Origin of the sequence: Sphingorhabdus arenilitoris (genome assembly GCF_042651485.1) — a bacterium.
GTDB classification, from domain to species: Bacteria; Pseudomonadota; Alphaproteobacteria; order Sphingomonadales; family Sphingomonadaceae; genus Sphingorhabdus_B; species Sphingorhabdus_B arenilitoris.
The window spans coordinates 57,672-115,342 of sequence record NZ_JBHSDH010000010.1; the positions used below are offsets into that span (position 1 = coordinate 57,672).

Below are 57,671 nucleotides of genomic sequence, written 5' to 3' on the forward strand. Positions count from 1 at the left end.
CTCCAAATTGGAGCCAGCGTATATACAGCTCCTTGTCAAACGCCACCGCCGTCTTGCCGTCATCCACCGCCGAATCCAGCGCGACAAATCCGCCCAGATCCGAATGACTATAGGCAAGACCGACGACGCTCATTTGCAGGGCAATTTCAATTTGCGCCTGTAATGCGGGCCATGTTTTACTGACATCGCCGGACCAAGGGATGATGCCGAAACGCTGTGTCCCGGCAAAGCCGGAGCGCATCATCAAAAATGGCCGTTGGTTTGGAAAATCCTGTGCCCATTTTTCCGACATCATCCGCGCCCATTGGTGGCCATAGGCATTATGCACCTCGTCCGCACCCCAATTGGGCGTATGCACTATGTCCGATGGATGCGCCTCCGGTTCGCCCAGATCGCCCCAAATTCCGGCGACACCTTGATTTAACAAATCGCGATTTTTTGCCCAAAACCAATCGCTCGCCTTAGGATCGAACATATCGATCAGGCCGCCATTGCCGAAATAAAAATCAAATGTCTTGGGCTGCCCCGCTGCATCCCGCGCCAGAGCTTGATTGGCCAGCGCCTCCTCCCACCGTTTCGATGTGCTCAGGATGAAAGGTTCGGTTATCAATATGGTGTTGACGCCCTTCTTCTTGAAATCGGCGATCATGCCTTCGGGATTGGGAAAAGCGCTGCGGTTCCAATCCAGATTGCCCATATGCCCCTTAATATCCGGACCGAACCAAAATAGGTCCAAAATCACCGCGTCGAGCGGGAAATCCTCCGCGAAATGCTTATCGACAACGCTGCGCGTTTCCGCTTCGGTGCGATAGCCAAAACGCGATGCCATATTGCCAAGGGCCCAGCGCGGGGGGAGTGGCTGCTTCCCGGTAATAGCGGTATAATTTTGGACGATATCAGCATAGCTTTGACCCGCAACCACAACATAGGCGGCCCGCCCGCCCGACGCTTTTACCTGAAGGATATTGGCCTCGCTTTTGCCCAAATCCATTTCGCCGCGCGCGCTATTGTCGAATAGCAGCATATATTTCCGGTCTGATATGACCGCCGGAACGCCATAATACATGGCATCGGAACGGTCGGAATAGCCATAGGCCCCGCGATTATCGAGCGGTAATATTTCGCCGCGCCGGTCCATGCCCAGCACGCGCTGCCCCCCGCCCCAAAGCCTTTCGGAGGCCGTTAAGTCGAAGCGGAAACCACGGCTTTTGTCATCGGTGAAGAATCCCTTTTCTTCGGATAATAAAGCCGCGCCTTGCCGGTCATAGCGCATCCGCAGCGGGGATTTTTCAATCGTCGCCGTCATTGCCGGTGTGCGCAGTAGGATACTGTCTTCATTTTCCTCCACCTGCACATCGGTCTGCTGCGTCTCACCTGACAAGGCAAAGGATGGGAATTGCTTGTCTTCGTTGATGTCATAGACAATTTCAAAGGCATCGGCGCTGACCGCGCGGACGGTCACATTGCCTTCATCTGTGGCAATGGATAAAGTTTGCCCTTCCAATTTATGACTGACATATTCGCGTGCGCCGGCAAATGATGGCAGGGCCGCGAGCAGGCATATCGCCCCATATATAATCAAGCCGGGATAACGCATATTCTCTCCTCCGCCATCGCCCTCCAAATGGCGATGGTTGGCGTCTAGGCCTAAAGAGCGGGCAATGGCCGTGCAACACGCATTCGTATACATGGTTGCAATATGCTGCCACCTTCGCACTATCGTATCGGAGAACCGTTAAAACGGCGAGGTGGAGGGAATATTGAAAAAGCATCGCGCAATCGCGGCCATGTTGGTGATGGCGGGCACGGCCTATCCGGCATATTCAGCGGCACCCCAAGATGAACCGAAACAACAGCTCGGCCTTGGCCAAACTGCCGTGGCGGATGTGTGCGCGGGTAACGGCGCGCTGCATGTGGCATCGCCCGAATGGCGTGACCAGATAATCTATTTCCTGATGCTTGACCGTTTTGCCGACGGTGATCCGTCCAATAATGATCAGGGCATGGGCGAATATAATCCCGCCGATCCAAGCCGTTATAGCGGCGGCGATATAAAGGGAGTGACGTCCCGGCTGGATTATATAAAGTCGCTGGGCGCAACGACAGTTTGGACTACCCCGCCCATTGCAAATCAGTGGTGGTCGCAGGTCGCGGGCTATGGCGGCTATCACGGCTATTGGGCGCGCGATTTTACTAAGATCGACGAACATTATGGGGACATAAGCGATTATCAGCAATTATCCTGCGGCTTGCATCGCCGCGACATGTATTTGGTCATGGATATTGTGGTCAATCATACCGGTGATTTTTTCAATTATGATCAGGCGAGCGGTACGGCCGATCCTGCGGCTGGATACCGGCCGGCCAATCCGAATAGTCCGAGCAGCGCGCCTTTATCCTATCCATTTAACCTGAACGATCCGCGCCGGGAAAAAGATCGCGAAGCCGCCATTTACAATTGGACTGGCGAGCTGTCCAATTATGGCAATCGGGAGGCAGAAACCACGCAGCAGCTTTCGAAACTCGATGATATTAACACCAAAAATCCCGCTGTTCGAAAAGCATTTAAGGATATTTTTGGCGACTGGATATCCAATGCCGGTGTCGATGGGTTCCGGGTCGATACGGTGAAATATGTCGAACCGGAATTTTTCGAAGATTTTTTATATGCCCCCGACGGCATCCTGAAACGGGCAGAGAACACCGGGCGAAAGGATTTCTTTGTCTTTGGCGAAGTGAAGGAAAATGCCCCTGCATTCTCTTTAATCAGCGAAGCGAAAATGCAGGAATATTTCGGTCCTCGTCCGCTCTTCCCCTCGCTGATCAACTTTCCCTTGCAAGAAGAAATGCTGCGCGTTTTTGCGCAAGGCCTGCCGACCTCAGCGATGACATATCGGTTGGAGGCGATGAAAAGGACCAATCCTGATCCAACTTTGGCCGCCAATTTCGTGGATAATCACGATATGCCCCGTTTCCTGTCACAGGGAAGCATAGCGGGGTTCAAACAGGCTTTGGCGATGATCTTCACCTTGCCCGGTGTCCCGATGATCTATCAGGGCAATGAACAAGGCGAAGCAGATACGCGGGCGGCGATGTTTAAGGGCGGATATGGAGCAGACAAAGACCGGTTCGACACCCAATCCGACCTGTTCCAATTCATCCAAAAAATGGCCGAAATACGAAAGGCCCATACCGCCTTGCGCCGGGGCGAGCTGACCGTGCTGGCGGATAATAAAAATATGGCGGGCGCGTTTGCATTTCGCCGCGATGGGGAAGACGGGAGTATCCTCGTCATTATCAACAGCGCCGATCATCCCAGCTTGCTCACCACCATGCCGGCGGGGCTGGTGCCCTTTGCTGAATTGACGCCCGTTTTCGGCCCCACCGGGCCAGCGGTCACAGCCGGTGACGGGTCGTTGACAATGGAATTGGCACCGCGCGAGATACGGATATTAAAGCTTCCCAATGACGCAAGCGCTGGGGAGGCAATTGGAGCCACCGCGCCGCGCGATGCCCCGCATATCATTATCGACACGCCGCTGCCAAATGCGCCGTTGGACGCGGATTATCAGCTATCGGGCCGCTGGACTGGCAGCGACAAAATGCTGCAGCTCGTTATTGATGGCGATTTGAGCAATGCACAAAACATTCCCGTTGCGCCCGGCGGGAAATGGGCCGCGACGCTGAGCGCGGGCGACATTGGAACGCATGACCATCTGGCCCAAATTTATGCGCCCCAATCGGGCATAGTTGGCCCTGAAATTCCCTATGAGACACAGCGAAACAGCGCCGATTGGGAAGCGCAATTTTCCGATCCTAAATATGATGATAAAGGACCGGATGGCGATTATGCGCCGCCGACCGATCCCGGCTTTCGCGGACAGCAGGATTTTGTTGGCGCCCATGTGCGCACCGGCGGCGATATATTGGAGGTGGAATTACAGATGCGGGCGACGGGGGCCGATTGGAGCCCGGCAAATGGTTTTGATCATGTGTCCTTCACCAATTTCTTTGAACTACCTGGACGGCGGGGGCTTACCCGCTCGGTGGATATCGATGGCCCGATGCCGCGCGGATTTAGCTGGTCGGCGATGCATAGTATTTTCGGTTGGGGCAATAGCATGAAAATGCAGGATGGTCAGAAAATCGGCCGCGCCCCGTCCGTGTCGGTCAATCATGCCAAACGGACCATCACCCTATCCTATCGTGCCAGCAGCCTAGGCCTGAAAAGCTGGAAAGGCGTGCGGATATATTTCACGAGTTTTGACCGAGAGGGCGAAGGTGCCACCCGCAAAATCACCCGGGAGGGCGGCCCAATGGTTTTTCGCGGCGATCCCGCTGGGCCTAAGGTGATGGACGATATGCTGATTGAAATTCCTTAGGCCGGATACATGCCTAACCGATAGCCTGTCCCTCCTCCAATATCACGTGGGGGATATATAAAGCGCTGTCGCGGGTAATCGGCCCGCCGTCCTCGCGCACCGAAAGGCCGACTGCATCTTCGCCGACGATCCAGCTGCCGATGACGGCATACCGGTCCCCAAATTGCGCCAGCGGGGCATAGTCCTGCACGATATAGCCTTCGGCGCCATAGCCGCCCACTGGGCCTTGTGCGCTTATGCCATCGCCGCGCAATTCAATATCCCAACCTTCGCGGGAAAAAAGGGGCTTGCGGACATGACGCGGCCCAAGCGCTGCCTTTGCCCGGTCGTCATCATCGAAAGCGGCAGGTAGCAAATTGGGATGCCCCGGATATTCCGCCCATAACATGGGCAAAATGCCCTTGTTACTGAGCAATGCTTTCCATGCAGGTTCGATGAATTGCGTCCCCGATCCGGCAACATTGGCCGCAAATTCTTCGCGCAGCATATCCTCCCATGGATAGAGTTTGAATATCCGGTCGATCAGCATTTCGTCCTGATCCACAAAGCGTCCATCGGCATTGATGCCGATCGCGTTTATCGGAACAAAATGCGGCTCTAACCCTGCTTGCCGGGCCAGATCCTCTAAATAGGCGACAGTTTGCCGGTCCTCCACATGATCCGCCACGCTGGCAAAATGAATGACCGATTCGGATGGCACAATTTCGTCAAAACGCTTCACCAATGCCTCGTGGAGCGAATTAAACTGATCGGCATCTTCGGGCAGGCGGCCTTGATCGATCAATTGTTCCAACCAGTGCCATTGGAAAAATGCAGTTTCATAAATGCTGGTCGGGGTATCGGCATTATATTCGAGCATTTTGGCCGGGCCTGTGCCGTCATAGGCAAAATCAAACCGGCCATAAAGCGACGGATCGCGATTTTTCCAAGAGTTCGCGACAAGGTCATAATAGCGCGCCGGAATGGCGAGCTTAGCCATCAATTCCTCGCTGCGCACGATCTTGTCTACGAGCCGCAGGCACATGGCGTTTAATTCGGCCGACGGGTCCTCTATATCCTCCTCAATCTGCTGCAGCGTAAAGGCATAGGCATAGCGTTCATCCCAATAACGCTCCCCATCAATATGGTGGAAGGTAAAACCAAATGCCCTTGCGGTATCCTGCCAGTCGGGCCGTTCGGCGATGCTTAATCTGCGCATATATGGGGGCGTCCCTATTGAAGATGGCGGAGCGAAAACCGCCGGATAAACCGAATATTATCTTTTCCCCTGTAACGCGTTAAAGTTAAATTTTGAATGGGGAAGCAGTAAAAATGGCGGGTAAATCAACTTTATATCGCAAAAAGACAAAGCGGTCCTTGGCCGCCGGATTCACGGCGCTGGGATCGGCAACGATGCTGGCGGGATGCGGTTCATCCGCGCCGACCGATGAACAGCCCGCCGCTGCCGCCCCGCAAAGCCAAGAAAGCGATAAGGTTTACGCTTATCGCTCGGTCGGTGAATGTACGGCAGCGAAAATCTATTCCGAGCAAAAATGCGAAGAGGCTTACGATGCCGCGCGCGAAGAAAATGAGAAGACCGCTAAGGTATATGATCAAAAACAAGCCTGCGAAGCGGAATATGGCGAAGGCAATTGTGAAAAGCGCAGGTCCGGTTTTTCGGGGGTCTTAATGGGCTATATCATCGCCCGGTCCATGGACGGCAATCGCTATTCCTATGGCGGGCTATATAATAACAAAAAAAGCGGCTTACTCTCAACGGCCAGCCCCGCCGTCATGCAAAATGGCACAAAAACCGCCTACAGCATTTCAAGCGGCGGATTTGCGGGGCAAAATACGGTCGATAAAATGCAGGATCAGCGCCGCCGCAGCGGCAGCAGCCTCGCGGCAACCGGTGGATTTGGAGGACGCAGCGTCGCATCTGCGGCCAAAGCGTCGGTCGGGTCCAAAGGCGGATAAACGGTTCCGCCTGACCGGCTTTTCCCTATCATCAAATACAGAGCCCGCGTATCTGCGCGGCCTTAATGCTGCCCTTTAATTGCCGGGCGTTGCCGCCTGCGCATTTTGGCCGTCACCTTCGGGGGCAGCGATAATATCGCGGGTCACGCTGCCTTTATTGACGGTGTTGGTATCGGGATCGCCGACCGAGCTGCGGATACCGGTGTCTGCACTGCCGGCATTGCTCGTCACTGCTTGCTGTGTTGCCGAACGCGGCGCTGGGCCGCCAAACAGCGCTTCTAAAACTTGATCCTGCGTCGATTCGCCTTGCGGGCGAGGTGCGCCAGGTTGCGGCGGGGTTAACGCGAAATCAGGCGGCACTACCAAAGGAGCGGCGCGCGAAACGGCAAATTCATCGGGACGGTTGCGATCAAAAATCCCGCTCGATCCGCAGCCCGATAGCGCCAAAGCCGATGCGGCGGCGGCCGATGCCAAAATATATTTACGCATAAAACTCACTCCATCATGATGTCGGATCGCGGGATAATCCGCGCGACATGAACTTAATCTGAAACGCTGTCGCTCGTTTCATTCGCTTCTTTTTCCTTCTTGCCCATCAGGAACGCGCGGGCAAGCAATATCAACACGCCGATGCTAATGCAGGCATCGGCCAGGTTGAAGATATAAAAGGGCCGGAATGCGCCAAAATGCAAATCGGCATAATCGACGACATAGCCATAGCGGACCCGGTCAACAATATTGCCCAGTGCGCCGCCCAGCACCAATGCCAGCGCCAGCACATCACCGCGCAGCTTTTCCCGGAACATCCAAATGCTGACAACAATAGCGATCACCGCGGTCAAACCAACGAGCAGCCAGCGCTCCATTTCGCTACCCGCCTCCAAAAAGCCCATCGAAACCCCCCGATTTTCGGCCCAGCGCAGATCGAAAAAGGGGATGATGTGAATGACCGACCGGCTTTTAAGCGCCAGCGGCCCGATCATCAGATATTTGACAAATTGGTCGGCAATGAAAATCAGGCTGGCGAGCATGATGCCCTGTAAGTGAAAACGCCGCGCGGGATTCATCTGGCTCATCCGTTCAAAACTCCATCACAGCGCCCACACAGCGCGCCATCCTCGGTCACTTCGGGCAAATGCCGCCAGCAACGGCCGCATTTATGGTGGGTGGTGGGCTTGGCGTGAACGAAGACTTTTAGATTAGCTGCGGCAGATTTGCCATTAAGCTCAAAATCACCCTTCTCGTTGGCAGTGATTTTCACGCCAGCAGCAATTAACAATTCGGCAAAATCAACAGACGTCAGAAGATTTTGGCTGGGCTCCCCATCCACATCAAGCCATACATCGGCTTGCAAGCTCGAACCAATAGTCTTTTCCCGACGCAGTGGTTCGATGGCTTCGTTTGCGGCAGATCGGAATTCGCGAATTTTTGCCCACCGCTCCACCAACTCGTCACCCCCGCGAAGGCGGGGGTCCATCTCCGGACCTGTCGAAAATTCACCCGCAGGTGATGGATTCCCGCCTTCGCGGGAATGACGAAGGTCGGGTAGAGGAGGCCATTCCAGCAAATGCACGCTATCGGCATCGGGGAAACGGGTTTTCCAAATTTCCTCCGCCGTAAATACCAGCACGGGCGCAGCATACCGCACCATTGCGTGGAACAGGATGTCCAGCACCGTGCGGCAGGCGCGGCGTTTGTCGGTTTGATATCCGCTCGCCGGGTTTGCATCGCAATAGAGGCAGTCTTTGCGGATATCGAAGAAGAAGGCGCTCAAATCTTCATTGGCAAATTCGCTGAGCAGTCGGACATAGCTGTTAAAGTCAAAGTCATCCACCGCCTTGCGCAGCTTCGCGTCCAATTCGGAGAGCAGATGCAGGACATAGCGCTCCAGCTCCGGCATGTCCTCCACCGCAACCTTCTCAGCATCCGAAAAACCTTGCAGCGCGCCGAGCATATAGCGGAATGTATTGCGCAATTTGCGGTATTGATCGCCCACCCCGCGCAGGATTTCATCGCCGATCCGGTGGTCTTCGGTAAAGTCCACCGACAGCGCCCACAGCCGGATGATATCCGCGCCGCTATTTTGCATGATCTTCAGCGGGTCGACGGTGTTGCCGACCGATTTCGACATTTTCAGGCCCTTTTGGTCCATGGTGAAACCGTGGGTCAGCACCGCATCATAAGGCGCGCGGCCACGCGTGCCGCAGCTTTGCAGGAGCGAGCTCTGGAACCAGCCGCGATGCTGATCGCTGCCCTCCAGATAGAGGTCGGCGGGCCAGCTGAGCTCGGGCCATTTGCCCGATTCCAGCGTGAAGACATGCGTGCAGCCCGAATCAAACCAGACGTCCAGAATGTCGAACACCTGCTCATAATCGTCGGCGTTATATTCACTGCCCAGATATTCCTGTGCGCGGGCGGCTTCCCAGGCATCGACGCCCTCAGCTTTGATGGCGTCCACAATGCGCGCGTTGACGCTCACGTCATTAAGATACTGCCCGGTCTTGCGGTCGACAAACAGCGTGATCGGCACGCCCCATGCGCGCTGGCGGCTGAGCACCCAATCGGGGCGGCCCTCAACCATTGCGCCGATGCGGTTGCGGCCCTTTTCGGGCACCCAGCGGGTTTCGGCGATGGCCTGCGTTGCGCGTTGGCGGAGAGTGCTTTCCCCTCCACCACCGCCTGCAGCGGCGGTCCCCCTCCCCATCGCAAGTCGATGGGGAGGATTGGCCGAAACTTCCTCCCCATCGACCTGCGATGGGGAGGTGGCAGCGCGAAGCGCTGACGGAGGGGCAATTTGCCGGTCCATCGGCACAAACCACTGGGGCGTGCAGCGATAGATGACCTTGGCTTTGGAGCGCCAGCTGTGCGGATAGCTGTGTTGGTAATCCGCGCTCGCCGCAAGCAAACCGCCAGCCTTTTTCAGATCTTCACAGATCGGGCCCCCAGTGCCGTCAGCATTAGGGGGCGCGTTGAATTTGGGGTTGATGACGCTCCCCTGCCCGCCAAGCCAGCCCCAGTCGGCGCGATATTTGCCGTCGCCTTCCACTGCGAATACCGGCTCCAGCCCGTGCGCCTTGCACAGGTCAAAATCATCCTCGCCATGATCCGGCGCCATATGGACAAGCCCGGTGCCGCTGTCGGTGGTGACAAAATCGCCGGGCAGGAAGGGGCGGGGGCGCAGGAAAAATTCAGCGAGTGGCGAAGCTGGATTGACGCTGTCCCCCTCCCGCTCGCGGGAGGGGTTAGGGGTGGGCAAATCCCCACCATCAGTAGGCCCACCCCCGGCCCCTCCCGCAGGCGGGAGGGGCGATTCGAACAGCTTCGCCATCGGGTGGCGGGCGATGGTTCCGGCTAGGTCGGAGCCTTTGAATGTTTTGATTACACCATCGCCCGGCTCAGCTTGTGTCAACGTGGCCTGACCATCAGATGTCATTCTCACCCAGAAATCGAATTGACGTTCCGCTGCAATTAAAATGTTCCGTTCTATAGATCGGATCAACACATACTCCACATCCGGCCCATAAGCGATCGCCTGATTGACCGGGATCGTCCAGGGCGTCGTTGTCCAGATCACCGCATGTGCGCCGACCAACTCCGGGATGGGCGACTCTACAATCTCAAACGCCACATCAATCTGCGTCGAGACAATATTCTCATATTCCACTTCAGCCTCAGCCAGCGCAGTCTTCTCCACCGGTGACCACATCACCGGCTTGGCCCCGCGATATAATTGACCCGACTCCGCAAATTTCAGCAGTTCGGACACAATCGTTGCTTCGCTGTCGAAATCCATCGTGAGGTAAGGCTTGTCCCAATTGCCGAGTATGCCCAGCCGCTTCACCTGCTCGCGCTGCACATTCACCCAATGCTGCGCGTATGCCCGGCATTCGGCACGGAATTCCTTGACGGGAACTTCGTCCTTGTTGAGCTTTTTCTTGCGATATTGCTCCTCAACCTTCCATTCAATGGGCAGGCCGTGGCAATCCCAGCCGGGCACATAAGGCGCGTCTTTACCGAGCAGGCTTTGCGTGCGGCAGACCATGTCTTTCAGGATATGGTTCAGCGCATGGCCGATATGCATGTCGCCATTGGCATAAGGCGGGCCATCATGCAGGATGAATTTTTCGCGGCCAGCCCGCGCCTCGCGTAGCTTAGCATAGAGGCCGTCTGCCTCCCATTGCTCCAGGATCGCCGGTTCCTTCTGCGGCAAGCCTGCCTTCATCGGAAAATCGGTTTTGGGTAAGAAGACAGTGTCTTTAAAATCGCGTGCGTCGGTCATATCGGATGCGGCCTTAGAAGAGCGCAGGCTTTACTGCAAGAACTTGCGGCATCACCGCTTCAATGCGGGGCCAAGCTCCGCAATATTATCGACCCAAATATAGCCATTATAGCTGTTGGCAATGTCGTTATATTGGGTTAGCTGCGTCAGGCCGGTTAGCTTTCCGTCCTTTTCATCTGCCGCTATAATCAACCGGACATTATGCGCCGCCATCCGTGCCATAAACCGGTCGGGCCAGCCCCATAATGTCATGCCCAGATCATCGAGCGTCAGGATCATGGTCCCGCCAACGCAGCTGGACGGCACAATGCCCGCCATGCCGCTGGTCCGGTAATCGCCGGCGCATTGCCGCGCCTTTGCAACCGAAAAAGCGGCGGCTTTGTCAAAGCGCTGTATATCGGCGTCTTTGGCCGCGAAAAATATGCGCTTTGGTCCGTCCGGTTCGGCGGGGGCGGTTTGAGCGGAGACGGCGGCCTGTATAGCGGCGGCGTCGCTCGCACTATTCACATGGATAAACTGGTCGGGCTTCGACAATGCTGTCATGGCTTCGGCTATCGGGGTGCGCGGCGTTACTGCCTTGCAATCCTTACCAAAAATGCGGGGAACTACGGGGGTGCCGTCCACCATTTCGCTGTTAATGACAATGCCGTCCGCGCCGCTGCCGGCCGCGCTTTGCAGCATTTGGGTGTCCTGCGATACGCTGGCCGCACCGTAACCCGCCGCCGCATCAATCGCGCATCCGCCCGCATCACGCGGCAGGTCAATGGGGCCCGATGCCACCAGCTTGGGCCGCCCGGTAGGATCAGGCGCAAGCCAGCTAGCGTGGAAAAGCGTGAATCCAAAAATCAGCAGCGCGACCGCCAATAGCAGCCTTTTCCCCCATTTTGGCGACATATTTCCCCCTATCGTCCGTTTTTATTTATCGCAGCAGCGTGCGCGCCGTATCACAATCCTGTGCCATCTGTATCTTTAATGCGTCCAGATCATCAAACTTCGCCTCCCCGCGAATGAAGGCATGAAATTCAACCTCAATCATTTGCCCATATAAGTCCTCGTTAAAATCGAAAATATACGCTTCGAGCAATTCTTTGGGCGGATCAAAGCTGGGGCGGATGCCGATATTGGCTGCGCCGTCCAGCACACGGCCATCGGGCAAGCGCACCTTCACCGCATATATGCCATAGCGGGGGCGCAGATATTGGCCCATATCGACATTGGCGGTGGGATAACCCAGTAGCCGGCCATTCTTGTCGCCATGCTGCACTTTGCCCTCTACCGCGAAAGGCCGGGTCAGCAAGGCAGCGGCACCATCCGGATCCCCATTTTTCAAAGCATCGCGAATCCGGCTGGAGCTGATAATCTCTGCGCCTGCCTGCACCGGACCAATGGCGATATTATCGAGCCCGCAGCCAGCCCCTATTTCGCGCAGCACATCGACATTGCCGCCGCGCCGCGCGCCAAAGGTGAAATCTTCCCCGGTCACCACGGTTTTGATGCCCAATTGGCGGACTAGCAATTCGGTAACAAAATCCTCTGCGCTGGTAGCAGCAAGCGGCGCGCCAAAATCGAATATCAGCATCGCGTCGGCCCCGGCGTCAGCAAACAGACGCTGCCGCTGATCCAGGCTGGTGAGGCGGAATGGCGGGGTGTCTGGTACAAAATGACGCACCGGATGCGGATCAAAAGTGGCGATTATCGCTGGGCGTCCCTCCGCTTTTGCTTTGGTGATGGCGGCACCTGCGACCGCCTGATGCCCCAAATGGAAACCGTCAAAATTGCCGAGTGCCGCGACCGATCCGCGTAGGTCGGCGGGCATGGGCTCGCCATGGTGCAACCGCCGGATCGTCACGATGCCCGCCCCGATTGCGGGATTATTCCGGCGGACAGCACGCGCAGGGCATTGAGCCCCATGACCGCGCGAATGTCTTGTTCGCTAAACCCCGCATCCATCAACGCCTGCGTCACCTGAACCAATTTTGACGTATCGAACCGCACGGTGACCGCGCCGTCATAATCGCTGCCCAGCGCGGCATATTCGATACCGACCAGATCGCGGACATGTTTGATGGCTTTTGCAATGGCGGCAGGCGAAGTGTTGCAGACTGCTCCCTCCCAATAACCGACACCGATCACGCCGCCGGTCGCCGCAACTCCCTTAATCTCCGCATCTGTAAGGTTGCGGTTTTCGCTGCAGGTCGCTTGCACGCCGCCATGGCTGGACACAATAGGACGTTTTGCGATTGCAATCACCTCTGCCACGCATTGATGACTGCAATGGGCAATATCGACGATGATCCCCTTGGCCTCCATATCGGCGATAATCTGTTTGCCAAATGGGGTCAGGCCGCCTTTTTTGAAGCCATGCATCGACCCTGCTAGCTCATTGTCGAAGAAGTGCGTCAGCCCCGCCATACGCACGCCGCCATCATATAGGCGCTGCAAATTTGTTCTTTTACCCTCCAGATTATGCAGCCCTTCGACCGACATCATCGCGCCCATGGGCCAATTGCGAGTCCCGCGTTCGGATATAAGCTTGGCGATTTGCGGAGCCGCCGTAATGACCGTCAACTCGCCCTTCGACGCCGCACTTGCTTGGGTTAGTTTCTGCGCATGATAAAGCGACCGTTCGAGCAGCGAGCTCCAGGTTCGCAATGGTTGCAGCTGAGCCATCACCAAAGGCGTTATATTATCGGTTTTATCGCTATTACTGTCATAATTTTGGCCGCGCGGTGTTTTGGTGACCGAACTGAAAATCTGTAAGGCGACGTTTCCCGTTTTCATGCGCGGCACGTCCATCTGCCCACGCGCGGCTTGCTTCGTAATGTCGCGGTCCCACATCAAACTGTCGCTATGCAAATCAACAATGGTCAGCGTTTTATGCAGCGCAGCCGCTTCATCGCTGACTTTGAGCAGCGGTTTGCCATCGACAATATTCATGCTGCGTTCGGTATAGCCCGGACCGAACAGCAGGAGCCCGCAAGCGGCGGCGATGATCAGGATCAGTAACGCAAAAACCAATTTGCGGATCATACCGCCGCAGTCCGCTTCAACGTAACGAAGCTATAGGCCGGAATTTTGTCGGTGGCCGGATGATCGGTCCGTCCGGTTTCGGTCCAGATTTCTGGATCAAACGGCGGAATGACCGTATCACCGTCTGGTGCACTGTGAATTTCGGTCAGCTCCACTCGGTCGGCGCGGTCCAAAAACAGGGCATAAATTTCGGCGCCGCCGATGATGCAGACATGGCCGGACCGCGCTTTTTTCAATGCCTCTTCGGGACTATACGCGATCTCGACGTCATCGTCCTCGCTATCCTCATCCACTTCCCATTCTGTGTCGCGGGTCAGGATAATATGCCGCCGCCCTTCCAAAATACCGGGCAGGCTTTCGAATGTTTTGCGTCCCATAATCATGGGGCGGCCTTTGGTTATTTGTTTGAAATGGCGCAAGTCAGCGGGAATATGCCAAGGCATATCGCCATCCTTCCCAATTACACCATTATCGGCTCTGGCAACAACAAGGATGATTTCAGGATGGTTCATATTATCCGGTTAGCGATTACCGTCTAACGATACAAGCGGGTAACATGGCCCATTTTGCGCCCCGGCTTTGCTTGGCCCTTGCCATAGAGATGCACATGCGCCTCATCATCGGATAGCAGCTTGGCTATGTCCGGTATTTTGGTGCCGATCAAATTATGCATTTCCACCCGTTCGGCGGTGCTGCTGGTATCGCCCAGCGGCAGGCCGCAAATCGCTCTGATATGATTTTCAAACTGGCTGGTTGTCGCGCCTTCGATTGTCCAATGACCGGTGTTATGCACGCGCGGCGCCATTTCGTTGAATATCGGCCCTGCGCTGGAGGCAAAAAATTCGCAGGTCATTACGCCCACATAATCCAGTGCCTCTGCGATTTTGGATGCCAATATCCGCGCCTTTGCAACCTGGCTTTCCACCATCGGTCCGGCAGGAACCGTTGATTGTGCCAATATGCCGCCTTCATGGCTGTTGCGGGCGCTGTCCCAGAAACGGATTTCGCCATCTGCGCCGCGAACCAATATCACCGAAAATTCGGCGTCAAATTCGACCAGCGCTTCTACCACTATCGGTTGGCGCCCCAAATCATGCCAGATATGCTCCAAATTGCTGCCTTTGCGCAGCCGGGCCTGTCCCTTACCATCATAACCCATGCGAATGGTTTTGGCGATTGCGGGCGTCCCGATTTTGTCAATTGCGTCGGCCAGCTGGTTGAAATTTTTCACTGGCATAAATGCCGCTGCCTTCCCGCCATGGCTTTCGGCGAAATTTTTTTCGGCAACCCGGTCCTGCGAAATTTCGAGCGGCGCAACCCCAGGACGCAGCGCCGCTTTTCCGATGATTTTCTTCAGCGGCTGTGCCGGGACATTTTCAAATTCATATGTCACAATGTCACAGCTTTTCGCGAAAGCTTCTAATGCGGTAAGGTCGTCATAGGCGGCGCATGTGAAAGCGGCGGACAGCTCGGCAGCAACGCTATCTGCCTCTGGTGCGTATATATGGCAGCGATAGCCCAGCTGCGCCGCAGCGGCGGCCATCATCCGGCCCAATTGCCCGCCGCCCAATATGCCAATGGTCGAACCGGGGGACAGCGCCGTCATTCGGGCGTCTCCGCCACAGAAGCCGTTTGCGCGCTGCGCCACTCGTCAAGCCGCGCCGCCAGCGCGTCATCATGTGTCGCCAGCATCGCCGCAGCCAGCAGGGCAGCATTGGCCGCACCCGCTTTACCAATTGCCAACGTGCCAACGGGAATGCCCGCTGGCATTTGTGCGATGGATAGCAGGCTGTCCATCCCGTCCAGCGCTTTGGACTGAACCGGCACGCCCAGAACCGGGATACGGGTCATGGATGCGACCATTCCGGGCAAATGCGCTGCGCCGCCTGCGCCCGCAATGATGCATTTTAATCCGCGTCCCGCTGCGCCTTTGGCAAATTCGTAAAGCCGGTCGGGGGTGCGGTGGGCCGATACGACTTTACATTCATGCGCAATGCCGAGTTCGGCCAAAATCGCGGCCGCAGCCTGCATGGTTTCCCAATCCGACCGGCTCCCCATTATGACGCTGACCACTATATTCGCTTCGCTCACCCAAATTTCCTGTTTTATTTCAACTGGCAGACATTTTTGCCTACACATCACGCTCCGCCTTGTAGCGATAGGGCGGCAACCGCGCAATTCCCGATTCATTGCGCCTACCGACAGCAAAAGTTACATGTTGTATCGTTAAAAAATGTTGCAAATTAAAACGGTTTCGGCTTCTAGCCAAAGCATAAACGAACCCCGGGTCGCAAAGGGGTATGATGATGAATAATATTGCAAAGCCAGGCGATGTGCATGGTAAGGGCGGGGACCAATTGACCGCGTTGGAAAAAGAAAACCGGCAATTGCTCTCCCGCATTGCGGAATTGGAGCGTCTTGTCCGTCGTGACACTCTGACTCCGCTTTACAATCGGCGGCATTTTATCGAAACGCTTGATCAGTGGATCTGGCGGGCGCACCGTTATGGCGGCGATTTTGGATTGATGTTTATCGACGTTGATCAGCTCAAAGCGATCAACGACCAGCACGGCCATGATGCCGGTGACAAGATGCTGATCACGATTGCCAAAGCCCTGCAAAATAGCGTTCGCCGCTCCGACATTGTGGCGCGCATGGGCGGCGATGAATTCGGCATGTTGCTGGAAAATATCAACGTCACCGCCTTGCCGGATAAAGCAGACAAAATCAGCAAGGCAATTTCAAAACAATGGTTCGATTATGAAGGCCATAGTTTGAAACCGGCTATATCCATAGGCTTTACCGCCATCGAAGGCGGGGTCGCCGCCGCCGAGCATCTGACACGCGCCGACAAATCCATGTATGAAGCGAAACAGGCTAAGCAGCGGTGATCTGAAGCCGTGCCGATATTGCGCTTAGCGATATTTGCCTTAGCTGTCGGCCAGATAATAGCGTTCGCCCGGCGCCAGATCACCGGCCATATCATACACAATCGGCTGTCCGGTTGGAATTTCCAGTCCCGTAATATCCTCATCCGATATGCCCGACAAATGCTTCACGAGCGCCCGCAAACTATTACCGTGGGCAGAGATCAGCACATCCTTTCCGGCCTTTAACTCCGGCACAATCGCGCTTTCCCAATAAGGCAGCACGCGCTCAATCGTGTCTTTCAGGCTCTCCGCGCGCGGCACCTTGATCCCGGCATAGCGTGGGTCATTTGCCATTTCAAAGGGCGACCCTTCCTCCATCGGCGGCGGCGGCACGTCGAAACTGCGGCGCCAGATATGCACTTGTTCATCGCCATGCTTGTCTCGTGTCTGCTGCTTATCAAGCCCGGTGAGGCCGCCATAATGGCGCTCATTCAACTGCCAGTTTTTGGTCACGGGTAGCCACAACATCCCCATTTCCTCCAGCGCGATATTCATGGTCTTGATCGCCCGGGTCTGCACGCTGGTAAATCCAATGGCGGGATGAATGCCCTTCTCCTTCATCAACGCGCCCGCCGCCTTTGCCTCTGCTGCACCTTTTTCGGTGACATCCACATCCCACCACCCGGTGAAGCGGTTTTCCAGATTCCATTGCGACTGGCCATGGCGGATGAGGATGAGTTTGGGCATTGGGCTTCCTTATAGATGAAATGATGGCTCGCTATTAGCGCGCCGTTTTGCGCCTTGCAATTGCCCGATCGCCAAAAGGCTATTTGACCGCAAAGGGACATGAAAAAAGACAGCGCATTTGGGCCGAGGCGACGGTTATATGATTGTCACACGGAGACGCGCTTGATGAGATTGCGATCCTTGTAGATTGTGGCATCAAAGCTGCGCCATGAGGCAGTCGTGGTTCGGCGCGGCACGGCGGGTTTTGCGCTGGATGCAGCGATGGCATGCAAGGCGCGCTGGCCGCCGATCAGAATGAAGCGAACGGGGTTGCCCAGCGCGTCGGTGGCGGCATTAACTTTGGTGCTCAAACCGCCTTTTGACATCAGTTCCAGCCAGCATAATTATTGACGGAATTACCGCATAAAACTGCGTGTAAAACAAGCCAGAGGCTTATCTGTCAGATAGCAAATAAATATTTGCAGCAAATGGATAATACGGCGCGCCATGACAGGTTGGAACAGCTTGTAGACAATAATGCGGCGTTTTATAGCATCTCCCCAACTCCTTGCTAGACGTATTACAAAGAAATGATATGTAGCACCAAAAATGTGAGTCAAACGCTAAGGATTAATAATGAAAACAGTCATTCTAGCTGGCGGATTAGGCAGTCGGCTTGGTGAAGAAACCTCTACACGGCCAAAACCTATGGTCGAAATCGGCGGCATGCCGATTTTGTGGCATATCATGAAAATATATTCTGCCGCTGGCCTGAAAGATTTTGTTATCTGCCTTGGCTATAAAGGATACATGATTAAAGAGTTTTTTGCCAATTATGTGCTGCACACATCTGATGTAACAATTGATTTGCAAAATAATTCCATGGAAATTCATGAAAAATGGAGCGAGCCGTGGCGGGTGACTCTGGTCGAAACCGGGGCGGATACGATGACAGGCGGGCGGCTGAAAGCTGTGCAGGCTTACCTGAAAGAAGGCGAGCCTTTTTGCTTTACATATGGGGACGGCGTAGCTGATATTGATATTGCCAAACTTGTTGCCTTTCATAAAGCGCATGGCGCGCGTGCCACGGTAACATCGGTGACGCCTCCGGGACGTTTTGGTGCGCTGGAATTTGACGGTGACAAGGTCGTGAACTTCGTTGAAAAACCGGCTGGTGATGGGGGGCAGATTAATGGCGGTTTTTTCGTTGCCGACCCCAGCGTGTTGGACCTGATCGACGGACCGGCATCGGTATGGGAGCAAAAACCCTTGGAAACGCTTGCCCATAGCGGCGACCTAATGGCGTATCGCCATAAAGGTTTCTGGCAACCTATGGACACGTTGCGCGACAAAATTCATCTGGAAGAATTGTGGCAGTCGGGTAACGCGCCTTGGAAAATCTGGTGAGCGAGGTAGCCTGCTGGAAGGGCCGCAATGTATTGATTTCCGGTCATACCGGTTTCAAGGGAAGCTGGCTGACATTGTGGCTGCATTCGCTTGGCGCCAATATAACCGGTTTTTCACTGCCGCCGCCAACAAAGCCCAGTCTTTTCGAAGAGGCAAATATTGCCGAGCTAATCAACCATATAGAAGGCGATGTACGCGATCTGGCTGCGGTAGATGCTGCTTTTAAAGCCTCCCAGCCGTCGGTGGTTTTCCATCTTGCGGCACAGCCGCTGGTACGCCTGTCTTATGATGAACCTGTCGAAACCTATTCGACCAATGTCATGGGCACAGTGAATTTTCTGGACGCGGCTAGGCGCTGTAAAACAGTTGACGCGGTTGTGTCCGTGACAAGCGATAAATGTTATGAAAATCGCGAATGGATATGGCCCTATCGCGAAAATGATCCGATGGGTGGGCACGATCCCTACAGCAGCTCGAAAGGCTGCGCGGAGCTGGTCATATCGGCGTATCGCAATTCATTTTTTCCGGCATCTTCGATAAAAAATGGCGGCGTAGCAGTGGCATCGGTCAGGGCGGGTAATGTTATTGGCGGAGGAGACTGGGCCACAGACCGTCTGATCCCTGATATTATCCGCGCATTTCAAAAAAACGAAAGTCCGGTTATCCGCTCACCAAATTCGGTGCGCCCTTGGCAGCATGTGCTTGAAGCTCTGGGCGGATATATCCAGATAGCCGAGCGCCTGATCGCCGATGAAGCCGAATTTGCGGATGGTTGGAATTTTGGCCCCGCAGATGATGACGCCAAGCCTGTTTCTTGGATAGTGGAACAACTCCAGTCATTATGGTCCGGAGCAAATGAAGCCATCCCCTTTACCGGCGAAATGCCGCACGAGGCAGGCCTGCTCAGGCTTGATTGCTCAAAAGCATATAGCGCGCTCGGATGGCGTCCGCGCCTTCCCCTAAAAGATGCTTTACAGTGGATTGTTGATTGGAGCAGCGAAGTCGGCGGGGTCACGAATGCCCGTGAAGCGACAATGCAGCAGATAGAAAAATATCGCCAGCTATAGCATATTATCTGTAATTTTTCTGGTCCGCTGGCCTAGCGTGATGTGCGAAATTCAAAGATAATAACCGAATTAAGGACAATATAAATGACCGAAGAACTCAAAAAAATAGATGGCGAATTTACGCAACGCGGGAATGCGGAAGCTGAAAATGACACGAAACTCCATCAGTTTGCAAAGCAACGTTATGTTGACGGCGGCTTTGGTTCGCAGTGGAATTATCACAGCCTAGTCTATATGAAGCGGCAAGTTCTGTCGCGCGTACTGTATCAGGATCAACTGTATCGCCGTATCGTAAATGTACCGGGCGTAATTTGCGAATTCGGTGTGCATTGGGGTGCGACTATCGCTAATCTTGTTAATCTGCGCGGCATTTATGAGCCGTATAATCATTCGCGGCATATTTTCGGGTTTGATACTTTTAGCGGATTTGCAGGTGTCGATGAAGCTGACGGCGGCTTTTCTGCTGAGGGGGATTATTCGACATCTGAGGGCTATGAGACCGAGCTCAACGAGATTCTAGCGCTGCATGAGAGTTTTTCTCCGGTTTCCCAGCTCAAGAAATTTGACCTTATCAAAGGCGATGTCACGCAAACGCTGCCGAACTGGATGGAAGCAAATCCGCATGCCATTATATCCATGGCAATATTCGACATGGATATTTATAAACCCACAAAAGAAGCATTGGAGATGATTATCCCGCGCCTAACAAAAGGCTCAATGCTGGTTTTTGACGAACTAAACTGCAAGCACTTTCCGGGAGAAACACAAGCGTTAAACGAGGTTCTTGGCCTGAACAACCTGCGTCTTGAGAGATTCCCGCATCAGCCATATTGCGCATATGCCGAATTCGGCGCGTGACGATTATTATTGTATATAAAGCATGACTAAAAAAATTCTCATCACTGGCGGCAAAGGAATGCTGGGCAGATCGGCAGCGAAAATGGCTGGATTATTTCCGCGCTTTGACGTGCGTGCTTTGGGGCATGATGAATTGGATGTGACAGATGAAAAAGCTGTCATGTCTCATGCTGACTGGGTGGCGGGTGGATGGATTTTCCACTGTGCGGCAAAAGTAAATGTTGAAGGGTGCGCGCAAGATCCGGAAGGTGCCCGCAATACTATCGTCGGCGGCACCCGCAATGCGGCAAAGCTTGCCTTAGAATCAGGCGCTCGGTTGCTCTATCCACAATCTTTTCTGGTTTATGATGCCAAAACCTGTCCGATTGCCGAAGATGCGCAGCCAAGTCCGCTGTCATTATATGGCGAGTTGAAATATGAAGCCGAGAATATCGTTGCTGAAATGCTGCCCGATCCGCTAATGATCCGCATGGCCGGTTTTTTTGGCGGTGAGGCGGCGGATAAAAATTTTGTCGGGCGCATTATTCCTGTAATACATAAAGCGATGATGGATGGTGCGAAAAGTTTCGATGTCGGGGACCGGGTATGGCAGCCGACATGGACAGACGATCTGGCCTATAACGCACTGCACATGATGGATCGCGGCGCAAGCGGATATTATCAGATGGCCTGTCTGGGCAGTGCCAGTTTCGCGGAGCTTGCGCATGAAATCACTGTTGCGCTTGGCTGGAGCGCGCAAATTTCCATCAACACTGTCAGCGCTTCTGCTGTGTCCGGTGACGAACTTGGCAAACGCCCCGATGCGGCCATATTGAGTTGCAAAAGACTTGCTGATGACCGCATGAACCTACAACGTTCATGGCAAGCCAGCCTGCATGCCTATTTACGGCATCCCTATTTTGACACTTACCGTCTGGAGAACCAAATTTAATGTCATCCTTATTAAAAAAACTCGACAGCGAACATTTCATCCCATTGCGCAACAGAGTCGTCATGTCGGCGATGAGCCGCGGATTTGCAACGCCGGACCATCATGCAACCGATGATATGCGCGCCTATTATGCGCGCCGTGCCAAAGGAGGTGCGGGGCTGATATTGACCGAAGGAACGCTTATTCACAAAAGCGGTGATGGCTGGAACAACGCGCCTTATATTGCCAGTGATGCGCATGCCGAAAGCTGGAAACCGGTGGTTGATGCTGTGCACGAAGCGGGCGGAGCCATTGCGTGTCAGCTATGGCACTGTGGACGCATTTCGCATTCGGATTATACAGGCGACGCGCCAGTTAGTTCCACCAATCAGGCCGCAGCAGGGATAAACCGTCAAAATGGCAAACCTTACGGTGAGCCGCGTGCGCTCGATGCCAGTGAAATGCCAACGATCTATGGCTATTATGCGGATGCAGCAAAACGGGCAATAGGTGCAGGCTTTGACGCTATCGAACTTCATATTGGCCACGGATATCTTGCTGACCAGTTTTTGGACTCGCGAGTCAATGACAGAACCGACGAATATGGCGGCTCTGTTGAAAATCGCTGCCGCTTTGCCCTTGAACTTGTTGCCGAGATTCTGAAACATGTTCCGGCGAACCGTATACTTGCGCGGATATCGCCATCGCGTTTTATGGGCGGCATTTATGAATGGCCTGATCTTGATGAAATGCTGGACTATTTCATTCCGCAATTATGGAAGCTAGGCTTGCGCGCTATTGATGTAAGCTGTGCAAATTCCGACTATTTTGAGACATCGGGTAAGATAATCCGCAAAATCCGTCCAAATTGGCCCGGTGTAATCATGGGCGGTGCATCATTAACGCAGGAACAGGCCGAGGCGGAAATAGATGCGGGATATCTTGATCTGGTAACATGGGGCCGCCTTTTCATGGCCAATCCTGACCTTGCTAATAAGATTGCAAAAGGCGAGCCATGGACCCCGTATGAAGATGCGATGAGGGAAGTTCTGGCATAGCCGCTTGGTAAATCTGATGCGCGCCGCCAAAAGACACATCGATATGTGTCGCGGTTAAATGCCGAGTGATGAATGTGGCGGGCTCTATCTCTTTGCTTGACGGCAAGAGCCCACCAATTTAGGCCGTTAAGCGACGGGCAATGCAATTGCTTCTAGAGAAAACTCCGATTATTCCATACTTGGATAATGCAGTTATTTTGGGCACTATTTGCAGGTTCAGTAAATAAACCGAGTAAATTAAAACAATGATATACTGGCAAAATTTAAAGCAAAACACATTGGTGCTCGCAAAGCTGACCTCGTTGGTTATTTTTCTGACTGCTTTGTGCCTTACTAATATAGCATATGCCCAATCTTCGGATGAACAGGACGAACAGTCACAATCGCAGCAAAGCGACGAGAGATCAGATAGCCAGCCTCCAGCATCATCAGGGTTTGAACCACAAACGATAGAAGGTCGTAATTCGCCTACCTCTGTCAGACAATCCGTACCCGAAGATGTTCGCAATGAAATCAGTAGCCGTGCAATTGCGAACAGTCGCCCGGCTGTTGTCAGCGAATATGAACGCTATGTTTCCTCTCTTGCCGGAGAGGAACTGCGCCGGTTTGGCTCAAATCTCATTGTGCCCGATGGCCGGGATTTCACAACGCCGCCTAATACGACCGTTCCGCTTGATTACCGCATCAACAGCGGCGATACCATAATTCTCGGCCTCACCGGATCAATAAAAGCGAATGATGTTAAGCTTTTAGTTGATTCAGAAGGCATGGTATTTGTGCCGAACATCGGCAGTATTCGTGTTGGCGGGGTGCGATATGGTGATTTGCGATCTGTAATTGCACGCCAAGTGGCGCGTTTCTATCGCGGGTTTGATATCAGTGTGTCGATGGGCGAATTGCGCGGTTTGACGATATATGTGACCGGCTTTGCCCGTTCGCCTGGTGCTTATACGATTAGCAGCCTTTCGACTTTGGTAAATGCTGTGTTGGCGGCGGGCGGGCCATCTGCTGGCGGCAGCTTTCGTTCAATCCAACTCCGCCGCAATGGGGCGACTATTTCCGACTTTGACCTGTATGATCTTTTGCTAAAAGGTGACAAAAGCGGGGATATGCTGTTGCAAAATGGCGATGTGATTTACGTGTCCCCTGTTGGCGATCAAATTGCCATCACCGGCAGCGTGAACAACAGCGCGATTTTTGAATATGCGCCAGGTGAAACGATACAGGATATTTTGTTTTATGCGGGCGGTGTGAGCACAGTTGCCGACGATACCAGGCTCTTCATTTACAACCCGCTGCAAAACAATACTGGCGGATGGCAGGAAGTGCCGCCGCAAGAGGTCGCATCAAGGCCAGCTGGACGCAGCGAAATTTTAAGAGTTCTTTCCGGTGTCGGCTATGTTCGTCCCGTGCGCACCCAGCCTGTGCTTGTTACAATTAATGGTGAGGTGGCACGACCGGGCCAATATTATCTGCAGCCCGGTGCCAGTATTGGAGATCTCGTGCGTGAAGCTGGCGGGCTGACCGACGAAGCATATCTCTATGCATCCGTTTTTTCGCGGCAAAGTGTAAAGGTGCAACAACAGGAGAGCTATGATCGCGCTTTGCAAGACATGCGGATCTTGCTGACATCCTATCCTCTCGTCAATGACCGCCAGAGAAATATTTCACGCGGCGATCAACTCGCTTTGATTGAATCGCTGGTTGCGCAGTTGGAAGCGCGCACACCGGATGGGCGGGTCGTATTCAATATTGAACCCGGCTCTGGCACTCTTCCCTATGAACTGGCGCTGCAAGATAATGATAGCCTGCTTATACCTGTAAAACCCGCTATAATCGGCATATTCGGCGCTGTTACAAGTCCTGCTACCGTGGAATATAAGAGCGGTCGGACTGTTGGCGATTATCTCAAGCTGGCGGGGGGCGTTCAGGAGCTTGGCGACAAATCAGGAATATTTGTGGTCCGCGCCAATGGTTCCATTGAATCTGGCACCGGCGGGCTGTTTGGCAAAAGTGTGCTTAAAGAACCAGCTTATCCAGGTGACTTGATCTTTGTTCCGGTGGACGCAAATCGAGGTGAGTTTTGGGCTAAAATCCGCGATATCAGCCAGATATTATTTAGTGCAACTCTGTCAGCTGCCGTCATTGACGGCCTGTCCTCAAATTGACGGAGCGCGATGTGAAACGCAAACTGCCTGAATTCGTGACGCGGCCCAGAAACCGTTGGATTGTGTATACTATCGCCGCGATAACACTGGCCATATTATGCGTATTTCCACAACCTTATTTAGCTCGCGCAAAAATTCTTCCGCAAGATAATAGCAGTACAGGTATTAATGCTGTTCTCAATTCTCTTGCAGGGCAAGACGGTGTTTTCGCAACTTTTTTGAGCAACAGGCAGGCCATTGATCTCTATCTTGCAATTGCGCGCAGCAGTGAAATTCAAGACAGTGTCATCAAACAACTTAAACTGGTTGGGCCTGGTCAGCCCTATTCCAACGCATATGATGCAAAGCAGGACCTACAAGACAAAGTCACAATCAATTCGCTGACCGGCGGTCTAATTCAGATTGAAGTTCTGTCGCACGATCGTAATGAAACAGAAAAACTGGCCCAAATATATGCTAGCGCAATTAGCGACCGTATTCGCAGTCTTGGGCGCGAGCAGCTTTCTATAAAGCAAAATATTGTCAGGGAACGCTTTGGTGAGGCCACAAAACGTATCAGTGATGCTGAAACAGCTTTGGAAAATTTTCGGCAACGAAACAAGCTATCATCAAACCCTGATGCCGAACTAGGTGCAGCTCTCTCTGCACGCGCCGGCGTAGAAGCGCAGATTAAAGCAACGCAGGTCAAGATACAAACGCTGCAACAGTTCGCTGGACCAGAAAATATTGATCTTATTTCTGCACAGGAAGAATTGAAGGCATTGCAACAACAGCTGGCCGGCCTAGGCAAGCCATCAGTGTCGGCCGGCATACCAAATGCAGTTGCTCTTACACGCACATCGAACGAATATCTTGCGCTGTTCCGGGACTATAAATATGCGCAAGCTCTGTACGACATTTATTCGCGGTTTGCAGAGCAGATAGAAGTGGAAGAATTATCCTCAACCACTGTCGCCAACGTGCAGGTCGTTGAAAAAGCACATCTACAGCCGGGGAGGCAATATAATTTGCCGGCTATAGTCCTACTACTCACACTTTTTCTATTTGTCTTTTTTGTAGAAATATACGGCCCGGCGACAGGGTTGTGGCGCAATACAAAAAAGCATGAACCACACGATACTCATGCCTGATATAGTCCAGGATACCATTCAATCACCGGAGCTTGAAGTGCGTCCTGTTCTGTCGTTCGTAATACCCTGTTACAATGAGGAAGATAATGTTGCTGCCATCTGCGCAGCTGTAACTGCAGAGGCCGAGCGTCACGTTGCTTCTCATGAAATTATTTTGATTGATAACGGGTCAACTGATGCCACACGACAAATAATACGTCAGTTGTGTGAAGAAGATAGGCGTATAAAGGCTATCTTTAATAGCCGAAACTTCGGGCAAATGCGCTCTCCTACTCATGCCATTTTCCAAACTACCGGGCAGGCTGTCATTGGCCTATGTGCGGATTTTCAGGATCCGCCCAACATGATCGGCCAATTTGTGCAGCATTGGAAAGAGGGAAAGCGGATTGTTCTGGCACAGCGCAGAAGTGAAAAAACCTCTTTCATCATGCGCATTGTCCGGGACAGTTGCTACAATCTTTTGGCAAAATATGCGGACTATCCCGCTATTCCTAATGTCACCGGTTTTGGTCTGTATGACCGTAAAGTAGTAGATGCCGTTGCCGCTTGGAATGAGCCGGAGCCGTTTTTTCGCGGCATGATTATTGAGACTGGCTACAGCGTTCAACTCATACCATATGATCGGCCTGACCGGATAGCTGGCAAGACCAAAAACAACTTCAGAACATTACTGGATTTCGCGCTTGCCAGTATGGCGAGCTCCACTAGAAATCTGCTACGACTGCCGTTGTTATGGGCGCCATTTTTTGGCCTAATTGGGGCAATATTGATGGTGTGTTCTGGTTTGTCGTTATTTTGGAATGGCCCGGCAATATTAATTGCTATTGTCGCTTTGCAATTTGGCTTTTTCTCAGTTTTGCTCGGTTTTTTAGGGCTGCTGGGCATTCAGATACGAACTATATCCGATCGTAGCCGGCAGACACCACTCGTAATTGAAGAAGAACGCCTGAATTTTACAGAAAAAAACATGCTGCGGACTGAGCATGGAGCATGAGACGTTTAAAAATCAGAAATTTTTGAACCTGATCAGAGCGGTTCCGGAATTTCTATTATGTATTGCCGTTTTAACAAGCCTTGGTTGGATAGCTTATCGTTTTTACAATGATGGCTATCTCCCGCAGCCGTTTCTGTTCATCCCGAATGATACTCTGATGGATTGGTTCAACCCCGGCTTCTGGAGCAAAAGGTCGGGAATCTATGACGTTTGGAAAAGCGTATACCCACCTTTATCATTTGCACTACTTGATATTTTTACCTTGGATAAATGTTACGCAAGCGGCTCGCCGCCAGCGCGCGATTGCGATTGGTACGCCCATATTATAATTATGCTATCCTATGTTTCGTGCGTTGTTTTGGCGTGGATGGCGTTTCACAAAAATGATCCCAAAACTTCACTTTTTAGAGGTTTGGCATTTGGTTTGGGATTTCCGCTGTTATTTACATTGGAGCGCGGTAATCTACTTTTACTGGCTTTGCCGATTTTTATTCTGGCGCATGGGCCACTTACGATCCCCGCATTTATGCGACATATTTGCATAGGCGCAACGGTAAATATAAAGCCATACCTGATTGTTCCTGTGTTGGCGGCGGGCCTGAAAAGACAATGGCGGTTTGCAGAGATAGCGGCAATTTCAACTGTCATTATTTACCTTTTATCACTTGCCTATGTGGGTGAGGGCACTCCCGCGCAAATTGCTAAAAACACTAGTGATTTTTTACAATTTGCTGCATCAGAGGCATTCGGGCAAATGTATTATGCAACAAGTTACTCGCCGTTTCTTGGAATAGATGCTTCCGGATTCCCAATAAGACAATTTATAGGCTCACGAACTTTGGACGCTATCGCATATTGGATTCCCATAGCGATCACATCGAGCATTATTGTATCATCTCTGGCACTCGCATCATGCTGGTTGCAACCAAATGCAGTGCCTAAGTTTAGGATAGCAACTATTCTAATTCTTGTTTATTTGATCTATCAATCTCCTGGTGGATATGCCTTCATATTCCCAACATTCCTTGTTTTCCTTGAAAAATGGGATCGTCCTGGGCCGATTATAGCTATTATATCATGCTACATATTGATGCTCTCTTTCGATTACATTCTAGCTCCTGTTGGCAGTTTCTACGAAATATCTTGGCTGTCAGGATATGGTGTTAGAAACAGTTTTGGCGTAAGCGTTGGGCAATTTCTTCGCCCTGGTCTTGCCATTATAATCTTATGGGCATTGTGCTTCGACACAATTACGCAGGTCATACGGGCGCATAAGCGCTATATGCCCAATCTGGGTTTGGCAGCACAGACGACCCCTGCTCTCGGCTATATCCCTCAAACAGAGAAAAACAGCAATATATGACAAAATGGTCTCTGCAGCATGATGTGGAAAAAGCGTCCCTGTCCCTTGATGACAATTGGTCAAGGCTAAGGGGCAAGCGCATATTTATGACTGGCGGAACCGGCTATATTGGCCGGTGGATGCTGGAAGTTTTGCGCGACGCTGATGCGCGATTAAACCTTGGCACGCAATTGGTGGTGCTCACCAGAGACCCTGAAAGCTTTGCTGATAAAGCTCCACATCTCGCGCATTATAAAGGGTTTTCCTTTGTCAAAGGCAATGTGCGCGGTGAAGGCTGGCCAGACGGGCAATTTGATTATGTTATCCATGCCGCCACAGATGCCAGTGCCGATCTAAACGAAAATAATCCTTTGCTGATGATGGATACAATTATCGAAGGAACCCGCAAAGCACTTGATTTCACAAAAGCGCAGGAAAAGGCGCGGTTTGTGTTTTTAAGCTCTGGCGCGGTTTACGGGGCGCAGCCATGGGATGTTACGCACGTTGATGAACAGTATAATGGAGGACCGGACTGCCAAAATCCTCGGTCGGCTTATGGCGAGGGAAAGCGCGCGGCAGAAATGCTGTGCGCGATATACGCCAAACAGTTCGGGCTGGATGTTGTAACTGCGCGGATATTTGCGGCGCTGGGGCCAATGCTGTCGCTCGATATCCATTTTGCGGCCGGCAATTTTATCCGTGATGTTCTTAACGGAGAGAGGATAATTGTGCAGGGGGCGGGTGATGCCGTGCGGTCATTGCTGTATATTGCTGATCTGACTTGCTGGTTGTGGAAAATGTTGATAGCGGCACAGCCTGGCTCGGTTTACAATATGGGCAGCGAGGATGCTATTACAATTGCCGATTTGGCGCGCAGGATATCGTCTGTGCTAAATGGTCAGGAAATTGAAATATTGGGTAAACCGGATCCCGGTTGGAATCCGGGACGCTATGTACCATCGACACAGCTGGCCCGCAAAGAGCTTGGCCTGCATGAAACCGTTGGCTTGGACGATATGATCCGACGCACTGCAATATGGAATGGCTGGAAAGCATGACGAAAATAAAAGTATCGGACTGGATCGCACAAAAGTTAAGCGACAATGGCGTCGAGGACGTATTCATGATTACGGGCGGCGGAGCCATGCATTTGAACCATTCGCTTGGCACACATCCGAAAATGAAATGCCTGTTTGCCCATCATGAACAAGCTTTGGCGATGGCAGCAGAAGCTTACTACCGGCTCAGCAACCGATTGCCGGTTGTCAACGTAACATCCGGGCCGGGCGGAACGAACACGATCACGGGCGTCTATGGCGCATACACCGATTCGATCGGTATGTTGATAATTTCCGGACAGGTGAAAACAGAAACCACGGTGCGTGCCAGCGGATTGCCACTCCGTCAGCTTGGCGATCAGGAGCTGGATATTGAAGAACTGGTTCGGCCTATCACCAAATATGTCACCATGGTGACTGATCCATTGTCGATCAAATATCATTTGGAAAAAGCTTTATATCTCGCCAAAACGGGTCGTCCCGGACCATGTTGGTTGGATATTCCGCTCGACGTGCAGGCCGCACAGATCGAAACAGATGAATTGCAGCCGGGCTTTGATCCAGCGGAGCTTGATGAACCGTGGAAAAAAACAGACCTTGATAAAACCGCCAAAGACATATTGGAGCGTATAGCAAAAGCGGAAAGACCGGTGCTTTTTGCAGGCGGCGGCGTTCGGTTGAGCGGTGCCCATGCCGAGTTTATAGAGCTTGCGGAAAAACTCGGCATACCGGTTGTTACTGGATGGAACGCGCATGATGTAATGTGGTCGGATCACTCGTTATATTGCGGCAGGCCGGGAAGTGTGGGCGACCGAGGCGGCAATATGGTCACGCAGTCGGCCGATTTGTTGCTGGTATTGGGGAGCCGACTGAATATCCGGCAGGTCAGCTATAGCTGGCAGAGCTTTGCCCGGGAAGCATATAAGATTTGGGTAGATATTGATCCATTAGAGCTAAAAAAACCAACTGTAACCCCGGATATGCCGGTTGTCGCGGACTTATCCGACCTCATTCCAGCGCTTTTGCAAAGCGAATATGCGGGGCCGAGCGAAAAACATCGGGAGTGGACGGAATGGGCGCGTGAGCGTGGCAAACGTTTTCCGGTACTGCTGCCCGAATATAGCGAACAGAAATCGGACACAATGCATCCATATGTTGCGATGGATGCGCTGTTCAAGAACCTGAACGGTGATGATGTCGTCGTTACGGGCAATGGTTCGGCTTGTGTTGTCAGCTTTCAGGCCGCTTACATAGCCAAGGGCCTACGTTTGTGGACCAACAGCGGATGCGCAACCATGGGTTATGACCTGCCCGCTGCTGTCGGCGCCAGTGCCGCAATGGGTCATAACAAGCGCGTTATCTGTATTGCCGGCGATGGAAGTATTATGATGAATATACAGGAGCTACAAACAATTGCCGGCATGAAAATGCCAATCAAGATTTTCCTGATTAACAATAGCGGCTATTTGTCCATTTTTCAGGTTCAACGAAATTACTTCAACGGCGTTGAAGTGGGTGGCGGACCTAAGAGCAATGTTAGCTTTCCCGATTTCCGCAAAGTTGCGACCGCATTCGATCTCGAATATATGTCTGTCACCGACCATGATAAGCTGGATGAGACAATTGCTGCTGCTCTTGCGACAGATGGCCCCGTTATTTGCGAAATGGCCATTGATGATACAATCGGATTCGCGCCGAAGCTCAGTTCTAAACAATTGCCAGATGGCCGGATGACATCGCCGCCATTGGAGGATTTGTCGCCATTTCTGCCGCGTGAGATATTGCGGGAAAATATGCGCATCGACCTTATCGAAGAATGACAAGGCTGCTTACATTATTATTTGCATGGGCCAGCCGCTACAGCGGGATAGAGGAGAAAAAGCTCCGCTTTTTGGCCGCTGGTGGGTTTAATGTCGTATTTGGTATCTCGATATATCCATTTCTAATCTGGACATTGCCTTATACAACGCAGCGTTACCTTATTGCCTTGTTAATTAGCCAATTTGTGTGCGTGATTATTGCATTTTTCATGCATAAAATCATTGTATTCCAAACCCGTAATACAAATATTTTAGCCGAATTTTGGCGATTTTCCAGTTTCTATCTGGGCGTTTATGTTATCAACTGGGCTGTTTTGCCGATACTTGTTGAACTCGCACATATCCCGCCGATAATCGCTCAGACGGCATTCACAATTGTAACAATTATACTGAGTTATGTATGGCACAATAATATCAGTTTTCGCGATCAATCTGCGGGCAATATCACTGATGCATAATTGCAAATAACGCAATAAAATCGCACGTAAAAATCACACGTATTTTTTCTACATTCAGTTGCAACTTGAAAGATGACCTGCCATAGCGTGGCAAATTTTAATCCGGAGTAAAAATTCATGGAACTTAGTGCGGTAGCCGATGCGAGAGGCGCAGATAAATCGCGTTCGGGCGAAGCAGAAATGCGCTCTCAAATACTTGATCTTGTTGCTGAATATGCTCGCACCTACCATGCGCCGAAAACATTCATCCCCGGCGAAAGCCCTGTTCCGGTTTCCGGCAAGGTTTATGATGAAAACGATATGCGGATGCTTGTCGATTCATCGCTTGATTTCTGGCTGACAACAGGGCGCTTTAACGCCGCTTTTGAAGAGCGCCTCAGCAAGCGTGTCGGCGTAAATCATTTGCTCACGACCAATTCAGGTTCTTCGGCAAATCTGCTCGCGCTTTCGTCGCTGACCTCGCACTATCTGCGCGGTGATGCGTTAAAGCCGGGCGATGAGGTTTTGACTGTTGCGACAGGTTTCCCAACAACAGTGAACCCCAGCGTGCAATATGGCCTGAAACCAGTATTTATCGACGTTGATATACCGACCTATAATTTCCGTTCAGACATGCTTGAAGAAGCGGTGTCCGATAAAACCCGCGCAATTATGATTGCACATACGTTAGGCAACCCCTTTGATCTTGGTGAAGTCATGCGGGTAGCCGAAAAATATAATCTTTTTGTTGTCGAAGATTGCTGCGATGCGTTGGGCGCGACTTATGATGGCAAAGGTGTTGGAACATTTGGTGATATCGGCACGCTCAGCTTTTATCCAGCACATCATATTACCATGGGCGAAGGCGGAGCAGTCTTTACAGATAAGCCGCGCCTGAAACGCGTTATCGAATCAATGCGTGACTGGGGGCGCGACTGCTGGTGCGCGCCGGGGATGGACAATACCTGCGGCAAGCGTTTCTGCCGTCGGCTTGGCACATTGCCGATGGGTTACGACCATAAATATACCTATAGCCATGCTGGATATAACCTGAAAATTACGGATATGCAGGCTGCTGTGGGTCTTGCGCAAATGGACCATCTTGAGGATTTTATAGCCGCACGCCGCCGCAATTTCGATTTGATAACTCAATTGCTTAAACCCTTGGAAGACGTGTTTATTCTTCCCGAAGCCACGCCAAATAGCGAACCTTCATGGTTCGGTTACCCCATCACAATACGCGGCGGCATGTCATTTGCGCGAGAGGATCTGACACAATATCTGGATGCCAACCGTATTGGTACGCGCCTGTTATTCGGCGGCAACCTGATCCGTCAGCCTTATTTCCAGGGCCGTGACTACCGCGTTGTGGGCGATCTCACCAATGCTGATATTGTTACGGAGCGGACTTTCTGGGTCGGTGTTTACCCAGGTCTTACCGAAGATCACATTGGCTATATGGTCGAAACCATTAAGAAGTTTTTGGACGGAAAACGTTAAATACATATCGTACCCGCAAGAACTCCGCAGAATATCGTCAGTGGGTTTAGCGCAGCGATGCGTCCTGATTGTCCGGAATTTTCCCGCTAACTTTGCGGGAAAATTCCGATTGATGTGGCTTTACCTCAGCAGCATCCGAACGAAGGCCAGAGAACGCGGGCTGGCGTCCCCCGCTTGCTAGAAACTGCGTCGGTTCCAGCGGCACCCCGTTTTGGCGTACTTCAAAATGAAGGTGATTGCCTGTCGAGCGTCCGGTTGATCCCATATAGCCGATAATCTGGCCAGACTCTACATACGTCCCTCTGCTCACCGCAATTCTGGAAAGGTGGGCATATCTGGTTTCAATATTGCTATCATGGCGAAGGCGAACGAGAAGCCCGTAAGTGCCCGCACTAGCTGCATATTCGACATAACCCGCTTCTATGGCATAAATGGGAGAGGCGTATCTTCCGGGAATATCAATCCCTGCATGCAACCGTGCGTGGCCAAGGGCCGGATCATAGCGCATCCCAAATGCCGAGGATATTCTTATGATATCGACCGGCCTCACGTATCTTCCCAATTCATAGCGCGGCGTATGTGTAATCTTGTTACCGCTTGGCAAAGCAACTTTCGGTTCTACCAACGGTGCATTTGTTTTTGGTACAAAATCTTGGTTGGATATATTGATCTCAGCCGCTTCTTTTGCATTTCTGGCGCTTGGCAAGCTGATACAGGTAAGGTTGGCGCAGTCAGAACCTTTGTCGGATGCGCGCGCCACAAATGGCATTTGCAGCAACGAAAACAAAGCCGCGGCAAATATAATTTTCAATCCACTTGCCTGTACCATGCGTTTCCTCAACATTGTGTGACTTTACGGTATCATCAGCATATTATGTGCATCGGGTTGCAATACAGAACCATTAAAACGCGCAATATTTTCATCTGACAATGCTTTGCCGTCGATGCCTGTAGCATCTATTTTAATGCGCTCCGATTGACCAGAGATTAAGACGGCATTTTGAAAAGAAGCAGGCTTCCCGCGTATGGTGGGACGCATATTTATGGCCTGACTGTCGGCAATGGCAATGGCACTGGCACTGGCAGAAAATTCAATCGTTCTATCCATTTGTATAATGGATAGTTCTGTATCAACGAAACTGCTGTTGCTTACTGTAAAGGGATGAGGGAATTGCATGATTTTTAAACCCCGTATACGGACGCCGGAACTACGCACAATGCTGGCGCCATATTGAGTATCGCTTTGGCGAAGCGGAGTGGTAGCGGCAATTTGACCGCCAGAAATATCCAGACTCCCTCTGCAATCGGCAATCTGTATCGCGGTGCCGTCCCCATGCGCTGCGGCGACATAGGGATTTGTAATATCAAGCGATGCTTTGGCGGACAGTTTTGATAAGTGCAGCCCATATTCGAAACACTGGTCGAGCACAGGTGTGTCAATATGGACATTTATCTGATGCGCAACATCAGATCTGTCCAGAGACTTTCCGTCAATTAAAATACCCGTACGCATCGCTCTGGTTTCGAAGCGCACAAGAAAACTATCGGCTATGTTACCTGATAGTCTGGCGCCAATTAAAGGTTCAAAATGCCCGTCGCCGCCCATACTAACATTGCAGTCTTTAAGGTAGAGCGATGCGTTGTCATGTATTTCAAATCCGATAAACATGTCCTGTTTGGCGGTCCCGCTGGTGATGGACCGAAAAGCGACGCAGTCCTCGGCAATTGTGCGGACCGCATTTGTAATCTCATACCCTATACTATGCTCGTTGGAGCGCAGGTTTTCAAAACGGCAGTCCAGCACATATGAAATTTTCAACCCAATCGCAGTTGAACGGCCCAATCGCGGCGCGCTTCCCGCTTTGGTTCTGGAAAACTCAATGCGGCTGATCTCAACACCTTTGACATAGTCATTAATTGATCCCGGATTTGTTTTGGTGCCGATGATAGCAACCGGTCCGTCGGGCCCCGCTTTCACCAGCCGAGTACTCCCGAAATCCTTGGTCCGTCCGGTGCCAAATATCCGCCGATTGTGCTGGTCTATTATTATTCCATCGGGGACAAAATAGTCGCCTGGTCCAAACTCCATCGCGATATGAGCATTCAGGCACGCTGCAATGGCTGGGCCGCAGTCTACGGAAAAATTATTGGCAACAGCGCCCCACCATTCTGGTTTGGCAGACCGCAAGGGGGATTGCAGCAAATCTGCCTTTCCCTCCCCTGTAAAAACACGTGATAAAGGTGCCATAAAATCGCCCTTTATTGTAAGCGTTACCCCTTGTTCAATATGGAATTGGGCACCGGGAAACAAGAACAGGTCATCCGTTATTACAGTGTCGGCCACGATATGATATAGGTTCTTTAAAACGCCCCCAACTATCCCCTCTGCTTCTGCTTTTGCATAGGCGCTATGCGATGGTCTAGCAAAAGCACCAGGTAAATAGGCCAGCGAAATAGTGCCCAGAAGCGAACGACGAGATAATGCGCGGGAACGGGTCAATTTTTTCATCGTGTTCTTAGATAATTATCTTGTAAATGCTATTGTAGAAAACTATGCATTCGCGCCACGATTCATGCAAAATGATTTTTTCGAGTTGCGTTTTTTCGTGTTAAAGCAGGGTTAATGCGAAATTTTTAGAAACATATGCTTTCATGGCATGAAAATAAGGTTCGGGGAAATACACTGGAGAAGCCTGTTCCCTTTTTTGAATAATAATAAGTAGGAAACCATATTATGTATCGCGGTGACAATAAAATGCTCGACATCCTGAAAAAAGGTCGGGATGAATTTGGTGTTGTAGCCTTGAAAGCTGAATTTGAAGCTGAAGGAACACGTAAAGATGAATTTTCCCGTTTGTTGGAGCTCGCCAATAAAGCCGGTTTGAAGGTAGCTTTGAAAATTGGCGGATGTGAAGCTGTATCCGACCTTTTGACATCACGCGTTTGCGGCGTAGACTATATCATCGCCCCGATGGTGGAAACACCATATGCATTGTCCAAATTTATCGAAGCCAAAACAAAAGTATATGGCGAAAATCCGGCGCAAACTGAATTTCTGTTCAATTTGGAAACGCAGACTACCCTTGATAACCTTGACGAAATGGTTGCCATTGCAAAGGGTAATGTTGACGGCATAGTGTTTGGCCGCGTCGATTTCACATTATCAAAAGGTCTTGGCCGTGGCGTGATTAATGACGAAGAAATAACCAGGTCAGTGCTTCAGGTCGCCAAAGCGTGCCGTGACGCTGATTTGGAACTGGTCACTGGCGGCGGTGTAGCTATCGAATCCATTCCTGCCTTGCGGGAGTTCCGCAGCGTTCGGCTTGACCGGTTTGAAACACGTAAGGTCATTTTTGACGGTGCCGCCGTGGAAAAAGATAATATAGAAGCGGGTATTGAAAATGCAGTTGCATTTGAACTGGCGTGGTTGAAAGCAAAGCGTGAATATTATCTCTCTGCCGCTAATGAAGATTTGACGCGCATCGAGATGATTGAATCCAGAACAAAAAAATCCTAAACCTGAAAGCAACGGTCCTATTTCATCTGTATCATAAAAAAGAGGCCAGATATGAAGCCCTTTGCATTGAGCAAAGCTGACTCGGCTGTCAGAGAGCTTCTGACATCGGTCGGGGACACTATTATAATGCCCGGCTTCACGAGCCTGAGGGCGTCGGATATACTGCATAAAAGCCCCGGCGAAGTTGTAACTGTGGTTGACCGCGATGCTGAAATCTTTTTGGCCGAGGGTCTCTCAAAAATAGATCCGAGTGGCAGAGTGCTGGGTGAGGAAGCTGCTTCAGAATTTCCAGAGTTGATGGAAAAGCTGGATTCAGGCCGAGTCTGGATTGTTGATCCCATTGACGGAACCGCGAATTTTGCCGCGGGAAACAAGCCTTTTGGCGTCATGATCGCTTTGGCGGTGGACGGTGTTGTTGAGGCCGGCTGGATTTATGACCCGGCCACGCGCCGACTATGCAGCGCAAAACGCGGGGCGGGCGCATTTGTTAATCAGCAATCCATTGAAGTGCGCATCGCCGATAATCCAAAACCTGTAATTTCGCTTGCCAGCCAGTTTATGCCCGAATGGCAACGCAAGGCAGTATCCGCCCATTGCGAAAACTGGGCGGAAATTGTCCCTATCCCAAGGTGCGCAGCGGCACATTACCCGCGCATCTGCCTAGAAAGGGACGATGCTGCGCTTTTCCAGCGGACTTTGCCTTGGGACCATGCCGCTGGCGCACTGTTTTTGCAGGAAGCAGGCGGATATGTGACACGCTGGGACGGTTCCGAATATCATTTTCATGATGGCAAATCAGGCATCATTGCTGCTGCAAGCAAGCAAAGCTGGGAATTGGCCATTGCCAATCTTATATGTCCAGAAACAGGGCTATCCCCCGAATGTGACCTTGCTTTGCTGCCACAAAGTTGATTGTCAAACTTTTCGAAAGTTCTAGAATTCGGTCTTTCTGATCCCGGTTTTTACGATAAAAATTTCGGGCCCACCGCGCACACCATTTTTGGGCAAAATATGTTTCACGACTTCGCCTTTTTCAATCAATGCGCGATAGTTTCGATATTCCGAACGATATAGTGCCTGATTGTCGCGGTAGCGCGCATAGTTTGTCAATATCGCATAATCACTGACGCAACTGTCCAGCTTGGTAGGCTTCACACTGCCAATGTCGACAATCGCGCTGCCCGACCTCCACTTATCAGTATCTTTAATATTCATACCTCCGCTGAGCGTAGCCATGGCGTTAACACAGCCCGCATCACCCGCCGGAAATTTTAGCTCCCATGGCTCATTTGCCAAATCAAAAGCAAAATATTCTATCAAAACGCTGCTGTTGGCAGGGACATTTTCTATGACCCAGGCCGAGGACAAAAGCCTGGTGTCGTTGCCGCGTTCGGCCGCCTGCTGATAAACTGTAAAAACCATTGGAATAGCGATAACGGCAACCAGCAATGCGCCAATACTACGCTGCGGCAAGCCGCGAAGCTTCAATTTGGCCAGCTTTATGATCTGAAACACACCAACAGCCATAAATATGGAAATAAATGGCAGTAGCGGCACTATCCAGCGCTCCCATCGCAAAGATTGCAAGGATATCAAGATCAGAAATATGGCTATAACTGCTCCTACAGTAGCAGCTGCAAGCTTATTTCGGAAAAATGCCGTGCCAATACCAATAGATGCGAAAATCAGACCGGCAATCCCAACACAGCCGTATAGAACGGTTGTAAGATACCACCATATATTGCCCCAAAACCCTGTTCCGGTTGAACCGGGGTGATTGGACCTCGCCTCACCCGCAACATCGTGCAATACGGTTTGATATTCTATAAAAATATAAGGGGAGGCTATGAAAAGCCCTGCCAAAGATACAGCCGCCAATATCAACATGCCGCGCAGCATTAGGCGCGGGCTATCACGGTAAAGCATAATAATGGCAAGCGCCGGTGCAATGCCTGCCAATGCGGCTGGCCATTTGCTTGCACATGCAAATCCCACCGATATTCCCGCCCAGAAATAGGACCAAAACGTGCCTTTGCGATATATGGCAATCGCAAATTTTACGGCAAGCAACATGAATATGGTTGCTTGAATATCGGTTCGGATAATCTGTGATTGCTGGATATGTAACGGGTTGATCACCAGAAATAACAGCGCCAAAGCAGCAATACGGTCGCTGAATAGTGTTTCTGAAACATCATAGGTCAGCCAGAGGCAAATCATGGCGCAGGCCACAATGAAAAGCCGGGCGGAGAGCACAAGACCGGTCGGATCGCGATAGGCCGCCAGTATAAATTCATCGACGCCGGCATATTGCCCGGACGCTATCCCGACAGCTGCATAAACCGCCTCGATTATGGCAAGACAATATATTGTGGTTGAACCAGGATGACCGAACCATCCCGGATTAAGCGTCCGTCCGGTCAACAGCTCAATCCCGCGCAACATAAACATGGGTTCATCCGGATCATACATGCCTGGCAAGCCTGCACCAACATGCCAGAGCCGCAGCAATAAGCCGGCCAACATCAGCAGAAAAAATACCAATAGCTTGTTGTTTGGCAGTGTAAATTCTCGCAACTTCATCGCAAGCAGACCCTTAATAATCCCGGCTTTCTGATGTGCTATTTCTGCGAGGTATCCGGGCTTTGCGCTCCTATGACAAAATCACATTATCCGCAACTGTAATGCACAAGGAAGATATCAACGGCCGGCGATTTCACCATTTGCGTGGCATTAGGTAGTGTCGAAATTCATTTGAGCCATTTGATAGTTGCAACAAGATTCAGGAAGCCGGCATAGTTTCTGGCAAGTTTGTCATATCGGGTTGCGATGCACCGGAAGTGTTTGATCTTGCTAAAGACGCGCTTGATGAGATTGCGATCCTTGTAGATTGTGGCATCAAAGCTCCGCCATGAGGCAGTTGTGGTTCGGCGCGGCACGACCGGTTTTGCGCCAGATGTGGCGATAGCATCCATGGCCCGCTGGCCGCCGTATCCCTTATCCAAATCAAATTCGCGCCATTCGGCATTGCGAAGCTCGCCGGGGCGGACGAAGATATGGGGCAGCAATTGCAGCGCAATTTTGGTCAGATAATTGCCATCATAGCCGTCAATAGTCCGCAGCAATGCGCCCGCTTCCATCGGTGTTGTGATCGCGGCGCGGTGGGTGACCTTTGGCGTTATAAGCGCGCCGCGTAAGTCGGTGCAGATGTCGCGGTTGGCTCTTGCGGTGGCGATGGCATAGCGAAACACTTGGCTGCAGCTACTGCGCACCCGTTTTGCCGTTTCATAATGTTTGCGCGCTTCAATCTTGCGCAGCACTAGCAGCATTTCGTGCGGCGTGATCTGCGTGATGGGCCGTTTGCCAAGCGTGGGGAAGGCGAAGGAAACCAACCAGCGATTTTTCTTGAGCGTTGCCGGTGCCTTTTGTTCCGCTGCCAGCTTGGCGAGCCATTCTTCGGCGACGGTTTGAAATGTATTGGCTGCGGCAACGGAGGCAGCGATCTTGTCGAGCATGGCTTGTTCCATTGGATCGATACCGTCGGCCAGAAGCCGCCGCGCATCGATGAGCCGTTCGCGTGCTTCCGCAAGCGTAAGTTCAGGCCAGCGGCCGAATGATAATGTCCGCTGTTGATTGTTAAAGCGGTAATTCATGCGCCAGTAACGGACACCGCTCGGCTTGATTAGAAGGTAAAGCCCATCTCGGTCGCTGATCTTGTAAGGCTTGTCCTTTGGCTTGGCGCGTTTCACCCAAGCTGCCGTTAATCCAGTTTTTCTATAACCACTTTCTGACATGATGGACCTCCATTGGCATAGGTAAGCCAGAGGTCCATCAATCGTACCATAAATGTTCCGAAATTGGGCGAGATGTCTCTGAACTTTTCGAGACGATCATAGCAGATATTCTGCATAAAATACAGTATGTTGGGGAGAGTTTGCGGGACGTTCCGAGACGTCCAAATGGTGACCCCTACGGGAATCGAACCCGTGTTTCAGCCGTGAAAGGGCCGCGTCCTAACCGCTAGACGAAGGGGCCATCCGGGGCATAACCGCCTGATGAAGCCGCGCGTTTACGGATTCGTTGTCATTTGGTCAAGAGCATTTGGCGGATTATTTTGTGATTATCTATCAATCGGCAAAAGCAGCGTCGTCGATATGTAATTCTGCCTTGGCGATATTGCCCCAATCATCGATCTTCGCACGGCCCGCCAGCCAATATTTACGCGCGCCGCCGCCATGGAGTAGCATTTGGCCAAGCTCGCTCTCGCCTTGCCGGAAAGCCATTGCCTTGAAAGACCGGCCATCATCACCCGCGACAATAGCGCGCACATGGTCCTTGCCCACTATGTCGCATTTAACGACGCGCAGCGGCCCGGTGACGACACGGGGTCCCGGCCAGCCCATGCCATAGGGGCCAGCAGCCTCCATCGCCTCGACAAAGCCCGGGTTCAATCCGGCTGGCGACAATAGCGCGTCGACCAAGAGCGACTTTTCTCCCGATGCGCGGGCCACCTCGCCTTCTAACCGTTCATTCAGCCATTCGGACAGGGCTTCTATTTTATCAGCCCGCACGGTTAGGCCGGCCGCCATTGCATGGCCGCCGCCTGCCTCCAATAATCCGGCATCTTTGGCCGCGATAATCGCTGCGCCTAAATCCACGCCAGCAATCGATCGGCCCGATCCTTTGCCGATACCATCTGTATCGACCGCGATGACGATGCTCGGCTTTCCGGTTTTTTCTTTTAACCGTCCGGCAACGATCCCAATCACGCCGGGATGCCAGCCTTTGCCGGACAGTAGCGCCACGGCGCGGTTATGCTGCGACGACAATAGGGCTTCGGCTTCCTCCTGCACATCTGCTTCAATTGCGCGGCGTTCTTCGTTCAAACGGTCGAGTTCGGCGGCGATGTCACGGGCTTCGCCGGGATCCTGCGTGGTCAATAGCCGCACCCCGAGATCAGATTTGCCCACTCGGCCCCCGGCATTGATCCGTGGCCCCAAGGCAAAGCCTAAATCGGAACATATGGGCGCGCGATTGAGCCGGCTCGCTTCAATCAGGGCGGCCATACCGATGTTGCGGCGCCCCGCCATAATCTTTAATCCCTGCGCTACAAAAGCGCGGTTCAGCCCCTGTAATTTAGCGACATCGGCAACAGTGCCCAGCGCGACCAGATCGAGCAATTCCATGATTTTGGGTTCGCTGCGGCTGGCAAAAAAACCGCGATGGCGCAATTCGCGAATAATGGCCGCGCCGAGCAAGAAAGCCACACCAACAGCGGCCAAATGCCCATGCGCAGCGGCCTCGTCCGCCTCATCCAGCCGGTTGGGATTTACCAGAGCAAAAGCATCGGGCAATATCGCCGCGCATTTATGATGGTCCACCACGATAACTTCCAGGCCCGCATCCTTCGCCTGTGACAATGCCTCATAAGCCATGGCCCCGCAATCGACGGTGACGATCAGGCGGCTGCCACCTTCGCCGATCCGCACCAGCGCCTCGCCAGACGGGCCATATCCCTCCATCAAACGGTCGGGTATATAATAGCCCGCCGCCAGCCCCAGCATGGCCAGTAGCCGGATCAACAACGCTGCGCTGGTCGCACCGTCCACGTCATAATCGCCATATACGGTGATTTGCTCACCCCGTTCGACGGCATCGGCAAGTCGGCGGGCGGCATCATCCATATCGCGGAAAATGGACGGGTCGGGCATGAAGGCGCGGATGGTCGGTTCCTTGTGGCGTTCCAGATCATCACGGGGAACGCCGCGCGCCAATAGCAGCTGCGTAACGAGGTCATCGGGCACAAATCCGGGGTCGCGCGCATCGACATTGCCGCTGCGCCAACGCCATGCCTGTCCGGTGATCGATGATTCAATGCCGCAAACAATATTGTTCAATTCAGGTTCCCGTTCATTTGTCCGATTTCCCCTGATCCTGATTGCGGCGGATGCAGCTGTCATCGGGTGGCCAAGCGGCAACGCCCATGCTGCGCCGGATCATGCGGGCCCAAGCGGCGGTTTTGCGATCGGATGCACTGGCATGGTCGAGATAGGATATTAACGCGCCGCTGCAACTACGAAATGTGGCTAGGTTCGACACAATGCGCGCACCCAGCCGGGGATTTGTCTCGCTGCCGGGGATTTTCACCTTCGCATCTTCGTCCAGATCTTCGTCGCTGCGCGGCTGGGGAAATGGCGAGTTCGATTTTCGCGCGGCGCGCCCGTCATTTTCTGCCGCCCCGCCGACAACTAACCTAGGTCCAGTGGGTTCTTCCACAATTTTTTCTTCATGCGCGCCGTCGCGATAGGCGACCATGATCGATGATAGCGCCCGTGCGTCATTTTCATCTCGCGCGGCGGTGACCAAGCTGCTGGCTATTTTCAACAGGCCGTCATCATTGGTCAGCGGTTGGTCTTCCTCCCATTCGTCAACGCGGACATAATTGCCCACCGGATTTTTGAACCTGTTTTCAAATAGGAATTTCTCCAATGCCGCCGCGCTCGATGCTTGCTCATTTTTTTCGATATCGCGCAGGTCAAACAGCGGCGGTTCCAGCGCCGTTATCGCCGCGAGGAATGACAGCATCGATATATGCGCGGCAATAATCATCCCTATTCCTTTATCCGCTGATGAACCGCTATGCTATCGGGTAATTTTAATATGCGGAGCGCAACTTTGAAAATCATCAATATCATCTGGCACAGCATGACCGGCGGGTCAAAGGCATTGGCGCAGGCGGCATATGATGGTGCTCAGGTAGCAGGGGAACAGGCGGTAAAGGCGCGGCTGCTCCATGCCGATGATGTAACCGTGCAGGCTATGCTGGAGGCGGACGGATATATATTTGCCTTTCCCGAAAATCTTGCGGCGATCAGCGGGGTGATGAAGGCCTGTTTTGACCGGCTCTATTACCCGTGTCTGGGGCGGATTGAGGGGCGTCCCTATGCGCTCATCATCTGTGCAGGTTCAGACGGCAGCAACGCCCTGAGGCAAGCCGAACGGATTGCGACCGGATGGCGGCTCAAGCAAATGGCCGATAGCCAGATTACCTGCACCCATGCGCAAACGCCCGAACAGATATTGGCACCAAAGACGATTGATGCGGTGGAACTTGCGAAGGCCGAAAAAACCGGCGGGGCGATGGCGGCTGGTTTGGCGATGGGAATATTCTAACGGCGCTTGCATGCCTCATCATGGTCGGGTTTTTCGCCCTTCGCATAGGGGCGCAAGCGGAAGACATAGGGCAAATGGGTCGGCTCCCGGTTTTTTGTCACGCCCGGCCCGCCTTGCAATATCGAGGCAAAGTCGCGGCATGCTGCGGCACTGCGCAGATAGTCGCTGTGACCGCTGCGCCCGACGCTGACGTCGCTGGTATCGACAATATTCAGACCGGATAGCGCCATTTCACCCGAATGCCTGAAATCCTTTGGGTAGCATCGTTCGGGCAGGCCCTGTGCTTTCAATCTTGCCGCCTCAAATGGATCAAAACAATAGGGCCTGCCGAGGCGCGGATAGCCATGCAGCGTTCGGGAAAGACCCAGTGCGCCGTCATTTTCGGATATATATAAAGTCATCCGCCGCCCGGCTTTCACCTTGTCATGCGACAATATCGACCGGCCAATATCGCGCTCAAATTCCTGCCGATCGGTATCGGGTGAGGCGAAGATAATGTTGGAGATATTGTTTGATTCTCTGGTCTCTGCATTGCGGTCGACATATTCAATCGATGGGATGACAAGCCGTGCACCCAGGGAATGCGAAATGATGACAATATCCTTCACCCATGGCTTTTCCGCCAGCTCTAAAAGAAAGCCTCGGAAATTGCGTTCGTCCCAATACATGTTGGTTTCATCGACGGCATAGCTCAAAAATTCGCCTTCGGATGGCCAGCTATATTGCACAACCGGGCCTGACCCGTTCCACATTTGCATAATCTGTATGCTGTCGCGTGCGCTGGTATCGAAGGTCTCCCGAAAACCGTGGACATAGAGCAATAGCTGTCCATCATTGGCTTTTGTCGCGGCGGCGAGGTCATCCCACCATGCGGCTTCGGCCTGAAAAGACACAGGCACGTTACGGCCATTTTTGGCGGACTCTGCGGCGGGATTGTGGATCGGCATATAACGGGCGTAGCGCAATTTATCCGCCCGAAAACCGGTTAGTTTAACCGGCGCACTGGTGCAGTCGGGCAAGCGCGAAGTAACCGCAAACATTGATTTTCCCGCAATCGCTTCCGGCTGATTTGTTTCGGGATTGCAAGCTGGACCAGCCGACAAAATGCTATGCGGCACTTTGCCATAATCAATACCTGATATGCACCCTGACAGCATCAGCATGGCGCAGGCGATGCAAAAGAGGCGCAGGCTGTTCATGTCTTATCTTTTGGGCCGATGCTCGCTTTTAACCCAGCGGACGGTGCCAGATGAGGCGCGCATCACCACGCTTTCGGTTGTGGTGCGGCCGTCGCGCAATGTTTTGACGCCTTCGAGCAAGGAACCATGGGTAACGCCGGTGGCGGCAAAAATGCAGTCCCCCTTTGCCAGTTCTTCAAGATCATAGATTTTGTCCAGATCCTCGACGCCCCATTTTTTTGCCCGCATCCGTTCATCGTCATTGCGGAACAACAAGCGGCCTTGAAACTGGCCGCCGACGCAGCGCATTGCCGCTGCGGCCAAAACGCCTTCAGGCGCGCCGCCGGTGCCCATATACATATCAACCGTGGTGTCAGGATCGCTGGTGGCAATGACGCCCGCCACATCACCATCGGGGATCAGCATGATGCCGCAGCCAATTTGGCGCAGTTCGGATATAATCTTCTCATGCCTAGGACGGTCAAGCACGCAAACAATCAAATCGCCCGGCGCTACGCCCTTTTCCTTTGCAACGGCGGTAACATTTTCGGTGACTGATTTTTCCAGCGAGATCACGCCCTTGCTATAACCCGGGCCGACCGCAATTTTTTCCATATAAACATCGGGCGCATTCAGCAGATTGCCTTCTTCTGCCACGGCCAATACGGCCAGGGCATTGGGACCGGCTTTGGCAGTAATCGTCGTGCCCTCGAGCGGGTCGAGTGCAATGTCTATTTTCGGGCCTTTGCCAATCGCCGCGCCAACCTTTTCCCCGATATAGAGCATCGGCGCTTCGTCCCGTTCACCTTCACCAATGACAACCGTGCCGTCCATATATAGCTCATTCAGCGCGCCGCGCATCGCCTCAACAGCGGCGGCATCAGCGGCTTTTTCATCGCCTCTGCCGATCAGCTTTGCGGCGGACAAGGCCGCAGCCTCCGTCACGCGGACCATTTCCAAAACAAGTACACGGTCCAATATTTGGCTTGCAGATGTCATTGATGCTTCCTAATCTGTTTCTGCGCAAAAACAGCATCTTGGGGAAGATGCGATTTTGCCGGGGGCACAGGCAATCGGGACGACGCCTTCCTGCGCGCACCGATAGGGGAGGTGGTGCGCTATGTCGAGGCTGGTTTTGGGCGTTTTCACTATGACATTGTTGTCATGGACGATAGCCGGGCTCGCGCTTCCGTCCAGCGCCATTGCGCAGCAGCTTTCGGATGGAGAAATAGCAGGGATGATTGCCCGCCAGAAGCAATTGGTGAAAATTGACCGCAATGGCTGTATCGTTGACCCTGAAGATGATGGCGGTACCATCGTCGTATGCGGTCCCGATGAAGTGGCCGAAGGGCAGCAGATTTTCGGCCCGCCGCCGATCAATACCGACCGCATCCGGCGCGGAGAGGGGATTTCGACCGAACGGGCAGCGGCGCGTGACAACCGCAATTGCGGCGTAATCGGCAGCGGGCTTGGCTGCACAAAATTGCCGGAAAACTGGATTAAAGGCAGCTATAGCCCGCCCTACCCGCCCGATTTTGCCGCGGTTATCGAAGGATTGCCCGATCAGGAACAAGTGAACAGTGCGGTCAGCGCGGCGCCCGAATGACCGGCGGTATATGCTGTCTCACTCACCCAAAATATGCATCACCATTGGTTCGCCAAGCATTGAATCCGATCCGGACAGAGCGGCTAATGTATGGGTAATGGCTTTTTCCTGTCCGGCATGGGTAACCATTGCGATGAGCGCGCTTCCGTCATCGCTTGCCTCTTGCTGGATCAAGCTTTCAATCGACAGGCCTGCATCGCGCATAGCAGCAGTAATTTCCGCTAGCACGCCAGGTTTGTCGGCAACCAGCATCCGCAAATAGGTTTTGCCGATCCGGTGTCCGCTTTTGGCAGGGGGCAGCTTGTCGAGCATATGGCCTGGCATCGCAAAGGCAGGGCCGGTTTCGCCCCGCGCAATATCCACCAGGTCGGCGACTACCGATGATGCCGTCGGCTTATCGCCCGCACCCGCGCCCTGAAACAGCAAGCGGCCGGAAAAATTGCCTTCTGCAACGACGGCGTTGGTCGGCCCCGTCACATGCGCGAGCGGGTGGCTGGTGCGGACCAAATAAGGATGGACGCGCTGAAACAGGCTGGCATCGCCGTTGCTGCCGTCGACTTCAGCAAGGCCCAGCAGGCGGATGCGATAGCCCAGCGCCTTGGCCTGAGCAATGTCGGCCGCCATAATTTTGCGAATGCCGCCAATTTCCACAGCATCAAAATCCAGCTGTGTGCCAAAGGATATTGCCGCCAATATCGCCAGCTTATGCGCCGCATCGACCCCGTCAATGTCAAAGGCAGGGTCTGCTTCGGCAAAGCCTTTTTCCTGTGCGTCTTTCAAAACATCGGCAAAATCGCGGCCATCCTTTTCCATTGCCGACAATATGTAATTGCAGGTGCCATTCAAAATACCATAAACGCGTTCGATCCGGTTGGCCGCCGCCCCTTCGCGCAGGCCTTTGATGACTGGTATGCCGCCCGCGACCGCCGCTTCATATTTGAGCGCCAATCCTTTGGCTTCGGCTAGAGCAGCGAGCTCCATCCCATGATGAGCAATCATCGCCTTATTGGCGGTGACGAAGCATTTCCCGCTATCCAGCGATTCGCGCGCCAATGTCAGCGCCGGACCATCCGAACCACCGATCAGCTCAACGACGGCATCGACATCGGCTGCTCCCGCCATTGCGGTCATATCATCCATCCAGCGATAGGGCGTTAGGTCAACGCCGCGATCCTTGCTCCGTTCCCGGGCGGTCACGGCAACAATCTCAATCGCTCTGCCTGCCCGGCGCGTGATAATTTCCCGGTTCGCCTCGATCAGTTGGATAACGCCCACACCAACGGTGCCAAGACCGGCTAATGCAATGCGAAGAGGGTTGGAGTGGTCAGACATGATAAAGGCTTTCGGGCGATCGTTAACGACAGGGGTGAATCCGCCGCTGCGCCTAAGCCAAAATTGCCGCTATGGCTAGTGTTTCAAACGCCAAATTCGACTTTTGCCCGCCAGACGGTGATCCAGTCCAATGATCCCCGGCATTCATCCATAACGCGCGCTTGGATCAAGCGGAACATTTCGCCGTCCCACACATAATCAGCGCTTTGACCGCAATCACCAAAACCGCGTCCTTTATTATAACTAGTCAGGCTTTGTTTGGCCGGATCCCAGTCCGCATTGATCAATATTTCGATCTTTGCGCCTTCGCTTGTTGTGTTGCTGCGATAATCAAATAGCGCAGGTTTAAACGTCCATTTGTCATTGGTATTGCGGTTGCCAATATAGGCAGCGCTGCCGAAATTATAAGCGCCGCTGCCGCAGCTGACGAGGACCAATGCCTGCGGCACGCCGTTAAAACTACCGAGGCTGTAGGCGGAATCTTCGGTCACGCCATATCGTTCATCCCTACATTCGCTATTTTCGATCAATGCGACCAGATCGGCGGCGGGCGGAACAATATCATCAGGAGTTATTTTGCGGGCAGCGACAATGGGCAGCTCTGGTTTTGCCAAAATTGCTCTCTTTCGGCCCTTGGCCGCGATCGCATCTGCGGTGCCTACCCGGCCTTGGGCGCTATCCAAAAAACGCAGCGCCGCGGCAGACCCGGTAAGGGAGATTTTGCCCAAAACGACATCATTGCCGTCCATCAGCACCGCCTCCCGTCCGCGCACAACCGCGCGGGCTAACTTCATTGCGTCCTTACCAGTGACTGATATGGATATGCTGTCATCCTGCGCAATCGCGCCAGTATCAATTAGCTTGCCGTCAATATACAGGCGGTAACGGTCGCTTTCCGTATCAAAGTCGTAAATGTTGATTGTTAGGTCACCGTCAATTCCGGCATCGCGCTTAATAATCATCGCCAGATTATCGTCCGGGATTTCAGGCGGCAGCAAGGACACAGCCTGACAGGACAAGGCATTGTCACATCCCGCCGCCCAATTTTTGAAATAACGGGTTTGACCAAGGTCCACCGATGCAACAGCGGGCAGCGCCATGAACGCGCTTGCTCCCAAAATGATCTGGCCAATCATTCTCAACATGGTTGCAGGCTAGTCCTTTTGCTCCTGCTGCGCTAGAGGCAAGTTTGATTTTGGCGTTCAGGAGAATGAAAATGCGGTCAGTCGCAGTTATCGGCGCGGGGCAAATGGGGGCAGGCATAGCGCAGGTCAGCGCGCAGGCAGGCTATCATGTCTATCTATCGGACATCGATTTACCGCGCGCAGAGGCAGGCAAAGCAGGGATTGCGGCCGCACTGAAAAAACTGGCCGATAAGGATAAGATTAGCGAGAGCGAAGCGGCGACGGCATTGGACAGGATAGAGGCAGTGGCAAGCTATGAACCCATGGCCGATGCCGGACTGATCATCGAAGCGGCGACCGAACGCGAGGAGATTAAACGCAAAATTTTTGAAGAAGTGGGTAAAGTGCTGGGTCATCAAGCGGTGCTTGCTTCCAACACCAGCTCAATCCCGATCACCCGGCTGGCGCAGGCGTCGCCCGATCCGAAACGGTTTATCGGCGTCCATTTTTTCAACCCGGTGCCGGTCATGGGCTTGATTGAGGTCATTCGGGGGCTCGCAACATCGGACAGCACTGTGGCGGCGGTCAGCGATTATGGAGAGGCGCTGGGTAAACGGATGGTTTTTGCCAATGACGCACCTGGCTTCATCGTCAACCGTATCTTGCTGCCGATGCTGAACGAGGCTTGTTTTGCATTGGGCGAGGGCGTGGCCAGTATCACCGATATTGATATGGCGGTGCAGCTCGGTTTGAACCATCCGATGGGGCCGTTGACGCTCGCCGATTTCATCGGGTTGGACACTTGCCTAGAAATCACCAATGTCCTGCATAGCAGCACCGGCGATCCCAAATATCGTCCCGCGCCGCTAATGCAAAAATATGTTGAGGCAGGGTGGCTGGGCCGCAAAACAAAACGCGGCTTTTATGATTATAGCGGCGATGCACCTGTGCCGACACGTTGAAATTAGTGTCCTCGATTCATTAAAACCTAGGTAAGCGACCTTGCCGCTGCCTTCTTCACCGCTTCGCCGGAGCGGTAACGCTGCCATGCGTCCCAGCTGAACAGAGCGAGCGCGCTCCAGATCAGAGCGAAACAAGCAATTTGAGACAGGTTTAGCGACTCTTTATAGATTAGGACCGCGAATAGAAACTGAATAGACGGGCCAATATATTGGATGAAACCAATCGTGCCATAACCGATTTTGCGCGCCGCAGAGCCGAATAGCAATAATGGCATGGCAGTGATACCAGCGGAAAGAATCAGGAGGCCTGTCATGCCCGCATTGCTGCCCCAACCCGTGCCCGGTCCGGTTTGCGCGATCCAAACGGCATAGCCCAGCGCAAACGGCGCAAGCAGCAATGTTTCAACCGTTAGCCCCGGCAGCGATTCCACCGGGGCAATTTTACGCACAAGGCCATAAAAGCCAAAACTCACCGCAAGGCCGATGCTGATCCATAACGTATCAAGCGCGCCAGTTGCCAATATCGCAACCCCCAGCGCGGCCATGGCAACCGCCGCCAATTGCACGCGCCCCAACCGTTCGGACAGGAATAAATAGCCCAAAAGGACATTGAGCAGCGGATTGAGAAAATAGCCAAGACTTGCCGCCACGACATGGTCATGGGTCACCGCAAATATGTAAATCAGCCAATTGGCGGCGATCAGTATCGCGCTGAGCAACAAGAGCCGCAGCGCCTTGATATCCAACAAAGCCGCGCGCAAATTGCGCAGCTGCCCGCGCAGGAACAGGATGGCGAGCAGCAACGGCACGCACCATATGACGCGGTGTGACACCACCTCCATCGCCGGTACGCCTTCGAATAATTTGAAGAAAACGGGCATGAAGCCCCATATGCAATAAGCGCCCACCGCCTGAGCGACGCCGGTGCGTTGTTGCTTATCGTGTTCGGATGCATCCATAGTCCACGGCTATAGCCGCGTTCGGGATTAGAACAAGCCGCTGCCTAACCAGAGCCGCACCGCGCATATTGCCATGACGATGAAACAGAAGTTACGTCCGCTATTGCTCGACGAAATCGCGCCGGCAATTGCGCCGATACCGGCTATGGGGATCAGGAACCAATTCATCCAACCCAAAAACGGAATGAAAGCGATAACCGCGAAAAGCAGCGCGATACCGCCAAAGAGGAATGCGAGTATATTAGCCATAGGTGTATTATATGGATAAGTCACCTGCTTTGCAAGAGCATTTATCGCAACCCTATCTATTTTCCCCTTCGCCGCCTATAGCGCTGCTATCAATCGGATATCGGGAGGATAAGCAGATGAGCAGCGGACCATTTTTGATGACCGAACGGTTGATCCTGCGGCCCCCGGCGGCACAGGATATGGATGAATGGGCGGCTTTCTGTGCCGATGAAAAAGTGATGCACCATTTAGGCGGTCCGCAAACAAGGTCCGAAGCATGGCGCAGTCTGTGCAGCGTGGCGGGCGCATGGCAGATACGCGGCTTTGCCATGTTTTCGATGATCCGGCGCGATACCGGCGAGTGGATCGGCCGCACCGGCCCTTGGATGCCCGAAGACTGGCCAGGCAAAGAGATCGGCTGGGGCGTGGCGCGCGCGCAGATGGGCAAAGGTTATGCTTATGAAGCCGCGGTCGCATCGATGGACTATGTGTTTGACGTGCTGCGCTGGGACGATGTGATCCATACGATCGCGCCCGATAACATCGCCTCGCAAAAACTGGCAAGGCGGCTGGGTTCAGTCAATCTGGGCCCATCCCGCTTGCCTGCGCCCTTTGCGGACCATCCGGTCGATGCCTGGGGCCAAAGCCGCGAAGAATGGTCAAAAAACCGAAAAAATTTGCGCGCATAGCAGCGGGTTTTAAGCGGCGGTTCATGTCTATATTGCGATTGACCGCAAAATTCTTAACCCGCAGCAGCGATCATGCTATGCGCGTGCAAAGATTATGAAACAGGGTAATATGACATATATGACGAAAACCGGTTTGAAATTGGGTATGTCCGCTGCGGCGGCGATTTGCGGTCTTTGCGCACTTCCCGCTTTGGCACAGGATGAAAGCGCCAACCCTGCTCAGGCGGAAACCGTTCAGGACAGGGCGGGTGAGGCCGATGTGCCGCTCATCATCCCGCAGCCTGTATATGAGCCCAAATGGAGCGCCGATTATGCCACGGACCTACTCGCCTTTATCGCAGCGATCGACAGCGAAGGATTAAAACCGTCGGATTATCGCCCCGAACAACTGACCGCTGCCATAGCCGCCGGAGAAGGTGCGGCGCTGGACGCGGAATTTGTCCGTGCCTTTACTTGGCTCGCCGAAGATTTGCGCGATGGCCGCACGCCGATGAAGGCCCGGGTCGAATGGTATGTGAATGATCCCGATGCCGATACGACGCCCATCTCTATGTTGCTCGCAAAGGTAAAGGAAAGCGGCGATGTCGCAGGGACGCTGCGTTCATTGGAACCGGCGCATCCCGATTATGCTGCGCTGCGTGATATGTTGGCCAAAACGCCGAAGGCCGAAATCAGCAAGCGGCGGCTTATCATGGCGAATATGGACCGTTGGCGCTGGCTCAAACGCGATTTGGGCAAGGATTATCTGCATACCAATGTGCCCGAATATAAAGTGCGCTATGTCGTCAATAAGCAGCAGATTGTGAATTACCGCACCGTTGTGGGCAAACCCGGCCGCAACGCGACGCCGCAGCTTGCCGAAATGGTGCAGGGCGTTATTTTTAACCCGACCTGGACCGTGCCGCAAAGCATCGTCAAGGGCGAGGGGCTGGGCGCGCGCGTCCTCGCCAACCCTACCTGGGCACGGTCGCAAGGATATGAGGCAACCAAAGGCGCAAATGGATATGTCAGCGTCGTTCAAAAACCCGGACCCACCAATGCACTGGGTTATATGAAGCTCGATATGCCGAACCGTCATGCGATTTTCCTGCATGACACACCGTCGCGTCATTTGTTCCGCAATGCTGACCGGGCGCTCAGCCACGGCTGCATCCGCACCGAAAATGCGATGGAGCTAGCCATGGTCATCGCACTGGTGCAGGGCGATGTGCCGCTGGACCGGTCGAAGCAAATTGTCAAATCACTGGAATATACCCGGGTCCCCGTAAAACGGGAGCTGCCCGTGTATATTACCTATTTCACGATGGCGAGCGATGTGGACGGAAAAATGACCAATTTCCGGGACATATATTCCCGCGATAAACCCGTGCTAGACGCGCTCGCCGCCGCCCGTCCGCAGCGGCCGGAAAAAATCAAATTGGAAGATAATGTCGTGACCGAGGAGCGTAAGCTTTAAGCAATGGAGCGCGGGGCCCGCAAGCCCCGCCCCGTCGCGGCTATAGCTTGTCCGCGAATATCAAGCGGCCGCCGCCCAGATGGTAGAGCATTTCCTGGTTCAATCCTTCGGATACGGCGAAGCATCCTTCGCTGCGGCCTAGCTTGCCCCATTTGGCGATCATGTCGGGGTTCGAATACCAGGCTTCATGCACCACGATGGCGCGGTCCAGCGCGGTTGCATTATCCGGGTCTAATCCGCCCAGCCGCATCGATGCGCCATATTTGCCATGATACCAGTCCATGGTCAGATAGGCCCCGCGGGAAGTCGCCAGCGATCCCACATCGGCGGAAAAATATTTCAGAAAGCCATCATGTTCGGGATCCGATCCTCGGCCATGCGCGACCAGGTAGGATTTCACGCTGCCCTCCTCCATATTGAGGATAAACAGGCGCGGCTGCGCTGAGGGCAGGCTGAAATCAATCATGCCGACCTTGTCCGTGCGCCACAGCTGCCCGCTCAAACGGGCCAGCTCGGCCTTTGCCTTTTCCACCAGATAGCGATGTTCCGGCGCGATGCCCGACGGCGCAGCAAATACGCGCGGCGGAAGCGCCGCCAAACCAGCAGCGGCAAGGGACGCTTTTAATATGCCGCGCCGGGCAAGTTGAACATTCTTCATAGCCACTGGCATAGCATATAAAAGATAAGCGGGCGCTGAACAAGATGCTTCAGTCAGCCGCGTTATCGGCGGTGCATCGCGGAAAATTTACCCCAGTTCGGTGGCAACCACCAGCTTCGGCTTGGCCCGCGCCGCAATGACCGCGCCGGTCACGATCATCGCGGTTCCGGCAATAGTAGAGAGCGTCACTTTTTCGGAAAAGAATAACCATCCAAACAGCGCGGCCCAAGCAAATCCGGTATATTCGACGGGGATCAACACCTGTGCCTCCGCCCGTGCATAGGCCCAGCTGAGCAGCAGCAGCGATATGATCGACAGCAAAGCCGCGCCCGATAATTGCGGGATATGGGGCAGCGCAAAAGGCTGCAAAAACCAGGGCGCGGCCAATGACAGCCAAGCGACGACAAATAAATTGGCAAAAAATACGATTTCAACCGGCCCGGACCGCTGCGCCTGTTTGCGCGCGATGATCAGGTTGACGGCAAATAGCACCGCCGACGCCATTACCGCCGCTGTGCCCCATAGTGCCAATGGATCATAATTACCGCTGAATTTCGCCGCGACAATGATGATAATCCCGGCAATGCCCGATGCCGATGCGATCAAGGCTTCTTTGCCGATTGTCTCGCCCAATAGGATTGCGGCAAAATAGAGCGCAATGACGGGCGCTATAAAGGATAAACCAATCGCTTCAGCCAGCGGCAAAACCGTTATGCCCCAGAAAAACAAGATGGCAAAAATTGATACGAGGAATGATCGCAGCAAATGGATTTTAAGATTGCCAGTGGAAGGCAAGCGGCCCCCTGTCGCGGCGAATAGGATCGCGGATAACATCGTCCCCAAAACACTGCGCCAATACATCGCATTATAGGCGCCCATATCCAGCGAAAGCGACTTCATCGCCACGTCCATCAACGAAAAACAGGCGATGCCGCCGGCCGCGACCAGAAACGGGATAATAGGACGGGGATGCAATTCGGCCATGGGCAAAGCATCGCGCAGATTGCCGCGCCGCTGTCAAGCCGGCCGTGCGCGGCGCATGACAGCCATTATTGCAGCGTCATTTGCCCATTGGAGATATTCACATTGGGCACACTCGACAAAAAGCTTTGGCCGAGAAGCGATACGTCCAAACCATTGGGCAAAATCACCGCCTGCACATTGTTGACGGTAAAGCCGCCCACGCTGACCGAACCGAGCGTCACAGGCTTTCCATATAGTGCGCCGCCCGCGCCCCGGCCCACAGGTTGCAGTTCGCTGTCATTCCAGCTGAGCCCCAAATTGCGGGCATCTTCACCGGTCAGGGCAATGCCCGTCGCGCCGGTATCCACCATGAAATGCACCTCGCCGCCATCGACATTCGCGCGGGTATAATAATGGCCGTCGCGCTGCTGACGCAGAACCACAGTTTCTCCTGTCGCCAATTCATTGCCGCCGGCGGCCCGGTCATCGGACTGACTAGGCGCTACTGCATATTTGCTGCGCGTCCAGCGCGAATCGACTTTATCGGATTTGCCGCCTTTATCCCCCGATCCAAACGTGAATGACGGCTGGTCATCCGGCGTTGGCGCAGGCACCGCGCAATAAGCCACACCAAAAATAATCAGCACAAAAAAGATGAGTTGCGGCAATTTCATCGCTATAGATTAGGGCCAAAATTTTAATCCGCAGTAAATGTGATCGCAATTTATATTCGATTTTGAAGGGGAATATCGATGACTGGACGTAAACTTATCCTCATAGGCGCGTTGGCCATAACCGCTCCATTATTTTCCAGCTGTACGCAGGAGCGTCCAAACGCGGCAGGATCGAAGGCGGTGCGGGGTCCGGCATCCACGGCCGTAGCGAGCACCGTAATCGTTGATGCAGAGGCCGCCGAAAAACTGCGCGGCAACCAAGGGATAACTTTGCAATGGATTAGCTGGGACTATCGCGGCGAGTTGGAGGTGACGCAGCGCGGCGACGTCATGCATTTACAAGGCGAACAACGGCAACAGGACGGCGATGGCGTCGTCCGGCTGGAAGGTGACGTCGCGCGGATCGACACCGACAATTTCATCCTCAACGGCACGCTGACCATCACCGACACGCCCGATGCCGGCCGCAATTGCAAGCTGGAAGGGCCAATGACATTCGGCATCACCCAGAACCGCAAATATTGGCGGCTGCGCAGCTTTGAATGGTGCGATGGGTTGACCGATTATGTGGATATTTATTTTTAACGCGCAGGTGCTACCGCCCGGCATATCCCGTTAAATAGCTATATATCTCATCGGCACTACGGCTGGCGGCGTTGCGCCAGCTGCCTGCATCCTTGCGGTTCAGCAATGTGCCCTCCGGTGAAATCAGCATGAGATAGGGCGTACCTTTTTGTTTTTTGCCGCCAAAACGCGTGATCAAATGCTGATTGCGCGCCTGTCCCTTCATCTGCGGCATACCGGCGTCCACATAAACCAGCTCAAAATTTTGAGCCATGACAGGCTTGAATCTCTCGGCTTCCAACCATCCGGCGAGCGCCCGGCTGTCATGGCACCAATTGGCCCCCAGCACGATGATGCTATGTTTGCCAAAAGCTTTCGCGCGGGCCAGCGCGATATCGACATTCGCGTCCACCTCGGCGCGCGATGGCCCCTCATCATAAGGGGTGGCTTCGGCGTGATCGGCGGCGTCTGGTTCACCGGCCATGTCATCCCGGTGAAGCGCAGGGTCTACTCTCAAAATATCAGGGTCGAGCTTCTTATTCGACGGCGCAGCAGGGTAGCGCCCCGTTTCAGCAAAGCCGCTGTTTGCGGCGAAATTGTCGAATAAGTCCACACATAGCTGCGGCGCACCCGGCGGGACGTCGAGCAGCAAACGATATTGCGAGGTTGGTATATGCACGAAAGTTAAAGGCAGGCTGATCGGTAACAAATCGTCGTCATTACCCTGAAAACCATAGCGGCAGCTTTCTTCGGCTGGACCATCGCCAACGCGGCTGCGCAGTTCCATCACAATGTCGGTGGGAAAGGCGGGAAATTCGCCTTCGCCTGCTTCATCCGCTGGCTCAGGCTTGCCTACATTCGGGGTGTCTGAGGCGGTGTCTGGCGTATCTGCAGCCAGCAGCAAGGCGGGCTGCACCGAAGCCCATAGGAAAAGGAAAATGACACAGCGGATCATGTAATTTTCTCCCTATTCTTCAATATCAAAATAAAATCTCTGATCATCGCCATCATCCAATTCAATTGCTTTGCCGCCGATCCGAGCGAATAAGTCGGCCAAAGTCGGTGCCAACACACGGCGATGATCTTCATCTGGGCCGATAACAATGATCTGGCCGATATTCCCCTGATCGGTTGGGTCAAGGTCAATGGCATAAGCATTCCCGCCGCCATCCTTTGCAATGGGAATCCATTTCAGGTTGGCATATTGTTTGCGAACGCCGCCATTGGTGTCGGCCGATACATGATCGTCAAAATCATCGAGCTCTTCTTGGCTGCTTTGTTCAATGATGACCCGCCAATTATCCCATTCCTTTTTTGCGTCACCCAATGTCAGGAATTCGTAATTTCCAAACAGATTGCCCACAAAATGCCCTTCCGGAAGCGTCAGCGGAAGTTCGATTTTGTTGGGACCGCCATCAACATAAGTGACTAGGAAGGGTGATTTTTGACCATTGGCTATTTTATATAAAGCCCGCATTTCTTCGGGCATGATTAAGCCTAAATCCTTTTCAAATTCCGCAATCTCATCGTCGCTTGCTGGCGGATTCAACTGATCTACGATGCGAATCCGGCTTTCGGCAAACCGAACAAATGCGG

54 protein-coding genes and 1 tRNA gene (2 of these 55 cut by a window edge) are annotated in these 57,671 nt (G+C 53.1%); 24 read left to right on the forward strand and 31 right to left on the reverse strand.

Annotated elements, in window-relative coordinates; all coding sequences use genetic code 11:
* Positions 1-1,597 carry the 5' portion of a glycoside hydrolase family 31 protein gene (locus ACFOWX_RS01760; protein ID WP_381420727.1) on the reverse strand. It extends 875 nt beyond the left edge of the window, so 1,597 of the gene's 2,472 nt are visible here — the first part of the coding sequence; it begins with the start codon at positions 1,595-1,597; its stop codon lies beyond the left edge, outside the window.
* Positions 1,598-1,760: 163 nt separating this feature from the next.
* Between ACFOWX_RS01760 and ACFOWX_RS01765 the strand changes: the two genes are divergently transcribed.
* Positions 1,761-4,382, forward strand: coding sequence for an alpha-amylase family glycosyl hydrolase (locus tag ACFOWX_RS01765; protein ID WP_381420728.1), 2,622 nt, complete (start codon positions 1,761-1,763; stop codon positions 4,380-4,382).
* A gap of 13 nt (positions 4,383-4,395) precedes the next feature.
* On the opposite strand, the gene ACFOWX_RS01770 is transcribed toward ACFOWX_RS01765, so the two are convergent.
* Positions 4,396-5,580, reverse strand: a complete 1,185-nt coding sequence (locus ACFOWX_RS01770) for a glutathionylspermidine synthase family protein (protein WP_381420729.1) — start codon at positions 5,578-5,580, stop codon at positions 4,396-4,398.
* A gap of 113 nt (positions 5,581-5,693) precedes the next feature.
* Between ACFOWX_RS01770 and ACFOWX_RS01775 the strand changes: the two genes are divergently transcribed.
* Positions 5,694-6,338 (forward strand): DUF1190 domain-containing protein, encoded by a 645-nt coding sequence (locus ACFOWX_RS01775; RefSeq protein ID WP_381420730.1) that lies wholly within the window; start codon positions 5,694-5,696, stop codon positions 6,336-6,338.
* Between the two features lie 75 nt (positions 6,339-6,413).
* Here the strand turns inward: ACFOWX_RS01775 and ACFOWX_RS01780 are convergent, their stop codons facing one another.
* The 9 genes from ACFOWX_RS01780 to purE are packed head-to-tail and all read right to left on the reverse strand — an operon-like array spanning position 6,414 to position 15,705.
* Positions 6,414-6,827 carry a DUF3035 domain-containing protein gene (locus ACFOWX_RS01780; RefSeq protein WP_381420731.1) on the reverse strand — a complete coding sequence of 138 codons (414 nt, stop codon included), beginning with the start codon at positions 6,825-6,827 and terminating at the stop codon, positions 6,414-6,416.
* Positions 6,828-6,880: 53 nt separating this feature from the next.
* Complete coding sequence (gene lspA / locus ACFOWX_RS01785) at positions 6,881-7,414, reverse strand: signal peptidase II (protein ID WP_381420732.1); 534 nt, start codon at positions 7,412-7,414, stop codon at positions 6,881-6,883.
* Positions 7,411-10,617: an isoleucine--tRNA ligase gene (gene ileS / locus ACFOWX_RS01790; RefSeq protein WP_381420733.1), complete on the reverse strand. Its 3,207-nt coding sequence runs from the start codon at positions 10,615-10,617 to the stop codon at positions 7,411-7,413. Before ileS ends, lspA begins: the two co-directional genes overlap by 4 nt.
* Positions 10,618-10,668: 51 nt before the next feature.
* Entirely contained in the window at positions 10,669-11,511 is an 843-nt protein-coding gene (locus ACFOWX_RS01795; RefSeq protein WP_381420734.1) for a hypothetical protein, read from the reverse strand.
* Between the two features lie 25 nt (positions 11,512-11,536).
* Positions 11,537-12,460, reverse strand: coding sequence for a bifunctional riboflavin kinase/FAD synthetase (locus ACFOWX_RS01800; RefSeq protein ID WP_381421065.1), 924 nt, complete (start codon positions 12,458-12,460; stop codon positions 11,537-11,539).
* 2 nt (positions 12,461-12,462) lie between these two features.
* Entirely contained in the window at positions 12,463-13,647 is a 1,185-nt protein-coding gene (locus ACFOWX_RS01805) for a dipeptidase (protein ID WP_381420735.1), read from the reverse strand.
* Positions 13,644-14,159: a dihydrofolate reductase gene (locus ACFOWX_RS01810; protein ID WP_381420736.1), complete on the reverse strand. Its 516-nt coding sequence runs from the start codon at positions 14,157-14,159 to the stop codon at positions 13,644-13,646. The genes ACFOWX_RS01805 and ACFOWX_RS01810 overlap by 4 nt, the downstream gene beginning before the upstream one ends.
* A gap of 23 nt (positions 14,160-14,182) precedes the next feature.
* Complete coding sequence (locus ACFOWX_RS01815; protein WP_381420737.1) at positions 14,183-15,253, reverse strand: 5-(carboxyamino)imidazole ribonucleotide synthase; 1,071 nt, start codon at positions 15,251-15,253, stop codon at positions 14,183-14,185.
* On the reverse strand, positions 15,250-15,705 hold the full coding sequence (purE, locus tag ACFOWX_RS01820) for a 5-(carboxyamino)imidazole ribonucleotide mutase (RefSeq protein ID WP_381421067.1): 456 nt from the start codon (positions 15,703-15,705) through the stop codon (positions 15,250-15,252). Before purE ends, ACFOWX_RS01815 begins: the two co-directional genes overlap by 4 nt.
* 242 nt (positions 15,706-15,947) lie before the next feature.
* On the opposite strand from purE, the gene ACFOWX_RS01825 reads away from it, so the two are divergent.
* On the forward strand, positions 15,948-16,538 hold the full coding sequence (locus tag ACFOWX_RS01825; RefSeq protein WP_381420738.1) for a GGDEF domain-containing protein: 591 nt from the start codon (positions 15,948-15,950) through the stop codon (positions 16,536-16,538).
* Positions 16,539-16,577: 39 nt separating this feature from the next.
* Here ACFOWX_RS01825 and gpmA read toward each other — a convergent pair whose 3' ends face one another.
* Both gpmA and ACFOWX_RS01835 read right to left on the reverse strand, forming a co-directional pair.
* Positions 16,578-17,264, reverse strand: a complete 687-nt coding sequence (gene gpmA / locus ACFOWX_RS01830; RefSeq protein WP_381420739.1) for a 2,3-diphosphoglycerate-dependent phosphoglycerate mutase — start codon at positions 17,262-17,264, stop codon at positions 16,578-16,580.
* A gap of 146 nt (positions 17,265-17,410) precedes the next feature.
* Entirely contained in the window at positions 17,411-17,629 is a 219-nt protein-coding gene (locus ACFOWX_RS01835) for a hypothetical protein (protein ID WP_381420740.1), read from the reverse strand.
* Positions 17,630-17,879: 250 nt separating this feature from the next.
* On the opposite strand from ACFOWX_RS01835, the gene rfbF reads away from it, so the two are divergent.
* The 13 genes from rfbF (at position 17,880) to rfbH (ending at position 32,992) form a co-directional block, all read left to right on the forward strand.
* Positions 17,880-18,650, forward strand: coding sequence for a glucose-1-phosphate cytidylyltransferase (rfbF, locus tag ACFOWX_RS01840; RefSeq protein WP_381420741.1), 771 nt, complete (start codon positions 17,880-17,882; stop codon positions 18,648-18,650).
* Positions 18,647-19,717, forward strand: a complete 1,071-nt coding sequence (gene rfbG / locus ACFOWX_RS01845; RefSeq protein WP_381420742.1) for a CDP-glucose 4,6-dehydratase — start codon at positions 18,647-18,649, stop codon at positions 19,715-19,717. The genes rfbF and rfbG overlap by 4 nt, the downstream gene beginning before the upstream one ends.
* Before the next feature lie 84 nt (positions 19,718-19,801).
* Complete coding sequence (locus ACFOWX_RS01850; protein ID WP_381420743.1) at positions 19,802-20,575, forward strand: TylF/MycF/NovP-related O-methyltransferase; 774 nt, start codon at positions 19,802-19,804, stop codon at positions 20,573-20,575.
* 22 nt (positions 20,576-20,597) lie between these two features.
* On the forward strand, positions 20,598-21,506 hold the full coding sequence (locus ACFOWX_RS01855; RefSeq protein ID WP_381420744.1) for an SDR family oxidoreductase: 909 nt from the start codon (positions 20,598-20,600) through the stop codon (positions 21,504-21,506).
* Complete coding sequence (locus tag ACFOWX_RS01860) at positions 21,506-22,543, forward strand: oxidoreductase (RefSeq protein WP_381420745.1); 1,038 nt, start codon at positions 21,506-21,508, stop codon at positions 22,541-22,543. The genes ACFOWX_RS01855 and ACFOWX_RS01860 overlap by 1 nt, the downstream gene beginning before the upstream one ends.
* Positions 22,544-22,788: 245 nt before the next feature.
* On the forward strand, positions 22,789-24,711 hold the full coding sequence (locus tag ACFOWX_RS01865; RefSeq protein WP_381420746.1) for an SLBB domain-containing protein: 1,923 nt from the start codon (positions 22,789-22,791) through the stop codon (positions 24,709-24,711).
* Between the two features lie 11 nt (positions 24,712-24,722).
* Positions 24,723-25,841 (forward strand): capsule biosynthesis protein, encoded by a 1,119-nt coding sequence (locus ACFOWX_RS01870; protein ID WP_381420747.1) that lies wholly within the window; start codon positions 24,723-24,725, stop codon positions 25,839-25,841.
* Positions 25,816-26,835, forward strand: coding sequence for a glycosyltransferase family 2 protein (locus tag ACFOWX_RS01875; RefSeq protein WP_381420748.1), 1,020 nt, complete (start codon positions 25,816-25,818; stop codon positions 26,833-26,835). Before ACFOWX_RS01870 ends, ACFOWX_RS01875 begins: the two co-directional genes overlap by 26 nt.
* Complete coding sequence (locus ACFOWX_RS01880; protein WP_381420749.1) at positions 26,825-28,198, forward strand: hypothetical protein; 1,374 nt, start codon at positions 26,825-26,827, stop codon at positions 28,196-28,198. Before ACFOWX_RS01875 ends, ACFOWX_RS01880 begins: the two co-directional genes overlap by 11 nt.
* An 86-nt stretch (positions 28,199-28,284) precedes the next feature.
* Positions 28,285-29,235 carry an NAD-dependent epimerase/dehydratase family protein gene (locus ACFOWX_RS01885; RefSeq protein ID WP_381420750.1) on the forward strand — a complete coding sequence of 317 codons (951 nt, stop codon included), beginning with the start codon at positions 28,285-28,287 and terminating at the stop codon, positions 29,233-29,235.
* A complete protein-coding gene (locus tag ACFOWX_RS01890) occupies positions 29,232-31,055 on the forward strand; it encodes a thiamine pyrophosphate-binding protein (protein ID WP_381420751.1) in 1,824 nt (607 codons plus the stop codon). Before ACFOWX_RS01885 ends, ACFOWX_RS01890 begins: the two co-directional genes overlap by 4 nt.
* Entirely contained in the window at positions 31,052-31,513 is a 462-nt protein-coding gene (locus tag ACFOWX_RS01895) for a GtrA family protein (RefSeq protein WP_381420752.1), read from the forward strand. Before ACFOWX_RS01890 ends, ACFOWX_RS01895 begins: the two co-directional genes overlap by 4 nt.
* A gap of 117 nt (positions 31,514-31,630) precedes the next feature.
* Positions 31,631-32,992 carry a lipopolysaccharide biosynthesis protein RfbH gene (gene rfbH, locus ACFOWX_RS01900; RefSeq protein WP_381420753.1) on the forward strand — a complete coding sequence of 454 codons (1,362 nt, stop codon included), beginning with the start codon at positions 31,631-31,633 and terminating at the stop codon, positions 32,990-32,992.
* Between the two features lie 46 nt (positions 32,993-33,038).
* Here the strand turns inward: rfbH and ACFOWX_RS01905 are convergent, their stop codons facing one another.
* Together ACFOWX_RS01905 and ACFOWX_RS01910 are read right to left on the reverse strand one after the other, a co-directional pair.
* Entirely contained in the window at positions 33,039-33,821 is a 783-nt protein-coding gene (locus tag ACFOWX_RS01905) for a M23 family metallopeptidase (protein ID WP_381420754.1), read from the reverse strand.
* Positions 33,822-33,845: 24 nt separating this feature from the next.
* Positions 33,846-35,501 carry a hypothetical protein gene (locus ACFOWX_RS01910; protein ID WP_381420755.1) on the reverse strand — a complete coding sequence of 552 codons (1,656 nt, stop codon included), beginning with the start codon at positions 35,499-35,501 and terminating at the stop codon, positions 33,846-33,848.
* A 225-nt stretch (positions 35,502-35,726) separates the two neighbouring features.
* Between ACFOWX_RS01910 and ACFOWX_RS01915 the strand changes: the two genes are divergently transcribed.
* The gene (locus tag ACFOWX_RS01915; protein WP_381420756.1) at positions 35,727-36,509 is read left to right on the forward strand and encodes an aldolase/citrate lyase family protein; all 783 of its coding nucleotides are present in this window, start codon (positions 35,727-35,729) and stop codon (positions 36,507-36,509) included.
* A gap of 126 nt (positions 36,510-36,635) precedes the next feature.
* Positions 36,636-37,421 carry an inositol monophosphatase family protein gene (locus ACFOWX_RS01920; RefSeq protein WP_381420757.1) on the forward strand — a complete coding sequence of 262 codons (786 nt, stop codon included), beginning with the start codon at positions 36,636-36,638 and terminating at the stop codon, positions 37,419-37,421.
* 21 nt (positions 37,422-37,442) lie between these two features.
* On the opposite strand, the gene ACFOWX_RS01925 is transcribed toward ACFOWX_RS01920, so the two are convergent.
* The 5 genes from ACFOWX_RS01925 to ACFOWX_RS01945 all read right to left on the reverse strand — a co-directional run bounded on the left by ACFOWX_RS01925 (position 37,443) and on the right by ACFOWX_RS01945 (position 43,118).
* Positions 37,443-39,092 (reverse strand): ArnT family glycosyltransferase, encoded by a 1,650-nt coding sequence (locus ACFOWX_RS01925; RefSeq protein WP_381420758.1) that lies wholly within the window; start codon positions 39,090-39,092, stop codon positions 37,443-37,445.
* Between the two features lie 167 nt (positions 39,093-39,259).
* On the reverse strand, positions 39,260-40,303 hold the full coding sequence (locus ACFOWX_RS01930; protein ID WP_381420759.1) for a phage integrase central domain-containing protein: 1,044 nt from the start codon (positions 40,301-40,303) through the stop codon (positions 39,260-39,262).
* A 166-nt stretch (positions 40,304-40,469) separates the two neighbouring features.
* Positions 40,470-40,544: transfer RNA gene (locus ACFOWX_RS01935), tRNA-Glu, on the reverse strand.
* 92 nt (positions 40,545-40,636) lie between these two features.
* On the reverse strand, positions 40,637-42,397 hold the full coding sequence (recJ, locus tag ACFOWX_RS01940) for a single-stranded-DNA-specific exonuclease RecJ (RefSeq protein WP_381421069.1): 1,761 nt from the start codon (positions 42,395-42,397) through the stop codon (positions 40,637-40,639).
* A 22-nt stretch (positions 42,398-42,419) separates the two neighbouring features.
* Complete coding sequence (locus ACFOWX_RS01945) at positions 42,420-43,118, reverse strand: hypothetical protein (RefSeq protein WP_381420760.1); 699 nt, start codon at positions 43,116-43,118, stop codon at positions 42,420-42,422.
* Between the two features lie 66 nt (positions 43,119-43,184).
* On the opposite strand from ACFOWX_RS01945, the gene ACFOWX_RS01950 reads away from it, so the two are divergent.
* On the forward strand, positions 43,185-43,682 hold the full coding sequence (locus ACFOWX_RS01950; protein WP_381420761.1) for a flavodoxin family protein: 498 nt from the start codon (positions 43,185-43,187) through the stop codon (positions 43,680-43,682).
* Here ACFOWX_RS01950 and ACFOWX_RS01955 read toward each other — a convergent pair.
* Complete coding sequence (locus ACFOWX_RS01955) at positions 43,679-44,881, reverse strand: alpha/beta hydrolase (protein ID WP_381420762.1); 1,203 nt, start codon at positions 44,879-44,881, stop codon at positions 43,679-43,681. The genes ACFOWX_RS01950 and ACFOWX_RS01955 overlap by 4 nt on opposite strands.
* A gap of 3 nt (positions 44,882-44,884) precedes the next feature.
* Positions 44,885-45,859 (reverse strand): class II fructose-bisphosphatase, encoded by a 975-nt coding sequence (gene glpX / locus ACFOWX_RS01960; RefSeq protein WP_381420763.1) that lies wholly within the window; start codon positions 45,857-45,859, stop codon positions 44,885-44,887.
* Positions 45,860-46,010: 151 nt separating this feature from the next.
* Here glpX and ACFOWX_RS01965 point away from each other — a divergent pair, with 151 nt between their 5' ends.
* On the forward strand, positions 46,011-46,466 hold the full coding sequence (locus tag ACFOWX_RS01965) for a hypothetical protein (protein ID WP_381420764.1): 456 nt from the start codon (positions 46,011-46,013) through the stop codon (positions 46,464-46,466).
* Between the two features lie 18 nt (positions 46,467-46,484).
* On the opposite strand, the gene ACFOWX_RS01970 is transcribed toward ACFOWX_RS01965, so the two are convergent.
* Both ACFOWX_RS01970 and ACFOWX_RS01975 read right to left on the reverse strand, forming a co-directional pair.
* Positions 46,485-47,798 (reverse strand): homoserine dehydrogenase, encoded by a 1,314-nt coding sequence (locus ACFOWX_RS01970; protein ID WP_381420765.1) that lies wholly within the window; start codon positions 47,796-47,798, stop codon positions 46,485-46,487.
* 83 nt (positions 47,799-47,881) lie between these two features.
* A complete protein-coding gene (locus ACFOWX_RS01975) occupies positions 47,882-48,943 on the reverse strand; it encodes a DUF1176 domain-containing protein (protein WP_381420766.1) in 1,062 nt (353 codons plus the stop codon).
* Between the two features lie 71 nt (positions 48,944-49,014).
* Between ACFOWX_RS01975 and ACFOWX_RS01980 the strand changes: the two genes are divergently transcribed.
* Positions 49,015-49,884, forward strand: coding sequence for a 3-hydroxyacyl-CoA dehydrogenase NAD-binding domain-containing protein (locus ACFOWX_RS01980; RefSeq protein ID WP_381420767.1), 870 nt, complete (start codon positions 49,015-49,017; stop codon positions 49,882-49,884).
* Positions 49,885-49,910: 26 nt separating this feature from the next.
* On the opposite strand, the gene rarD is transcribed toward ACFOWX_RS01980, so the two are convergent.
* A complete protein-coding gene (gene rarD / locus ACFOWX_RS01985; RefSeq protein WP_381420768.1) occupies positions 49,911-50,843 on the reverse strand; it encodes an EamA family transporter RarD in 933 nt (310 codons plus the stop codon).
* A 27-nt stretch (positions 50,844-50,870) separates the two neighbouring features.
* On the reverse strand, positions 50,871-51,092 hold the full coding sequence (locus tag ACFOWX_RS01990) for a hypothetical protein (RefSeq protein ID WP_381420769.1): 222 nt from the start codon (positions 51,090-51,092) through the stop codon (positions 50,871-50,873).
* Between the two features lie 116 nt (positions 51,093-51,208).
* Here ACFOWX_RS01990 and ACFOWX_RS01995 point away from each other — a divergent pair, with 116 nt between their 5' ends.
* Positions 51,209-51,760, forward strand: coding sequence for a GNAT family N-acetyltransferase (locus ACFOWX_RS01995; RefSeq protein ID WP_381420770.1), 552 nt, complete (start codon positions 51,209-51,211; stop codon positions 51,758-51,760).
* 109 nt (positions 51,761-51,869) lie between these two features.
* Positions 51,870-53,216, forward strand: a complete 1,347-nt coding sequence (locus ACFOWX_RS02000) for a L,D-transpeptidase family protein (RefSeq protein WP_381420771.1) — start codon at positions 51,870-51,872, stop codon at positions 53,214-53,216.
* Positions 53,217-53,256: 40 nt separating this feature from the next.
* Here ACFOWX_RS02000 and ACFOWX_RS02005 read toward each other — a convergent pair whose 3' ends face one another.
* From ACFOWX_RS02005 to ACFOWX_RS02015, 3 genes are all read right to left on the reverse strand, one after another.
* Entirely contained in the window at positions 53,257-53,874 is a 618-nt protein-coding gene (locus tag ACFOWX_RS02005) for a murein L,D-transpeptidase catalytic domain family protein (protein ID WP_381420772.1), read from the reverse strand.
* A gap of 87 nt (positions 53,875-53,961) precedes the next feature.
* A complete protein-coding gene (locus ACFOWX_RS02010; protein WP_381420773.1) occupies positions 53,962-54,858 on the reverse strand; it encodes a DMT family transporter in 897 nt (298 codons plus the stop codon).
* Positions 54,859-54,923: 65 nt separating this feature from the next.
* Positions 54,924-55,505, reverse strand: a complete 582-nt coding sequence (locus ACFOWX_RS02015; RefSeq protein WP_381420774.1) for a retropepsin-like aspartic protease family protein — start codon at positions 55,503-55,505, stop codon at positions 54,924-54,926.
* A gap of 84 nt (positions 55,506-55,589) precedes the next feature.
* Between ACFOWX_RS02015 and ACFOWX_RS02020 the strand changes: the two genes are divergently transcribed.
* Positions 55,590-56,096 carry a hypothetical protein gene (locus ACFOWX_RS02020; protein WP_381420775.1) on the forward strand — a complete coding sequence of 169 codons (507 nt, stop codon included), beginning with the start codon at positions 55,590-55,592 and terminating at the stop codon, positions 56,094-56,096.
* Between the two features lie 10 nt (positions 56,097-56,106).
* Here ACFOWX_RS02020 and ACFOWX_RS02025 read toward each other — a convergent pair whose 3' ends face one another.
* Both ACFOWX_RS02025 and ACFOWX_RS02030 read right to left on the reverse strand, forming a co-directional pair.
* Positions 56,107-57,030 carry a thioredoxin family protein gene (locus ACFOWX_RS02025; RefSeq protein ID WP_381420776.1) on the reverse strand — a complete coding sequence of 308 codons (924 nt, stop codon included), beginning with the start codon at positions 57,028-57,030 and terminating at the stop codon, positions 56,107-56,109.
* A gap of 12 nt (positions 57,031-57,042) precedes the next feature.
* Positions 57,043-57,671: the 3' portion of an SMI1/KNR4 family protein gene (locus ACFOWX_RS02030; RefSeq protein WP_381420777.1), read on the reverse strand. Its footprint extends 205 nt past the window's final position; 629 of the gene's 834 nt are visible here — the last part of the coding sequence; its start codon lies beyond the right edge, outside the window; its stop codon occupies positions 57,043-57,045.

Excerpts from the sequence above, each read along its gene's own strand:
- ACFOWX_RS01770 (WP_381420729.1), bottom strand. The coding sequence starts at position 5,580 with ATGCGCAGATTAAGCATCGCCGAACGGCCCGACTGGCAGGATACCGCA.
- ACFOWX_RS01775 (WP_381420730.1), top strand. The coding sequence starts at position 5,694 with ATGGCGGGTAAATCAACTTTATATCGCAAAAAGACAAAGCGGTCCTTG.
- ACFOWX_RS01780 (WP_381420731.1), bottom strand. The coding sequence starts at position 6,827 with ATGCGTAAATATATTTTGGCATCGGCCGCCGCCGCATCGGCTTTGGCG.
- lspA (WP_381420732.1), bottom strand. The coding sequence starts at position 7,414 with ATGAGCCAGATGAATCCCGCGCGGCGTTTTCACTTACAGGGCATCATG.
- ileS (WP_381420733.1), bottom strand. The coding sequence starts at position 10,617 with ATGACCGACGCACGCGATTTTAAAGACACTGTCTTCTTACCCAAAACC.
- ACFOWX_RS01795 (WP_381420734.1), bottom strand. The coding sequence starts at position 11,511 with ATGTCGCCAAAATGGGGGAAAAGGCTGCTATTGGCGGTCGCGCTGCTG.
- ACFOWX_RS01805 (WP_381420735.1), bottom strand. The coding sequence starts at position 13,647 with ATGATCCGCAAATTGGTTTTTGCGTTACTGATCCTGATCATCGCCGCC.
- ACFOWX_RS01810 (WP_381420736.1), bottom strand. The coding sequence starts at position 14,159 with ATGAACCATCCTGAAATCATCCTTGTTGTTGCCAGAGCCGATAATGGT.
- ACFOWX_RS01815 (WP_381420737.1), bottom strand. The coding sequence starts at position 15,253 with ATGACGGCGCTGTCCCCCGGTTCGACCATTGGCATATTGGGCGGCGGG.
- purE (WP_381421067.1), bottom strand. The coding sequence starts at position 15,705 with ATGGGGAGCCGGTCGGATTGGGAAACCATGCAGGCTGCGGCCGCGATT.
- ACFOWX_RS01825 (WP_381420738.1), top strand. The coding sequence starts at position 15,948 with ATGATGATGAATAATATTGCAAAGCCAGGCGATGTGCATGGTAAGGGC.
- gpmA (WP_381420739.1), bottom strand. The coding sequence starts at position 17,264 with ATGCCCAAACTCATCCTCATCCGCCATGGCCAGTCGCAATGGAATCTG.
- ACFOWX_RS01835 (WP_381420740.1), bottom strand. The coding sequence starts at position 17,629 with ATGTCAAAAGGCGGTTTGAGCACCAAAGTTAATGCCGCCACCGACGCG.
- rfbF (WP_381420741.1), top strand. The coding sequence starts at position 17,880 with ATGAAAACAGTCATTCTAGCTGGCGGATTAGGCAGTCGGCTTGGTGAA.
- ACFOWX_RS01850 (WP_381420743.1), top strand. The coding sequence starts at position 19,802 with ATGACCGAAGAACTCAAAAAAATAGATGGCGAATTTACGCAACGCGGG.
- ACFOWX_RS01855 (WP_381420744.1), top strand. The coding sequence starts at position 20,598 with ATGACTAAAAAAATTCTCATCACTGGCGGCAAAGGAATGCTGGGCAGA.
- ACFOWX_RS01860 (WP_381420745.1), top strand. The coding sequence starts at position 21,506 with ATGTCATCCTTATTAAAAAAACTCGACAGCGAACATTTCATCCCATTG.
- ACFOWX_RS01865 (WP_381420746.1), top strand. The coding sequence starts at position 22,789 with ATGATATACTGGCAAAATTTAAAGCAAAACACATTGGTGCTCGCAAAG.
- ACFOWX_RS01875 (WP_381420748.1), top strand. The coding sequence starts at position 25,816 with ATGAACCACACGATACTCATGCCTGATATAGTCCAGGATACCATTCAA.
- ACFOWX_RS01880 (WP_381420749.1), top strand. The coding sequence starts at position 26,825 with ATGGAGCATGAGACGTTTAAAAATCAGAAATTTTTGAACCTGATCAGA.
- ACFOWX_RS01885 (WP_381420750.1), top strand. The coding sequence starts at position 28,285 with ATGACTGGCGGAACCGGCTATATTGGCCGGTGGATGCTGGAAGTTTTG.
- ACFOWX_RS01890 (WP_381420751.1), top strand. The coding sequence starts at position 29,232 with ATGACGAAAATAAAAGTATCGGACTGGATCGCACAAAAGTTAAGCGAC.
- ACFOWX_RS01895 (WP_381420752.1), top strand. The coding sequence starts at position 31,052 with ATGACAAGGCTGCTTACATTATTATTTGCATGGGCCAGCCGCTACAGC.
- rfbH (WP_381420753.1), top strand. The coding sequence starts at position 31,631 with ATGGAACTTAGTGCGGTAGCCGATGCGAGAGGCGCAGATAAATCGCGT.
- ACFOWX_RS01905 (WP_381420754.1), bottom strand. The coding sequence starts at position 33,821 with ATGGTACAGGCAAGTGGATTGAAAATTATATTTGCCGCGGCTTTGTTT.
- ACFOWX_RS01910 (WP_381420755.1), bottom strand. The coding sequence starts at position 35,501 with ATGAAAAAATTGACCCGTTCCCGCGCATTATCTCGTCGTTCGCTTCTG.
- ACFOWX_RS01915 (WP_381420756.1), top strand. The coding sequence starts at position 35,727 with ATGTATCGCGGTGACAATAAAATGCTCGACATCCTGAAAAAAGGTCGG.
- ACFOWX_RS01920 (WP_381420757.1), top strand. The coding sequence starts at position 36,636 with ATGCCCGGCTTCACGAGCCTGAGGGCGTCGGATATACTGCATAAAAGC.
- ACFOWX_RS01925 (WP_381420758.1), bottom strand. The coding sequence starts at position 39,092 with ATGAAGTTGCGAGAATTTACACTGCCAAACAACAAGCTATTGGTATTT.
- ACFOWX_RS01930 (WP_381420759.1), bottom strand. The coding sequence starts at position 40,303 with ATGTCAGAAAGTGGTTATAGAAAAACTGGATTAACGGCAGCTTGGGTG.
- ACFOWX_RS01945 (WP_381420760.1), bottom strand. The coding sequence starts at position 43,118 with ATGATTATTGCCGCGCATATATCGATGCTGTCATTCCTCGCGGCGATA.
- ACFOWX_RS01955 (WP_381420762.1), bottom strand. The coding sequence starts at position 44,881 with ATGAACAGCCTGCGCCTCTTTTGCATCGCCTGCGCCATGCTGATGCTG.
- glpX (WP_381420763.1), bottom strand. The coding sequence starts at position 45,859 with ATGACATCTGCAAGCCAAATATTGGACCGTGTACTTGTTTTGGAAATG.
- ACFOWX_RS01965 (WP_381420764.1), top strand. The coding sequence starts at position 46,011 with ATGACATTGTTGTCATGGACGATAGCCGGGCTCGCGCTTCCGTCCAGC.
- ACFOWX_RS01970 (WP_381420765.1), bottom strand. The coding sequence starts at position 47,798 with ATGTCTGACCACTCCAACCCTCTTCGCATTGCATTAGCCGGTCTTGGC.
- ACFOWX_RS01975 (WP_381420766.1), bottom strand. The coding sequence starts at position 48,943 with ATGTTGAGAATGATTGGCCAGATCATTTTGGGAGCAAGCGCGTTCATG.
- ACFOWX_RS01980 (WP_381420767.1), top strand. The coding sequence starts at position 49,015 with ATGCGGTCAGTCGCAGTTATCGGCGCGGGGCAAATGGGGGCAGGCATA.
- rarD (WP_381420768.1), bottom strand. The coding sequence starts at position 50,843 with ATGGATGCATCCGAACACGATAAGCAACAACGCACCGGCGTCGCTCAG.
- ACFOWX_RS01990 (WP_381420769.1), bottom strand. The coding sequence starts at position 51,092 with ATGGCTAATATACTCGCATTCCTCTTTGGCGGTATCGCGCTGCTTTTC.
- ACFOWX_RS01995 (WP_381420770.1), top strand. The coding sequence starts at position 51,209 with ATGAGCAGCGGACCATTTTTGATGACCGAACGGTTGATCCTGCGGCCC.
- ACFOWX_RS02000 (WP_381420771.1), top strand. The coding sequence starts at position 51,870 with ATGACATATATGACGAAAACCGGTTTGAAATTGGGTATGTCCGCTGCG.
- ACFOWX_RS02005 (WP_381420772.1), bottom strand. The coding sequence starts at position 53,874 with ATGAAGAATGTTCAACTTGCCCGGCGCGGCATATTAAAAGCGTCCCTT.
- ACFOWX_RS02010 (WP_381420773.1), bottom strand. The coding sequence starts at position 54,858 with ATGGCCGAATTGCATCCCCGTCCTATTATCCCGTTTCTGGTCGCGGCC.
- ACFOWX_RS02020 (WP_381420775.1), top strand. The coding sequence starts at position 55,590 with ATGACTGGACGTAAACTTATCCTCATAGGCGCGTTGGCCATAACCGCT.
- ACFOWX_RS02025 (WP_381420776.1), bottom strand. The coding sequence starts at position 57,030 with ATGATCCGCTGTGTCATTTTCCTTTTCCTATGGGCTTCGGTGCAGCCC.